This window comes from Parageobacillus caldoxylosilyticus (assembly GCF_019272935.1).
Classification (GTDB): domain Bacteria; phylum Bacillota; class Bacilli; order Bacillales; family Anoxybacillaceae; genus Saccharococcus; species Saccharococcus caldoxylosilyticus.
On record NZ_CP040553.1, the window covers coordinates 1,887,058 to 1,944,728 of the forward strand.

Here is a 57,671-nt window from a genome sequence, read left to right on the forward strand (position 1 = left end):
GGCATCGGTGCTCGTCATGGGTCCGCTCTTAGCGCGAAATGGTCGAGCCCGCGTCGCGCTGCCAGGAGGATGCGCCATCGGTTCGCGCCCGATTGACCAGCATTTAAAAGGATTTGAAGCAATGGGAGCGACCGTGAAAGTGGGCAACGGATTTATCGATGCCGAAGTAAAAGGAAGATTGCGCGGGGCAAAAGTTTATTTGGATTTTCCAAGCGTTGGAGCAACGGAAAATATTATGATGGCGGCTGTGTTGGCTGAGGGCACCACCATCATTGAAAACTGCGCGAAAGAGCCGGAAATTGTCGACTTAGCCAACTTTTTAAACGCAATGGGCGCCAAAGTGCGCGGTGCCGGCACCGGTACGATTCGCATCGAAGGAGTAGACGAATTAACCGGCACGACACATACCGTGATCCCGGACCGCATTGAAGCAGGTACATTTATGGTTGCAGCGGCCATTACTGGCGGCAATGTCCTCGTGCAAGGTGCCGTTCCGGAACATTTAAGCTCACTGATTGCCAAAATGGAAGAAATGGGTGTCACCATTATCGAAGAAAAAAATGGAGTACGAGTCATTGGACCGGAAAAATTAAAAGCGGTCGACATTAAAACGATGCCTTATCCAGGTTTTCCAACCGACATGCAATCGCAAATGATGGCATTGCTTTTGAAAGCGGAAGGTACGAGCATGGTGACGGAAACGGTATTTGAAAACCGTTTCATGCATGTCGAAGAATTCCGCCGTATGAACGCTGACATTAAAATTGAAGGACGTTCCGTTATTATTAATGGCCCTTGCAATTTGCAAGGCGCGGAAGTGGCGGCGACCGATTTGCGCGCCGCAGCAGCGTTGATTTTAGCCGGGTTGGCGGCGGAAGGCTATACGCGCGTGACGGAATTAAGACATCTTGACCGCGGCTATGTCCGCTTCCATGAAAAACTGGCCGCGCTCGGTGCTGATATCGAACGCGTCAACGAAATGGATGCAGTACTTGGAGACGTAAAAGTGAAAGATTTGAACCTATAAAAGATAAAAAAACGACCGTCAGCTACATATGTAGTGAATGGTCGTTTTTTATTTTGGATGGACGCGGCAACTGCTGCTGTTTTTCCCTCGTACATGCCAACCTCTATGAGAAGGAGAAAAGAAAGAATCCATGCCGGGCAAAAGGAGAGAAAAGAGCGGAACCGCCGCTTATTTTGCCGGCCAAACAAGCCCCTGCGAAAAGAAATTGTCATATATACTTGTCCGAGCCCATAACTATATAACGAAGCAAACGCAGGCACTCCCAGAGCGAACATCGATGCGACTGCCCCTGAATGGGAACGATGTCCGCTTGTGCCGGAAAAATGAATATTGGAGGCTCGGCTATATGAAACGGATAAAACCAATTATGGCACTCCTTGCGTGTTTATTTGTCGTCGTACTGCTCGTTCCAACGATATTAGTCATCCCATTCCACGACGGGAAAGTGGAAAAATTGGCGGAAGAACTGCGCCAGCAAGAAACGAAGCAACATGCCAAAGCAGTCGAAAGCGGGCCGACCGTCGAAGTTGCGGTATACCGCAGCAAACAAAAGCGCATTGAACATATTCCGCTCGAACAATATGTCATCGGCGTCGTCGCGGCGGAAATGCCGGCCGAATTCGAGCTGGAAGCATTAAAGGCACAAGCGCTGACGGCGAGAACGTATATTGTTAAACAGTTGTTAAACGACCAGCCGATCAGCTTGCCAAAGGGAGCGAATGTCACCGATACGGTGATGCACCAAGTATACTACAGCGATGACGAGCTGAAACGTTTATGGGGCAGCGACTACGATTGGAAAATCAGAAAGATTACGAAAGCGGTGCTAGAAACGCGAGGGCAAATTTTAACGTACGACAACCAGCCGATCGAAGCGTCGTTTTTTTCGACAAGCAACGGCTATACGGAAAACTCGGAAGCATATTGGCAAAATGAATTTCCGTACTTAAAAAGCGTAGCCAGCCCGTGGGATAAAAAGTCGCCTAAATTCTATCACCAAAAAGTAATTTCGGTGGCAGAATTTGAACGCAAACTAGGAGTGAAACTGCCGGAAAACGGCTCGGTTGGCGTTATTTTATCACGAACGCCTGGGAAACGTGTCGATGTCGTCGAAATCAACGGCAAAAAATTGACAGGAAGAGAAGTGCGCGAAAAGCTTGATTTAACCTCGACGGATTTTACATGGATGCGCAAAGGCAATGAAATTATTATTACAACGAAAGGATACGGCCATGGCGTCGGCATGAGCCAATATGGGGCCAATTTTATGGCGCAGGAAGGAAAGACGTACGACCAAATCGTCAAATATTATTACCGCGGGGTGGACATTTCTTCGGCGACCGCGTTTTTAAATAGGCTGACCGTAAAAAAATAGGGGGCAAAAACGCCTCTATTTTTTTGCATAAAATGGCCCATTTTTAAAAAAAATAAATGAAAAAAGTTGTTTCGTCATGTATATATTTTCCTCTTTCTGTTCAAAATGGTTGCTGAGGTGATGAACATGAGAGAGGAAGAAAAGAAAACAAATTCTGTAAAGAAACCAAGTTTACAGCGGTTGTTCAGAAAGCGTTGGGTATTTCCAGCCATCTACTTGACATGTGCCGCTATTATTGTGGCAGGAGCGCTTTGGTTCCAGAACAAACATGACGGAAAAACAGGAAAAGACGAATACGAATACAGCCAATCAGGCACATCGCAGCATAACGAGCCGGCCGTTCCTGTCAACGAAGCGGTAGAAAAATTCACGATGCCGGTCCTTGATGCAAATTCCGTAGAGATTAAAACACCGTTCTATGATGACAACGCGTCAAAAGAAGAACAGGAAGCAGCTCTCGTCTTTTATGATAATACGTATTATCCAAACCATGGCATCGATATCATCCGCAAAGACGGCAAAACGTTTGATGTCACTGCTTCGTTAAGCGGTACGGTCACGAAAGCGGAAAAAGACCCAATTTTAGGCAATGTCGTTGAAATCGATCATGAAAACGGCGTCGTCACTGTTTACCAATCGCTTGCCGATATGAAAGTGAAAGCTGGCGATACGGTAGAACAAGGACAAGTGATCGGAAAAGCGGGCCAAAGCCAATTTAACCAAGAAGCTGGCATCCACGCTCACTTTGAAATCCGCAAAGACGGCAAGCCGGTCAATCCGATCGACTACATCGACAAACCGCTTACGGCGCTAACGGAACAAAAAGCTGGAAATGACAACGCAACCGAACAAAACAACACAACGCCAACCGATGAACAAAGCGAATTGAACGACCAACCATCTTCTGATGAGCAAACGCCATCCGATGAAGAGGCGCCAGCAACCGATCAAGGCACAACAACACCGAGCGAGGAAAAGCAAGATGACGCTTCTTCCTCCAAAATGCCAGATGCCTCGATCGGAATGGCAAGAGCGTAATTAGCTATATGAAAGAGCAGCTGTAAACAAGAAAACTGCCTATCCCTTTTCCTTGACTGGATAAAAGGGATAGGTAGTTTTTTTTGTATAATAATGAAATTGTTTTCGAACAATGTTGCCTATATACTTAATATTGAGAAAACTTACCTCAGGTTGGTGATGGGCGATGAAACTAGACGATATCGACCGTAAAATATTGGCCATGTTAACGGAAGACGGAAGAATGTCTTATGTGGACATTGGGAAAAAGCTAAATCTTTCTCGGGTTGCGGTAAGAGAAAGAGTGAACCAGCTTGTCAAAAATGGCGTTATTGAAAAATTTACGGTTGTTATTAACTCAGAAAAGTTTGGAAAAAGCGTATCTGCTTTTTTTGAAGTAGATTGTGAGCCTGCCTATTTGGTGGAAGTGGCGCAGAAACTCGCGGAAAACGCGAATGTTGCCAGCTGCTATCAAATGACGGGTCCGAGCACCTTGCATGTACATGTCTTGGTGGAGGATTTTGCAGCATTAGAAAAATTCATTAACAATGAGCTTTACGCATTAAAAGGGATTACCAGGGTAGAAAGCAATATTTTGCTCAGGCGCTTTAAAAGCCGAAATGGTCTCAAATTATAGTGTGGCTTCTATATAAAAGAGGGAATTTTCCCTCTTTTTTTGTTTTTTAATCAATATAAAAATTCGATTTTTTTAGAGAATTATGTAGAAAAATATTTAAATTTACTATATAATCATAAAAAACGAAATTTCATTAACTTTGTTAAATAATAATCCATTTTTGATTAACAAATGGATATGATACCTCACTTTATACATAACAACGGAAAATAGAAGGGGTGACAGAGATGGCAGGGTTAATTGTAAGAAGATTTTTTCAACTGATTTTGCTTTTAATAGGCATTTCGTTTCTCGTGTTTACTAGCATGTATATCGCACCGGGGGATCCGGCGGCCATTATAGCGGGGCCGACTGCGACGAAATCGGATATTGACGCCATTCGCGAAGATTTAGGGCTGAATGATCCATTTCTTGTTCAATATGTCCGCTATATTAGCGGTGTTCTTCATGGGGATCTAGGCTACTCTTATCAAACAAAGCAACCTGTTTGGGAAGCGATTATGACCCGATTCCCTAACACGTTAAATCTTGCCATCGCCAGTATTATGGTTGCAGTGATTATTGGCGTAGTTGCCGGGATTATTTCGGCGATTAGGCAAAACTCCTGGTTGGATGTTTCTAGCACGGTATTTGCTTTAGCAGGGATATCGATTCCGAACTTCTGGCTTGGCACCGTCCTTATTTTGATCTTTGCCGTCAACCTGCAAATTTTACCGGTAGGCGGGCTCGATCATCCGTTTTATACCGTGGAAGGAATGAAGCAGTTAATATTGCCGGCGATTACACTTGGAACTGGGTCAGCGGCAATGATCGCCAGGATGAGCCGCTCTTCGATGTTGGAAGTCATTCGCGCCGATTTTATTCGTACGGCACGGGCAAAAGGGTTGAAGGAAAGAACCGTTATTTGGGTCCATGCCTTACGTAATGCCATGATTCCCGTAATCACCGTCATCGGACTTAATTTTGGGTTTCTGTTAGGCGGAACGATTATTACCGAGCAGGTGTTTGCGATTAATGGGGTTGGCCGGTTAATGGTGCAGGCCATTGCCGCAAGAGATTTCCCAATGGTTCAAGGTTCCGTGCTGTTAGTTGCTACTTTGTTCGTATTGGTCAACCTGATTGTCGATATTATCTACGTCTTTATTGATCCACGCATTAGTTACGATTAAATGTCCTATTGAAAGGAGGAAGCATAGATGGAGACAGGGGCAGTTGCCAAAACCGATGGAACACCGGTGTTGGTACGGAAAAAGAAAGAAAAAATGTATGTGACGACATTAAAGCGCTTGTTGAAAAACAAGCTGGCTGTCGTCGGATTAATCATCATTATTATTCAAATATTGATGGCGATATTCGCTCCGTGGATTGCCACACACGATCCGGTAAAGCAAAACCTGGCAGAAAGCGAGCTTCCGATTTTTTCTGACGGTCACTGGCTTGGAACTGATAACTACGGAAGGGATATGTGGAGCCGCATCGTATATGGGGCAAGAGTTTCCCTTGTGGTTGGGATTGTTTCCGTCAGCCTAGGGCTGGTTGGGGGAGTCCTGCTCGGATTGCTGGCAGGATACTATAAAAAGCTGGATGGGCTCATTATGAGAATCGTAGATTTATTGTTTGCCTTTCCGGGAATTTTGCTTGCCATGCTCATTATTGCCATCCTCGGCACCGGGCTCGTCAACGTAGCCATCGCGATCAGCATTTGGTCGATTCCGACATGCGCGCGGATCGTCCGCGGCAGCGTTCTGTCCATTAAAAACCGGGAGTATATCCTGGCGATGAAAGCGTTAGGAGCTAGCAATGCACGCATTATTTTCAAACATATACTGCCTAACTGCATGGCCCCAATCATTGTATTTGCAACGATGCGCATGGCTACCGCCATCTTATCGACCGCTTCGCTCAGCTATTTAGGGCTAGGGGCGCAGCCGCCGACTCCGGAGTGGGGAGCGATGATTGCGGCAGGGCAGGATTTTATGTGGACATCCCCGCATATGACGGTGGTGCCAGGCATTGCAATTATGCTTGTCGTATTTGCCTTTAACGTTGTAGGCGATGGATTACGGGATGCGCTAGATCCAAATATGGATTTAAATAACTAAAAATGGGGGGAATGAAGTTGAAAAAGAAACACTTTTTTAGCATGCTTGTATTTCTTTTTATGATTTCCGCTGTCTTAGCGGGATGCGGCGGCAAATCTGCCTCGAATAGCGGAGGATCTTCTTCGCAGGGAAAAGGAAATGCCGTTCAAGAATTAACGTATGCTACTACTTCCGACGTTGTAGGCCTTTCACCAATTTTAACAAACGACTCCGTTTCGGCAGCGGTCATTAATCAAATTTATGAGACATTGTTCGTCCGCGACCCGAAAACGATGGAAATTGTTCCGCATCTGGCGGAATCCTATGAAACTCCGGATGATAAAACGTGGGTGATTAAATTAAAGAAAGGAATTAAGTTCCACGATGGTACTGATTTCAACGCCGAAGCAGTAAAATATACGTTTGACAAACTGAGAGACCCAAAAACAGCGGCGCCGCGGGCATCGTTATTAGAGCCAGTAGAATCTGTCGAAGTCAAAGACGATTATACTGTCGTCATTAAAACAAAGTATCCATACGGCCCAATGTTAGCGGCATTATGTCACACGAACGCAGCGATCGTCAGCCCGACGGCTGATCAAAAACAAGATTTAATGAAACAGCCAGTCGGCACAGGTCCGTTTAAATTTGTCGAATGGGTGCCAGGCGATCATATTACATTAGAGAAAAATGAGCAATATTGGCAAGGAGCGCCAAAATTAAACAAAGTGACGATTAAAGTAGTCCCGGAAGTGACAACCGCCATTTCGATGCTGCAGACGGGAGATGTGCAGTTCATCGATAACGTGCCTGCCGAACAGCTTTCGCGCTTGCAATCAATGAAAAATGTAGATCTTATTAAAAAAGAAGGCACCCCTGTTTATTATTTAGGGTTTAACATGAAAAAAGCGCCAATGAATGAACTGGCATTTCGACAAGCTGTTTCTTACGCCATTAACAAAGAAGAATACGTAAAACAGCTGAAGGGGCTTGGCATTCAATCGAACAGCGTTATTGGCCCGAAAGTGTTTGGCTATAATGAAGCATCCGAAAATGTGGCTTACAGCTATGATCCGGAAAAAGCAAAACAATTGATCAAGGAAAACGGCTATAAAGGAGTCAAAGTAAAAATGCTTGTAGCAAACACCGCCAACTATATGAAAATGGCAGAAGTCGTTCAGGCGCAATTAAAAGAAGCCGGCATTAATGCGGAAATTGAATCGATGGAATGGGGCACATTTTTAGATGCGGTGAAACAAGGGAAATATGATTTAACCTTCCTCGGCTGGGCAAATAGCACAGCAGACGGCAGCGAACTGCTTTATCCAAACTTCCATTCCGATAACGTTGGAACATCAAACCGGATTTTCTATAGCAATCCGGCGTTCGACAAGCTAGTGGAAGAATCACGGACCAACATCGATCCGGAAGTGCGGAAACAAAAATTAAAAGAAGCGAACGAATTTTTACTGAAAGATGCGGCGGTTGTCGTGATGAATCACGGCGTGGTAACAGCGGCAGTGGATAAATCGGTGAAAGGATTGGAAATGGATCCAACAGGCCAATGGTCGCTCTATCATGTTTATAGAGAGTAGGGGATAGCATGGCGGAAGCATTACTACGTGTCGAGAATCTTGTAACCACCTTCAATACAGCTGAGGGGAAACTCTCAGCTGTACGGGGGGTTTCTTTTTCGTTGCAAAAAGGGGAAACGTTGTGCATTGTCGGTGAATCAGGCTGCGGAAAAAGCATCACTTCGCTTTCTATTATGGGGTTGCTTCCGAGCAACGGAGAAATCAGCAGCGGCGCCATTTACTTTGAGGGCACGGATTTAACCAAGTTGTCGAAAGAAGAACTTCGCCGCATCCGCGGCAACAAAATTTCAATGATTTTCCAAGAGCCGATGACGGCGTTGAATCCTGTGTTTACGATCGGCTATCAAATTAGAGAACCGTTGATGCTTCATCAAAAATTATCGAAGCGGGAAGCGCATGAACGTGGAATCGAATTGTTAAAACAGGTGGGAATTCCGTTCCCAGAAAAGCGGATGAAACAGTATCCGCATGAACTAAGCGGTGGGATGAGACAGCGTGTCATGATTGCAATGGCGCTTGCTTGCCGTCCGAGTTTACTCATTGCGGACGAGCCGACTACCGCCTTAGATGTGACGATCCAAGCACAAATTCTTGATTTAATAAATGAATTAAAAGAAAAGTTGAACATGGGCGTCATTATGATTACCCATGATATGGGAGTCGTCGCAGAAATGGCGGACCGTGTCATGGTCATGTATGCGGGAGAAAAAGTCGAAGAAGGCGATGTAGCAAGTATTTTTGCGAATCCGCGCCACCCTTATACAAAGGGATTATTGAAGTCGGTGCCGAATGTTGATGATGAGCAATACGAGCTCGAGCCAATTCCAGGAACGCTTCCCAACTTGAATGAAAAAATTGAAGGTTGTCGCTTTCATCCTCGTTGTCCATTTGCAACGGAAAAATGCCGCGCGCAATCGCCGCCGGAATTCAAAGTGAAAGAAGGCCACTACGTACGGTGCTGGTTAGAGAAGGGGGTAGACATCGATGAGCCAGCCGCAGCAGCCACTTCTTAAATTAGAAGGAGTGAAAAAATATTACCCCATTAAAGGGGGGATTTTGCAACGGGTGCAAGGCTATGTGAAAGCCGTTGAAAATGTGTCGCTTGAAGTATTTGAAGGAGAAAGCATCGGCATTGTCGGCGAATCTGGATGCGGCAAGTCGACACTTGGAAGAACGATTCTAGGCTTAGAGAAAGCGACAGATGGAAAAATCTTTTTCAAAAATCAAGAAATTAGCAATTTACCAGAGAAAAAGCGGAAAACATTTAAGAAAGAGATGCAAATGATTTTCCAAGACCCGTATGCATCGCTTGACCCTCGACAGCGGATTGGTGCGGCATTGGAAGAGGTATTTGTCATTCATACGAAGATGACAAAGGCGGAACGGGAAGAGAGAGTGCTGCAGTTACTAAAGGAAGTCGGATTAAAAGAAGAACATTACGATCGCTATCCTCATGAGTTCAGCGGGGGGCAGCGCCAGCGGATCGGGATCGCCAGAGCGATCGCGCTCAACCCATCGCTCGTCATTTGCGATGAAGCGGTATCGGCGCTTGACGTATCGGTGCAGGCGCAAATTATTAAATTATTAAAAGACATTCAAGAAAAACATCGTTTGACCTATTTATTTATTTCCCATGATTTAGGAGTCGTCCGTCACTTTTGCAATCGCGTGTTGGTCATGTATTTAGGGAACACGGTGGAGCTGGCTCCATCCCATGAGCTATATGCCAATCCTCTTCATCCGTATACGAAAGCGTTATTATCGGCGATTCCAAGGCCAAAACCAGGAGTGAAAAAAGAACGAATTCGCCTGGAAGGGGATTTGCCGAACCCGGCGAACCCGCCAAGGGGCTGTCCATTTCATACTCGCTGCCCGATTGCCACAGAAAGATGCAAGCAGGAACGTCCAGAATGGAAAGAAGTGGCGCCAAATCATTATGTTGCTTGCCACGAAGTACAGTAAGGAGGGAATCCAATGGACTATTTATACTATCCATATCCGTCGCAGCGGATGACGACGTTTGCGGCCAACGGCATGGTGGCAACCTCACAGCCGCTGGCAGCGCAGGCGGGATTGGAGATATTAAAAAAAGGCGGAAATGCGATTGATGCCGCGATTGCGACCGCCGCCTGCCTGACGGTCGTCGAGCCGACCTCGAACGGCATCGGCGGCGATGCGTTTGCCATTGTGTGGACAAACGGCAAGCTGTATGGATTAAATGCCAGCGGCTATTCGCCAAAATCGATTTCGATCGAGGCGGTAAAAGAACGGGGATATCAAGAAATTCCAAAACACGGCTGGATTCCGGTCACCGTCCCGGGCGCGCCGGCGGCGTGGGCGGCGCTGTCAAAGCGGTTTGGCAGGCTGCCGCTTGCGGAAGTGCTAAAGCCGGCGATCGAATATGCGGAAAACGGCTATCCGGTGTCTCCAACGTTAGGGAAGTACTGGAAGGCCGCATTTCAAACGTATCAAAAAACGTTAAAAGGTCCGGAGTTTGCCAGCTGGTTTGCGACCTTTGCGCCGAACGGGCGTGCGCCGAAAATCGGGGAAGTATGGGCGTCCAAAGACCACGCCCATACGCTCCGCCTCATTGCCGAAACGAATGCGGAAAGCTTTTACCGCGGCGAATTAGCGGAGAAAATCGCCGCCTATTCCAAACAATACAACGGCTTTTTGGATCTGGATGATTTAGCCGAGTATGAGCCGGAATGGGTCGAGCCGATTTCCGTCCACTACCGCGGCTATGACGTGTGGGAAATTCCGCCGAACGGACAAGGCCTTGTCGCCTTAATGGCGCTGAATATCATGAAAGGGTTCGCCGTTCCGGAAACGCCAACGGTCGCGACATACCACCAGCAAATAGAGGCGATGAAACTGGCGTTTGCCGACGGACGGGCGTATATCACGGACCGCAAGCATATGGAGCATCGCGTCGAGGAATTGCTGTCCGAGCCGTTTGCCGAAACGAGACGGGCGCTTATTGGCGAAGAAGCGCTGCTTCCGGCGCCGGGGACGCCGCCAAAAGGCGGAACGGTGTATTTAGCGGCGGCGGATGGCGACGGCAATATGGTATCGTTTATTCAAAGCAACTACATGGGCTTTGGCTCCGGTTTGGTCGTGCCAGGCACCGGCATCGCCCTGCAAAACCGCGGCCATAATTTTTCCTTTGATGAAACCCATGTGAACCGGTTGGCGCCGCGGAAAAAACCGTACCATACGATCATTCCGGGATTTTTGACCAAAGGCGGCGAACCGGTCGGACCGTTCGGCGTCATGGGCGGATTTATGCAGCCGCAAGGGCATTTGCAAGTGATCATGAACACGATCGACTTCCATCTGAACCCGCAGGCGGCGCTCGATGCGCCAAGATGGCAATGGACGGAAGGCAAAAACGTGCTCGTCGAGCCGCATTTTCCGCGCCATATCGCCGAAGCGCTGGCACGAAAAGGGCATGACATCCATGTTGCGCTGGATGGCGGACCATTCGGGCGCGGGCAGATTATTTGGCGCGATCCGCGCTCGGGCGTGCTGATCGGCGGGACAGAACCGCGCACCGACGGCGCTGTCGCCGCATGGTAACCAAGGGCAAAGGATGAACAGCATATGAACCAGCTGCACTTGTTTCTTGCCTTTTTCCGTGTCGGCATGCTTGGGTACGGGGGAGGCCCGTCGGCCATTCCCCTTGTCCATAAAGAAGTCGTCGAAAAGTACAAATGGATGAGCAATCAGGAGTTTGCCGATATATTGGCGCTTGCCAACGCCCTGCCTGGCCCGATTGCGACAAAGCTGGCCGGATATATCGGCTACCGCGTCGGCGGAGTGATCGGGATGTTCAATGCGGTATTGGCCACTACGGTTCCTACCATTATTTTGATGATTTTGTTGCTGACTGTTCTTTCTTCAGTGAAAGAAGAACCCTGGGTATTAGGAATGACAAAAGCGGTGGTTCCGGTTGTCGCCGTGATGCTTGGAGTGTTAACATGGGAGTTTGTGAAACAATCACGCGCTTCATTGGGTTTGTTTCCTGCTTTTGCATTTCTGGTTGGTTGTTTCATTGTACTGCAATTTTTACATATTCACCCGGCCATTTTAATCGCTTTGTTGCTTTTTAGCGCGCTAGTCGGGAAAAGCAAAAAAGAAAAAACAGCGGGGAAAGCTGATTCTCCGGGAGAAAGGAGAAAACATTCATGATTTATTGGCAAATTTTCCTCGCCTTTTTCCTTCCAGGAATTTTAGGCTATGGCGGCGGGCCATCTTCGATTCCGCTCATTGAAAATGAAGTGGTAGACCGCTACGGTTGGTTATCGGTTCACGAATTTAGCGAAGTGTTAGCACTTGGCAACGCCTTGCCTGGCCCGATTGCGACGAAGCTGGCTGGGTATATCGGCTACCAGCAAGGAGGGGTGCTCGGCGCTTTTATCGGGGTGTTTGCATCCGTCGCCCCTTCGCTTTTGATCATGATTGCTTTGCTTCAGCTTTTGTATAAATTCAAAGATTCTCCAAAAGTAAAGCGAATGACGAATTATATACGCCCTGCCATCGCCGTATTGCTTGGAATGATGACTGTCGACTTTTTTATGACTTCCTACCGTGATGCAGGAATATGGCAAACGCTATTCCTGCTGGCCGCAAGCTTTCTCTTAATGGAAAAATGGAAAATACACCCTGCTTATGTCATTACATTGTCATTGGTATATGGAGCCTTGTTTTTATCGTAAAAACGAAACCTGCCTTGTCCAAAAGGCAGGTTTTTCGCATGTTATTCTACGGTAAACGTAATCGCCGCTTTCGCATTTGGCCAGTTTTTATCCGCAAGCCACCATTCGAGCTTGTAATTTCCTTTCGGCAAGTCGGTAAACGTTTCTTGGAATACGAGCTCTTCTCCTTGCTTTAGCTGGCGCTGTTCGTAAATTTGCGTAAACAATTTTCCTTCGCTAAACTGCTTTACCTTCTTTCCATTGCGGTACAAAATGTAATCATACTTTTTCCCGCTCGTAAAGGTCACGGTTTGCACGCGCTCCGTTTGGTTTCTTACTTTAAACGTCACGACGTAGTTTCCGTCTTTTTTCTCATACGTTAATGACGGTTCGAGCGCCCCGGCGATCATCCCTCGCTCTACTTGCGATTTTGCTCGCGCAGCCTCATCTTTTGCTTTTGGCTGTTCCCCTTCATTGTTGGAAAAAAGCATACCGATTGCCACCACCCCCACAGCAATGCCCGCTAGCGCGATCATCCGTCCTTTTCCCATCAGGCTCAACTCCTTTCTATTATAGTCGTTCCCATTTTTCATCTTGTTACAAGAAACAAAAAAAATTATGAAAAAATCCTTGTCCGCCTTGATATTTCTGGTATATATGACCGATTTGTCTAATAAAATGTTACAAATTGAACAACAACGAGAGTGTTTGAGGTGGGGATCGTTCGTAACAGCACGGGTACCTGCTTGAGATGTTTCCAAAATGCACAAGTAGAAGTGGTTTTCATCATCCACGAGGCGAGTCTCATTTCACACTCCTCACATCCAACTTAGGGAGGGCGAGTGGTGTGCACGATTACATCAAAGAGCGTACGATCAAGATTGGAAAGTACATCGTGGAGACGAGGAAAACCGTTCGCGTCATCGCGAAAGAGTTCGGTGTTTCCAAAAGCACGGTTCACAAAGATTTAACCGAGCGGCTGCCGGAAATTAATCCGGAGCTGGCCCAGGAAGTCAAACAAATTCTCGATTATCATAAATCCATTCGTCATTTACGCGGAGGAGAAGCGACAAAGAAAAAGTACAAAAAACAAGCGGTGAAAAACAATTAACTTTTTTCCTTGCGTCCTGTCTTCATCGCAAAAATAGTATCATTATCCTAAATGAATATGGTAAAATAATCTATCAGGAGTGATTTGAGGGCAGAGGCAAGGAGGATCCATATGTTTTCTAGAGATATTGGCATTGACCTTGGCACGGCAAACGTACTCATTTTTGTCAAAGGAAAAGGAATTGTGCTCAATGAGCCGTCCGTCGTCGCGATTGATAAGAACACGAACAGGGTGCTCGCTGTCGGCGAAGAAGCAAGGCGAATGGTAGGACGTACTCCTGGGAATATCGTTGCCATTCGGCCGCTCAAAGACGGAGTAATCGCTGATTTCGACATTACCGAAGCGATGTTGAAACACTTTTTAAGCAAGCTCGATGTCAAAGGCTTTTTCGCCAAACCGCGCATTTTAATTTGTTGCCCGACGAACACGACATCGGTAGAGCGGAAAGCGATCAAAGAGGCAGCAGAAAAAAGCGGCGGCAAAAAAGTATATTTGGAGGAAGAGCCAAAAGTAGCGGCCATTGGCGCAGGAATGGACATTTTCCAGCCGTGCGGAAACATGGTGGTCGATATCGGCGGTGGCACGACCGATGTGGCGGTTCTCTCCATGGGAGACATTGTCACCGCCTCTTCCATTAAAATGGCTGGGGACAAGTTCGATTTGGAAATTTTGCATTATATCAAACGGGAATATAAGCTGCTCATCGGCGAACGAACCGCGGAAGAAATCAAGATCAAAGTCGCAACTGTATTCCCAGGTGCACGTGACGAGGAAATTGACGTCCGCGGCCGTGACCTTGTCACAGGGCTGCCGCGCACGATTACGATCCGCTCCAAGGAAATCGAAAAGGCGCTGCGCGAGCCGGTGACAATGATTGTACAAGCTGCCAAGAGCGTGCTTGAACGCACGCCGCCGGAACTGTCCGCCGACATTATTGACCGCGGCGTTATTTTGACGGGCGGCGGCGCGCTATTGCACGGCATCGATCAACTGCTTGCCGAGGAGCTCAAAGTGCCGGTGTTTGTTGCGGAAAACCCGATGGACTGCGTCGCGCTCGGAACGGGGATCATGCTCGAAAACATCGACCGCGCCCCAAGACAGCAGCTCGTGTGAAAGGCTGGAGAAACAAGACGAATAGCTACCGCTAGGAAATGGTATCTATTCGTTTTTTTCCATGCTTGCCTTATAATGATAGTAAACCTAGCCTAAGCGAGGTGACCTTCCTTGTTGCGGGGATTGTATACAGCGGCAAGCGGCATGCTGACGCAGCAGCGCCGCGTCGAAATGCTAACGAACAACATCGCCAACGCCAATACGCCTGGGTATAAAGCCGACCAAGCGACATTGCGCGCGTTTCCGGAACTGCTTCTTTCCCGTTTGGACGCAGAGAACGTATCGGCCAAAACACCGCGTTCGTTTCTATTGCAGCCGGCAATCGGGTCGTTCAACACCGGTGTTTATATGCAGGAGCTGATTCCAAACTTCCGCCAAGGCGATATAAAAGAAACGGGGCAGCGAACCGATATTGCTTTAGTCAACGGAACGCTTCCGGTCGATGCAGCGACGGGGCAGCAAGGCGCGCTCTTTTTTGTCGTGCAAAATGAAAACGGCGACATCCGCTACACAAGAAACGGCAATTTTACCATGAATCCGCAAGGGTTTTTAACAACGAACGATGGATGGTACGTATTAGATGAAAACGGCCGGCGCATCCAGCTGCCAAGCGCGGATTTCACCGTCAGCACGGACGGTACGATCACAGCGGGGAATAACCGCATCGCAAGAATCAATATCGCATTGGCGGCCAACCCAAATACGCTTGTGAAAGAAGGAAACGGCCTCTTCCGCAGCGACAACGGGGCGCTGCCGAGCGCGCTTGGCAATCCGAATGTGACTTATGCGCTCCGGCAAGGCTTTATCGAACGATCCAATGTGGATCTTGACCGCACCATGACAGAGCTTTTGTCCGCGTACCGCGCCTTTGAAGCGAACCAAAAAATTGTACAAGCCTATGACCGCAGCATGGATAAAGCCGTCAACGAAGTCGGCCGCCTGAGATAATGATGAGGGGGACATGCACGTGTTACGTTCGATGCTCACCGCCGCCAATACCATGAATCAGCTGCAGAAGCAGCTCGACGTCATCAGCAACAACATCGCTAACAGCGACACGACCGGATTTAAACGGCGCGACACGAATTTCGCCGAATTGCTTGCCCAGCAGTTTACGAATTTTCCTGATGACAGCGGCAGCCGCCTGACGCCAAACGGCGTGCGCATTGGCGTCGGCGCGCGCCTTGCCGAGACGAATGTCGTGCTCGCACAAGGGGCGCTAGTGAAAACAAACCGCGCCTTGGATATGGCGCTCACCAAAGAAAATCAATTTTTCCGCGTGCTCATCCAAAGAGGAAACGGCGAACAGGAAATCGGCTACACCAGAGCGGGCGCGTTTTATTTAACGCCATCTGCCGAAAATGAGTGGATGCTCGTCACTAGCGACGGCAGCCCGGTGCTTGATGAAAACAACGAGCCGATTGTGCTTCCGGGCGGATTCAAAGATATCATGATTTCCAATAACGGCACGCTTACCGCCCTCGCTCCCGACGGCCGCACCGTGGCAAGCGCCAATCTCGGCGTTACGGCGATCTTGCGGCCGCAGCTATTGCAGTCGGCCGGGGACAACGTATTTACCATGCCAAACCTTAATGCGCTAAACGTCAACACAGCCGATGTGGCGGTCAATATGACCGGCAATTTGCGCGGGCAAATCGCCATGATGCAAGGTGCGCTCGAGCGGTCGAACGTCGATCTTGGCACGGAACTGACCGAGATGATGATCACCGAGCGCGCGTATCAATTGAACGCACGCGCCATTTCCCTTTCTGAGCAAATGCTCGGCCTCATTAACGGAATCCGTTCCACTTAAGGAGAAATTCGTATGAAGGGACAACAGCTCGAGGAAAATCAGGCCCAAACAGAAGAAGTAAGCAAGGAAGAAACACGGGCGGAGCGGAGGCGCCGCTTTCAACGCACCCGCCTCATTCCGATTTGGCTGCGCCTGATCATCGTCGCCGTACTGATGGCCATCAGCCTTGCCGCCGGCGCCATGATCGGCTATGGCGTCATCGGCGACGGCAATCCGTTCGATGTGTTCCATCGCTCCACATGGCAGCACATCATCGATATCGTCGAAAAAGATACGAAAAGCAAATAATCATCGTTGGGAGGCAGCTGCTCTCCTTTTTCTGCATCATCACAGAAAGGTGGCATAGATATGCTTGATATCCAACAAATTCAAGCGATCATTCCGCATCGCTATCCGTTTTTGCTTGTCGACCGCATTCTTGAAATCGAAGAAGGAAAACGCGCCGTCGGCATCAAAAACGTCAGCGCCAACGAAGCGTTTTTCGCCGGCCATTTTCCGGAATATCCTGTTATGCCTGGCGTTTTAATCGTCGAGGCGCTCGCCCAAGTCGGCGCCGTGGCGATGCTGAAAAAAGAAGAAAACCGCGGCCGTCTCGCCTTTTTCACCGGCATCGACAACTGCCGCTTTAAAAAGCAAGTCAAACCAGGCGACCAGCTCCGCCTCGAAGTGGAAATCATCCGCGCCCGCGGCGCGATCGGCAAAGGCAAAGGCGTCGCAACGGTGGACGGCGAACTCGTCTGCGAAACAGAGCTCATGTTTGCCCTTGGCGATAAGCAAGGCGAATGAAACGAAGCTCTCCTTTCACCGATGAAAGGAGAGCCTGTTTGTTTTGTTTATGGTAAAATAAACGTCAAGAAGGAGGTGAGACAATGGAACGGTTGATGGAACAAATTCTTTTTGAGTTAAAAGAAATGCGGGTGGACCTAAACGAAGTAAAACAAAGCCAAAAGCAGCTGGAGTCCGATGTCCGTGAACTGCGTGCCAGTCAAAAACAGCTGGAGTCTGATGTCCGCACGCTGCAGGAGACGGTTGCCGAACTACAGGAGGGACAAGCGCGGGTCGAACAAACGATCGGCAAGCTTTCACAAAGCATCATTGACAGCTTAGCTCCTTATTTCGACCAAATTACCCAGCATATCGATGAACGATATGAAGAGATCCATGACAAATTACATCAACACGAGCGGATGATCGAAACCCTCTCCTATCGTTCCCTCTCCCAAGAAACCGAACTCAAAGACCTCAAACGAATGATGCAACATTCCTCATAAAATGCATGAAATTCTCCTTTCTGGGAAACATAAGCAAGGACCGGTCTTTACATAAGGTCACCAACATTCACAGAAAGGAGAAGAAACGATGAAGAAAAAATGGCTTTTACTTAGACTGTTTAGCGTGTTCGTCGCCATGATGATCGCGGCAGGCTGCAATGCCAATAATGACAATGACAACAATAATCCGCCGCCGCCAAACAACAACGTCGATCAAAATGACAATGACATCAACGATAGGGATAACAATAACATCAACGATAAGGATATGAACCCGGCGGACGACATTAACCAAGGCGATGACGCTAACAACAATATGAACAATAACGGCGATTTCAACGACAATAAAAACGATCAACTGCTGCCGGGCGACGACACCAATAACGGACCTGGCGACGATGAAAACGATAGAGTTCCTGATCGTGAAGATCCAATCGAAGATCCGCAAGATACAAACGATAAAGACAATAAAGACGAATAACGAAACAAAGACAAGGTTGCCTCATAAACAAGGGGGCAGCCTTGTTTATTGGCCGGCAGCACTTTTGTTATTTGCAACGCGCGCGGACTAGGAAAATGAGCCCACTAGATATATGTGTCCCAATCATTTATAATTAGTAAGGTATCATGCATGTGGCTTTTGAACGCAACGGACTTATTTGCTAGGAGGTATAGTCATTATTATGGAAGAAACTATCAGCCTGCGCGAACTATTCGAAACATTACGGAAACGTCTATGGCTAATCGTGCTTATTACCGCGCTGGCGACCATCGTCAGCGGCGTGGTCAGCTATTTTGTGTTAACGCCGATTTACCAAGCATCAACGCAAATTTTAGTCAACCAAGCCAAATCGGAACAGCAGCTCTATAACTATAACGAAATCCAAACGAACTTGCAGTTGATTAATACGTATAGCGTCATTATTAAAAGCCCGACGATTCTCGAAAAAGTAAGAGAAGAACTAAATTTAGACCGCACAGTGGACGAGCTTAACGGACAAATCCAAGTCACAAGCGAAAAAGATTCGCAGGTGTTCTCCGTGACCGTTCAAGATCCGGATCCGGCAATGGCCGCAAAAATCGCCAACAAAACGGCGGATGTGTTTAAAAACGAAATCGCCAAAATCATGAATATTGACAACGTCACAATTCTTTCGAAGGCAGAAGTCAAAGAAAACCAGACGCCTGTAAAGCCGAAACCGCTGTTGAACATGGCGATTGCCTTCGTCGTTGGTTTGATGGCTGGCGTGGGGCTTGCCTTTTTACTAGAATATTTGGATAACACGATCAAAACAGAAACGGATGTCGAAAAACATCTTGGTTTGCCAGTACTTGGTGCGGTAAGCATCATTTCTACGGAAGGATCGAAAAAAGCAAAACAACAAGTAAGCATGACGAAAACAAGAGGTGAAACCATTGGCTCGTAGCAATCAAAAGCAAACGAAAAAACTGGAACGCAGCTTAATTACCATTGAAGATCCGAAATCGCCGATTTCCGAACAGTACCGGACGATTCGCACCAATGTGCAGTTTTCGTTTGTCGACGCACCGATGCGTTCCCTTATGGTGACATCAACCGGTGCGGGAGAAGGGAAATCGACGACGGCGGCCAACCTGGCAGTCGTCTTTGCCCAGCAAGGAAAAAAAGTGCTATTGATTGACGCCGACTTGCGCAAGCCGACGGTGCATTATACGTTTCGGCTCAACAATTATATGGGGCTGACCAATGTCCTGACAGGCTCGGCGCCGCTCTTGCCAACGTGCCAGGAAACAAATGTGGAAAACTTGTCCGTGTTGACATCAGGACCGATTCCGCCAAACCCGGCCGAGCTTCTCAGCTCCAAAGCGATGGAACAATGCATCCAGCAGTTGTATAATGAATTTGACTTGCTCATCTTTGACACGCCGCCGGTGCTGGCGGTAACGGACGCGCAAATTTTGGCGCACCAATGCGACGGGACGGTGCTGGTCATCGAAAGCGGCGGAACGGAAATCGAAGCGGCAGTCAAGGCAAAAGAGCTGCTCGAAGCAGCGAACGCAAAACTGCTTGGCGTCGTGCTGAACAAACAGAAATATCGCCAAGGGCAGTATCACTACTACCAATATAAATAACAAAAGGCTTCCTAATGATTGGGAAGCCTTTGGCATGATGGAGGAGAGTAATCGTGAGAAATGTTTTGCTGGCCGTGCTGCTTATCATCAGCTGCATCTCTTTTATCGTTGCCGGGCATCTGTACTGGCAGAAAAAAATCGACGTCACTGTCCGCCACGCGATGACGGAAGCAACCGAGTTTCAAGCTACCCAAAAGCGGATGGCCTATGCCAAAAAACTGCCTGCGGAAGTGCAGGCAAAAATCAAGCGCGCCATCGAAACGAACCGCCCGCTGCGCCTTGTCATTGCCGGTTCGGAAGCGACTCCTGCTGCCAAGGACGGCTGGCCGGCGCTACTCGAGCAGCAGCTTGAAGCGGCATACGGCAACAAAGTATTTCAAGTCGTCGTCAAAGAATATAAAGGAATGACAACGAAACAGGCAATCGAGGAAAACATCGCCGGGCAGCTGATCAAAGAAAAACCGGATATGGTATTATGGGAGCCGTTTTTATTAAACAATAACGGCGTCATTGACATCAACGATGCGCTAGCGCACATCGATAAGATGATAAAAACGATCACCGCCGCGCTTCCTGATGTTACGATAATGCTCCAGCCGCCGAATCCGATTGACAATGCCGTCTATTATCCAAAGCAGGTTAAACAGTTTCAAACGTTTGCGAAAGAAAAAGGATACATATACATTGACCACTGGCAAGCATGGCCAGATTACAAAAGCAATGAACTAAACAAATACGTCGATCCGGACACCGACTTGCCGACGAAAGACGGCCAAAAGCGCTGGGCGGACTTCTTAGCCGGCTATTTCATCGCAAAATGAAAGCGTACCTCTCGATATAGGAAGGTACGCTTTTACTATTACGATGCCGTTTTCAATTCTAAATGCTCTTTTAATTTATTCGAAATAGCTAGTCTCTCCTCTTCTGGGACAAGCAAGTAATAAATACCGTTAATTTTCGTGCCTTTTCCGGTAATATGAAGCTGCTCAATATGGCGGCGGGCGTCTTTGTAATTGGTTTGAATTTCTTTCATTTCCTCAAACGTTAAATTCGTTTTCATATTTTTCCCGATTGCCGTTAGCACATCGCTATAATTGGCGAGCGACGAAAAGTTTGCCCCTTTTTTGATGATCGCTTGAATAATTTGCTTCTGGCGGTCCTGCCGCCCAAAATCGCCGCGCGGGTCGTTTTTGCGCATGCGCGAATATTTTAATGCTTTCTCCCCGTCCAGCGTAATTTTGCCTTTTGGGAAGTACACTCCTTCATACGTAAACGCAAACGGGTTGTCCACCGTCACTCCGCCGACCGCGTCGACAATGTCGCGGAAGCTTTCCATATTAACTTTAATGTAATAATCAATCGGAATGTCCAAAAAATGTTCGACGGTCGCCATCGTCATCTCCACGCCGCCAAACGCGTACGAATGGTTGATTTTATCTTTTGTTCCTTTGCCGATAATTTCTGTTCTCGTATCGCGGGGAACGCTAACCATTTCGATGGACTGTTTATTCGGATTGACCGTCATCACAATCAGGGAATCGGCGCGGCCTTTGTCTCCTTTCCGCTCATCCACCCCAATCAGCAAAATCGAAATCGGCGTTTTTTTCTCAAACGATACTTCCTCGTTGCGTTTATCGGATTTCCAAGTGACATCTTCATGCATTTGATTGGCCGTCTGTTTGATGTTGTGATACACTGAATAGGCGAAGGCTCCCGCACCAATGAGAAGGGCAGCGGCAATCACGCCAATCCAGCGCAGCCATTTTTTTTTCTTTTTTCGACGTTCTGCTCTCATATGCAACCTTCCTTTAGCTATATAATTCGATGAACTAACTATTAAGATTATAGAGGGTTTTTTCACAGAGTACAACCGAAAGAAGCAAGGGAATAGGAATTATCAACCATAATATCCATATATTTCGACAAAATTCCGCAAAAAATACCGATTGTTACCATAATAAATGGCTGTTTAGTCACTCGAAAGATAAGGAGGAGTTGGCGGTGATCGATATACATAGTCATATTTTGCCCGATGTGGATGACGGCGCGCAAACAATCGAAGATGCGATAGAAATGGCACGTGCCGCGGTGAAGGAAGGAATTACAACCATCATCGCGACTCCCCATCATAAAAACGGAAGATATGACAATCCGAAACAATCCATTATTGCACGAGTCGCCCAATTGAACGATATCATCAAGCAGCACAATATTCCGCTTACAGTACTGCCGGGGCAGGAAGTCCGCATTTATGGGGATTTATTGACAGACCTGGAAGCAAACGAATTGATGACCCTGGCAGATACTTCGTATGTATTCATCGAATTTCCTGCCGATCACGTTCCCCGTTATGCTGAACAGCTATTGTTTGATTTACAGCTAAAAGGCTTTATTCCAATTATTGTGCATCCAGAACGAAATGGAGAAATCATCGAACGTCCAGAGCGTCTCTACCAATTGGTCAAACGAGGCGTGTTGACACAGCTGACGGCCTCGAGCGTATCAGGGCATTTCGGAAAAAACATCAAAAAATTTTCGTTGCAGCTGATTGAAGCGAACTTAGCGCATTTCATCGCTTCCGATGCCCACAACACGACAACCCGGCCGTTCCGTATGCGGGAAGCATATGATGTCATTAACAAAGAATTCGGCATCGAAGCTGTGTATTTCTTCCAAGAAAACGCCGAGCTTCTCATCCGCGGACAAGCGGTGTACCGCGAAGAGCCGGAACGAATAAAAAAGAAAAAGTTTCTAGGACTGTTTTAATATGTTTTATGGTACTTTGTTATCATAAAACATATTTTTTTCTCCTGTTTTTGTCGAATGATCGCCGATTCTTACGAACGATGGCAAAAGTAGGGACTAAAGATGGATGAAAAAATGGCAGAATAATGGTAATGTATGTGAAGTGAAAGCTTATAGAGCGTAGGCAGATGTTAGTGCTTTTCGGTACTCGGGATGCTTCGGCTCCGCTGTGGCGGCGGGCCCTTCAGTACCTCTCGGGGCTGGGCAGTCGCCTACGCTTTTCGATTTCGGTGATGTCTCCTTACCGTTATCAATGGAGGCACTCGGCCATGCCGTGGGTGGGGACGATGACGGTCCTGCCACCTTAGACGCCAGTCGTCGAGGGTGTGGTGTGAGGGCGGGTTAGATGCCCGGTTTTCCATTTATTTTGAAAAAATGTTTCATGGAAAGATTAAATTGCTGCGGTATCGTTTATAATAGAAACATAGGCAAATAGTAAAGGAGAGACGATACGCGCATGGAACAATCTTGGACGCTGAAGGTGGAGCGGTTTGGAAAAATAAAAAATGGAGAAATTGAAATTGCTCCATTTATGTTGTTTATTGGAGACAATAATAGCGGAAAAAGCTATATGATGTCTTTGTTATGGGGGGTGCTTTCTGAGGGGCGCAAGCTGTTTCCGAAAGAACCGCCATCGACACGGATATATCAAGAAATTGACCGCTTTCTTGACCGCTCGATTGGAGATACGTGCCTCATTGGAGATGAGGAAGCCCAATTATTTGTCCAATGGTTTAACGACATTCTTCGCAACAAGAAAAGCGAATTTATTAAAACGATTTTTCGCCGTAAAATTCCAATCGGGTCATTAAGCATAGAACGCTACCACCGTTCTCAGCCTTTAAAACTTACTTTTGTAAAGAAAGAATCGCTAGACGGCACTCGGTTTTCAAGCGGCAGGCACTATATCCGCATTCCTTACACCGAGAGAAGCAAAGAACAAGCGACAGAACGATATCGTATGGCGCAATATATTACATGGAACTTACTAATGGATGAACTTACTTCTCCTTTTTATCCGCCCGCAAGACAAGGCGGAATTCAAACAAGGGCAATCGGAGAGGCACTTTATTTGCCGGCTTCGAGAACGGGTTTTATGCTGTCTTACAAAGCGCTTGTGCACGACATTATGGAACGAATGATTGACGAAGAGGGAGACAAACATTCACTTGAATTTACGCTGCCTGTTTATCGCTTTCTGCAGGCGTTGCTTCGATTGGATGATAACGGGAAATCGAAGTACGAAGATGTCGGCCGATTTATTGAAGAATATATTGTGTATGGAACAATGAAACAAGAAAAAGGGCCGATTCCGTCTTTTTACTATTGTCCGAAAGGAAGACAGGAGAATCTTCCACTATACGTCACATCTTCACTTGTGACCGAACTTTCGCCGCTCATTTTATTTTTAAAATCGAAAACAACGTATCGGTCGCTGTTTTTTGAAGAAGCGGAAGCGCACCTGCATCCGCGCGTGCAGCGCATTTTGGCAACAGCGCTCGCCAAGCTCGTCAATCGCGGCATGCCTGTGTGGCTGACGACCCATAGTGATATTTTGCTCCAGCAAGTCAACAATTTGATGAAGCTGTATCAGCACCCGAAGAAAGAGCAATTGATGCAACGTTATCACTATACGGAAGAAGACGTGCTCGATCCGGCGAAAGTCAGAGCTTATCAGTTTCATCATGTTGACAATGAAACCATCATCAAGCAGCTTGTTCCAACGGAAAACGGTTTTCCTGCCGAAACGTTCAACAAAGTCATATTAGAACTAAACGAAGAGACGTATGCATTTCAGATCGGGGAAGAGGATGAAGGGGATGAATAATCTCAAACATCTCGTGCAAAATTTTTATGAAAAAACGGGGAGCGCTGGCGGCACGTTATATATTGTTGAACAAGAGAAAACCGGAGAAGCCAAATTAGCCGTTCGTTGTCCCAGTGAAGCCGTTGTTTTTGTTGTTAAACCAAACAACGGTTTTGCTTATTTGAAAATAAGAAACACGCCCGATGGCATTCTTTTTATAAGAGATAAACAACAAAATTGGGAACTTCACATTTTTGAATGCAAAAAAACGGTCACCGAAAAAAGTTGGGATAAAGCGAAAAAACAATTTGAAGGTGGCGTCCTTCACGCTCATATGTTAAGAGGTCTGCTCGATATTCCATCATTTTCGAGGATATGCGTATACACCGTATATCGCGAAGAAAAGCTATTAGAAAAAACAGCAGATCCTAGTTTGCTTCGCCAGCCAGTTGGAGAACGTTTAAAGAGCCGACCATATGAAGATTGGAATGATTTTTCCCTTCGTATTTTAAACCTAGATATTCCGCACGAGCGTATTCGATTGGACTCGTCAGGCCAAGGGGTATATGCTCTAAATACAAAGTAGGTCAATCGCTTCTGATCTCCGTTTGAACGTGCTATAATGAAGGAAAATGGAAGAGGAGGTGTGAACATGAGCCAAGAGTTAACAGAACTGTTCCGTTCCGTCTTGAAGGATGAATTGCGGCCATTGCACGAGCGGTTAGATCGCGTCGAGCAAACGCAGCAAAAATTAAGCAGCGATGTCGGACAAATTCAGAAGGATGTTGCCAGGCTGCAGCAAGGCCAGCAAGAACTGCGCAATGATGTAGCTCAACTGCAAAATAATGTATCTCAGCTCCAAAATGATGTCTCCCAACTTCAAAACGATGTTGCCCAGCTTCAACAAGGTCAACGGGCACTCCAGCAAGACGTTGCGCAACTTCAAGAAGGCCAGCGTGCGTTACAGCGCGATGCGGCACAACTGCAAACCGGCCAACAGAAATTAGAACACGATATGGCCGCCATGAAGCAAACGCTCGGAAATGTGGAGCGGACGCAAGAAAAGATCCTTGAGGAGCTTCGCATTTCGAAAAACAATCAAGGGCATATTTTGAATGACCTTACAGGCATGAAACAGTCCGTCGATGTAACTGTCGCGTATTTACAAAGACGGACAGATGTCATGTTTGATAAAATGATCGAACACGAAAGAGAGATTCTAAACTTAAAATCCCATTTGCAAAACTAAGTCCCAACAAAGGGGCTATTTTTATTCGATGCGCATCGACGTATGTTCTATTCATCCAATAGCCCATACGTCGGCGCGTATCGCAAATACATAAAGAAAAGAGGGATTTCATTGAAAAAGGTACGCAAAGCGATCATCCCGGCGGCGGGGCTCGGAACAAGATTTTTGCCGGCAACGAAAGCGATGCCTAAGGAAATGCTTCCGATTGTTGACAAGCCAACGATTCAATACATCGTCGAAGAAGCGATTGCCTCTGGCATCGAAGATATCATCATCGTCACCGGAAAAGGAAAAAGAGCGATCGAAGACCATTTCGACAACGCGTTTGAACTGGAACAGCTGTTAAAGCAAAAAGGCAAATTCGATTTGCTAGAAAAAGTGAAAGAACCATCGAAAGTCGACATTCACTACATCCGCCAAAAAGAACCGAAAGGACTCGGCCACGCCGTCTGGTGCGCGCGCAATTTTATCGGCGACGAACCGTTCGCCGTCCTTTTGGGCGATGACATCGTCCAAGCGGAAACACCATGCTTAAAACAACTCATCGAACAATATGAACAAACATTCAGCTCGGTCATCGGCGTCAAGCGGGTTCCTGACAACGAAACACACCGCTACGGCATTATCGATCCACTCGAACAACACGGACGCCGCTACCAGGTTCGCCAATTCGTCGAAAAACCAGCGCCAGGCACCGCGCCGTCCAACTTGGCGATTATGGGACGATACATACTCACGCCGGAAATCTTCTTATTCCTTGAAAAACAAGAAGCCGGCGCCGGAGGAGAAATTCAGCTTACCGACGCGATTCAAAAACTCAACGAAATTCAACGTGTCTTCGCCTACGAATTCGAAGGCAAGCGCTACGATGTCGGAGAAAAGATCGGGTTTATTAAGACGACGATTGAGTTTGCGTTGCAGCATGAGGAGTTAAGGGACGATTTACTCGCATTTATGGAGAAAATCGTTGCGGAAACAAAACAAAATACGAATGCTTAATAACGAGCCATCGCGAACATGGCTCGTTTCTATTATACGAAGGGAGACGCAGGGCGTTGGCATATCGAAAACGATTAACGTTTTTAATGATATTGGACTCATTGATCGTGTTAACGGCGATTTACGTCAGCTTGTTTACGCTTCATCCAGGAATACAAATATGGAAGTATCAATCGGTTCTTTTATCAGCGCTGACGCTGCTTGTCAGCCATCATTTCTTTGCATTTACATACCGCTTGTATTATAAGGCGTGGGAGTACGCGAGCATTGGTGAATTAACGGCGATTATTAAGGCAGTTACTTTTTCGATTATCACAACAGCGATCGTGCAATTTTCTGCCTTTCAAGATATTTATGTCCGCGCGTTAATGATTACATGGATGATCCATATTATTCTCATCGGTGGATCGCGGTTTGTCTGGAGAGTGTTCCGCGACCGTTACATAAAACCAAACGCGAATAAACGGCGGACGCTGATTATCGGTGCGGGAGCCGCGGGAACGATGGTGGCGCGGCAGTTAGTAAACAATCCAGAAGCGGAACTGAAGCCAATTGCGTTTATTGATGATGACCCTAATAAACAAAAATTGCAGTTTTTTAACATTCCTGTGATGGGAACGACGAAAGATATTGAAGATGTCGTTCGCGCGCTGAAAATTGAACATATCATCATTGCGATTCCTTCATTGACAAAAAAGGAACTGAATCGCATTTTTGAACAGTGCGCAAAAACAAACGCGAAAACACAAATCGTTCCAAAACTCGAAGATATTGTGACAGGGAAAGTGTCCGTTAGCCAATTCCGCGATGTGCAAGTGGAAGACTTGCTTGGCCGCGAACCGGTCGAACTCGATATCGAAAGCATCTCCAGCTACATCGAAAACAAAGTCATTTTAGTCACAGGAGCTGGAGGCTCGATCGGTTCCGAAATTTGCCGCCAAGTATGCCAGTTTCATCCGAAAAAAATCGTGCTGCTCGGTCACGGGGAAAACAGCATTTATCAAATCGACATGGAACTGCGCGATCACTATAAAGACCAAATCGAGATTGTCCCAGTGATCGGCGACATTCAAGACCGCGAGCGCATGTTTGAAGTGATGGAAGAACATAAGCCAGATGTCGTCTACCATGCGGCGGCGCACAAACACGTTCCGTTAATGGAATACAACCCGAAAGAAGCGGTCAAAAATAACATTTTCGGGACGAAAAACGTCGCCGAAGCGGCCGATACGTTTGGTGTCCAAACCTTTGTATTCATTTCGACTGACAAAGCAGTTAATCCTACCAATGTGATGGGAGCGACAAAACGCTTCGCGGAAATGATGATTCAACAATTGGACAAGCAGAGCAAGACAAAATTCGTCGCCGTCCGCTTCGGAAACGTTCTTGGCAGCCGCGGCAGTGTCATTCCGCTATTTAAAAAGCAAATTAAAGCAGGTGGTCCTGTCACCGTCACTCATCCGGATATGACGCGCTATTTTATGACGATTCCGGAAGCATCTCAGCTAGTCATCCAAGCCGGCGCGCTCGCCAAAGGCGGGGAAATCTTTGTCCTAGACATGGGCGAGCCAGTCAAAATCGTTGATCTCGCGAAAAACTTAATCAAACTATCCGGATACACCGTCGAAGAAATCGGCATCGAATTTACCGGCATCCGACCTGGCGAAAAACTGTTTGAAGAGTTGCTTAACGAAAACGAAGTGCATCCAGAGCAGGTGTTTCCGAAAATATTTATCGGAAAGGCAACGATGGTGGACGAAGAAATCCTTAACGACTTTATGGAAGAGTTTGAAGAGATGGACAAAGAAGAGGTTAGGGAAAGATTGTTGGGGATTGCAAATAGAAAAATACCTGTGATTTAACAGTAAAAGAATTAATAGCAGCATTGATGGTGTTGCAAAACTAGAGTAAAAACTCGATTATGATAAGAATGCATAACTGTACATGCAGTAAATAGCGGTGAAATCCATACCAACGAGGTTACTCTAACCCATTGCTCTTTAACTGGTTGAATGCATGTTCAATCGAATGATGAAAACCAAACAGCCACTTTTCTCATCTGATTTTCAACAAAACCGGAATGACACGACCATATGTGTTTTTTCTCTCATTGCTATTTCGTTGATGGATGGGTGAAATGAACAATATTTTGGATTGTTCCGTTACTTTACGGACATTTTTATTGTCATACGTTGCATCTCCAAGAGCAAATTCGATGTCCCATTTTTGTAAAGACCAAAGCAATTCAGGTGCCACACTCACATCATTTTTGTTCGCAGTAGTAAAGACATGAGATTAAATGCTTTCTCCGGTAGCCGTTTATATCCTTTACACGAATGATAGCGAGTGAACATGCCTCTATTGAGATATCGAATGCCTAAATCGGTGATAAGCTGGGCGTGAAAAGCGGAGATCTATGTTTTCGAAACCAATTGCTTGCTCGTGAAAAAGTCGATAGGTGCGGAACCTTTGGAGGTCCACATATACACCGAAGGTAATCAAATCGATGAAGTAATTTCACCAATCTTTTCATGAAGTAATGGAAAAATATGTTTTAAAAAATAAACATTTATCGAATATTTTCTAGGAATCGGCAGTCGTCTTGTCATATATAGCGTTTCAGGTAAAGAAAATTGGTCGATGTATCGAAACAAAGCTTCTAAAAGAGGAATGATTTTGTAATCCATTGTATGTTCAGTAACTAGATTGGAAATCATGTTGTGTCCATCTCTCGGGTTGTGTTTTGGTAACTGTTATATAATTTCCAAGGTGGTGGAGCTTTTTGTATTCTTTACGCATCGATTATGCGTTTTGCAACACGTTCAAAGTAGAGTGAAAATGTGTTTATGAATATTGTTATAAAACTATGAATAAGTATTACACTTATTCACTTAATTAACTAATTACTAAGCTTAATTCTCTGACATGAGCGAGCTTTTCTGTTATAGTCGGCAAAATTCTTTCTTATTACCTATGTCAGAAGGACAATCTTTAATCCTGAGGATACAATGTCAGGAAATGAACTATATAATATAGCTCCAACTTAATTTTCTAACATAAAATATCTACTATTCTGAATAATTTTAAGATGTTTGAACGATATTTTCAAAGAATTGGGTTACAGCTAAAAGAAGGGGCGAACAGTCTGCGTAATAGCAGTTTACAACCATTGTGTCCTTCAACCATTCTACTCTGGAGTATAAGTGTTATAGAGAAGAATTATTTAATAATGAAAAGTTACATTTAGGTGATGCGTATGAAAAAGAAAGTTTTATTTTCTGCTACAGTTGATATTCATATTAATATGTTCCATATTCCATATTTAAAATTTTTTAAGGAGTTAGGTTGGGAAGTGCATGTAGCTGCAGCAGGAAATATGGAAATTCCTTATTGTGATGTGAAATTTAATATACCCTTTAAACGATCTCCGTTTAAATTATCTAATATAATCGCTTATTTTCAATTAAAAAGATGTATAGATGAAAATAAATATGACATAATACACTGTCATACTCCTGTTGGAGGAGTATTAACACGACTAGCCTCACGTAAAGCGCGTAGAAATGGCACCAAGGTATTATATACTGCACACGGTTTTCACTTTTATGAAGGAGCACCGCTATTAAATTGGATTATATACTATCCTATTGAAAAGTGTCTTGCACGATATACAGATTGTTTAATTACAATTAATGAAGAGGATTATAAAACTGCACTTAAAGGTAATTTTAAAGCTAAAAGTATTGAACGTATAAATGGAGTAGGAGTAGATTTGTCAAGATTTAAACCGGTAGATGAAACAACCAAAAGAGCATTAAGAGTAAAACATTCACTTAACCCGAATGATTTTATACTTGTATATGCAGCAGAACTTAATAGTAATAAGAACCAACAATTACTTATAGAAATCGTTGCAAAGTTAAAAAAACAGATTCCAAACATACGTCTATTACTTGCGGGCTCAGGACCCTTGGAAAAGAAGTATATTACACTTGTTAAAAAATATGGTCTAGAAAAACATGTTAATTTATTAGGTTATAGAAACGATGTAGATGAATTGTATCAACTTTCTGATATAGGCGTTGCTTCTAGTATTAGAGAAGGATTTGGTATCAATCTTGTTGAAGCTATGGCATGTGGAAAACCTGTAGTTGCTACAAAGAACAGAGGGCACAGGGAAATCGTTTTAGATGGAGAAAATGGATTTTTGATTAATCCCGATAGTCCCGAAGAAGGTATACAAGCAATATTGAGTATTTATAAATCACAAGACATTAGACAGAAGATGGGGGAGGTAAGTCTCGAACGGAGTAAGATTTTTTCTGTTGAGAATGCTGGAATAGGTTTGAAACAAATCTATCGAAAATATATCTAAATTCATAGTGTTAACTAAATTTCAACGTTCAACTACACCAAGAATGACAAAGTGTATGAGCGAAGAAAATCCCTTCCAATACTGTTTCAAATCCACCCAGACTTGGTTGAACGAATGGAAGCAAGATGAAAATGATTAGCTAGAACCGAAAAAACGTTTTAACGATTTTTCGGTTCCGACGAATCCATTGTTGAAACTTATGTGAAATAGGATTTTGGTTTTGTATAAGAGGAAGTAGATTGAGAGATTCCATGATTGTTTTTTGGCTTCTCTTACAACAATCCATTAATGAACCCTTTATTGCTAATGTAAAAGGAAGTAGAAATTGTTCAAAGACTTCTTCTACAACTATCAGCATATGCATATTAAATTTATAAAAATGCATCTGTTTCGAAGTATAGAATCCGATATCAGCGATGCTTAAGAAATCTTTCACTCTCGACATGTGTGTAGAATGACATAAGGGGATTGACAAACGGTCAATGTCGCATAAGCATGTTGACGAGTTTGTTTGGCGAGTTGATTGAAGTTGACTCAAAACTTAGTCACCCATCGTAACTGACGACAACGTCGGTTGTATCGAGGTGTTCAGGGAACTAATCTTTTAGAAAAAGATTACCAGTGACAAAGCGATGCGGTGCATGCCCCAACGTGAATCCTAATAAATGCAAGAATATGGACGCTCATGATCATCGCATCAGATTGTTTCAATAAATACTGAATGCGACGATGTAATTATATAAATCCAACTTGATTTCTCAACATGTTTAAAGATGTCGGTTTTCTGTCTAATACTCCTATGTGTTTCAACGATGAAGAGAATGGTTAACCATGTTTTTGAATTTTAGAGAAATCTTGTGTACAATGAAAGTGCTCCTCTACTGGAAATCTTCTTTCAAAATAAATGTAGGATGGCACTTTCATTTTAACTTAATTTTCATACAAGCGCTATTTTTTATGCCCAATGATTTTTACCTAGCGCCATGGGGTTATCTAAGTAAAGATGAAAAGGTGGTTGTTTTGACAGGTATAATAGTGCTAATTAATATTACCTATTGTCCTTATGTTCATAAATATATAGATGTCTTAAGTGAAATTGGAGAAGACTTTGAAGTAATATACTGGAATAGATTAAACAAGTCTGATGCAAATCCTGAATGGAAGACACATGAGTTTAATTTACATTCTCAATTAAATAAAAATAAATTATTGAAAATTAAAGATTTCTATGAGTATAGGAAGTTTATCAAAAGGATTATAAGAGAGCGAAAGTATGATAAATTAATAGTGCTTACCACATTGACTGGGATAATGCTTGCTGATATTTTACTTTCAGAATTTCGAGGTAGATATATCTTAGATATTAGGGATTATACATTTGACCGTTTACCAGGCTTTAGGCATATTGAAGAAAAACTTATTTCGCATTCAGATTTTACTGCTATTTCATCTGAAGGATTTAAAACTTTTCTACCAAAAGGTTATGAATATGTGATAGCTCATAATTTTCTATATAGTGATATTGAGGCAATGAAAAGTTTTAAAAAAAGAAAATGGGAAATCAATCAACCCATAAATCTTGATTTTTTAGGATCAATAAGACATTTTGAATTAGACTCAAAATTAGTAGAGACTTTTGCAAAAGATTCGAGATTTTCTATAAGTTATCACGGTGATGGGCCTTCATATGAAAAACTAAAATCTTTTTGTGAAGAAAATCAATTTAATGTACAATTTACAGGTCCGTTTAACAAAAATGACAAGCCCAAGTTGTTATCTAACGTAGATATCATTAATGCATATTATGGTGAGGATAGTTTTATAAATCAATACGCATTATCTAACAAGTTTTATGATTCAATAATCTATAAAATACCATTACTTGCAAACTCAAAGCTTTATTCTGGAAAGCTTGTTGAGAAATACAAAACGGGAATATCAGTAAATCTTAATGAAGAAGGAATATGTGATAGAGTGTATGAAGAATTTATTAGATTTGATTTTGACCAGTTTTACGAAAGATGTTCAGAAATATTAGAGAGTATCCTTGATGAGGATAGATACTACTGCGATAGGATTGCAAAATTTGCAAAAAAATAGCAGGCGACAAGTAAAATTATGTAAACATATTGAGAGGGAATGATCAATTTGAAAATATTATTTATGGTTACTGCCCCCCTTGAAACAAATAGTTCAGCTTCTTTACGTAATCTTGCAGTAATTCGGGGACTAGTTGAATTAGGACATGAAGTAACTATTGTCTCATCTCAACCAATACAAAGTACAAATAAGGTGATAGATTCGATTGATAAAGTGAAGAAATATTATTTAAATTATAATCGGTTATATTCAGTGCTAACTGGTACCGATTCAGAACAAAATAAGAATAAAATTATAAAAGCTTTCCTAAGAAAATTGCGAACTATTTATCATGCTCTTTTTATTTTTGATCATTATCGAAGAGTTGTACCAAAACTTAGAGAGATAAAGCTTGACAGTTATTATGATATTATAATAACCTCATCAGATCCTAGATCTTCTCATTTGTTGGGTAAGTATCTTAAAAAATTAGGTAAAGTTAAATATAAGAAGTGGATACAGTATTGGGGAGACCCTATTTATCTTGATATAAATAATAATCTAATCCTTCCTAAATTTATTGTAAAGTGGGTAGAAAAAAGATTATTAAAAGAAGCTGATGCTGCAGTTTATGTATCTCCTATTACTTGCGAGATGCAAAAAAAAATTTATTATTCAATGAAAGATAAACTATATTTTGTGAATCCCCCGTATTTAGAGCAAAGAATTTATAATACCTTTTCCAAAAAACATAATATTAAAATTGGTTACTATGGAGCATATATATCTTCCGTTCGAAACATAATGCCTCTTTATGAAGCAGTTAAATCTATGAATAATGTCCATCTCGACATTGTAGGTAATTCTGATTTGTCGCTCGAATCCACGGATAATATCAAAGTATATTCTCGTGAAAGTTACCATGAAATAGTTAAAAGGGAGGCAAAAACAGATATTCTTGTATGTGTATTTAATAGAAATGGGACACAGATACCTGGAAAAGTATATCATTATGCTGCAACAAATAAACCTGTTCTTTTAATTCTTGATGGTGATTCTGAAGAGATGTATAGTTATTTAGCGAGTTTTAATCGTTTTGTCATATGTCATAATAATGTACATGAAATTAAGAATGCAATTAATAATATAATAACAGGGAAGATAAGTGTGTTGAATGAACCACTAGTAGAGTGTGAGCCAAGAATTGTAGCTAAACGTATCCTAGATTGTGTTGATGTTAATGGGAAGGAACACTAAACTTATAAAGGATTGGGTTGGTTGAATTTGCAGAACTTCAACACTTTTGAATTTGTTCTGATTATTTATACCTCTTTTGTTATGTGGTTAGTGTTTCAAACTCTGGTATCTAAAAAAGAAAAATTTTTCTTGACTGTTAGTTATGTTGGTTTTGGTCTATATTCAGGATTAGGTATTTCTTCTAATTCAGTTGACAATAAATATATGCTATCATATTTTCTTTTTCTTTTTGCCTATAGTACTGCGTTTGTTATAGTTGTAAAACTAAAGCAAAAGGAAGTAAGTAAAAATATTGAGTTAATCTTACAACAAAACAAAACATTTTTTCTTTTCCTTGGTACTATATATATTCTTTCCATTTGTATTCCACTTGTATACCCAAATATTAGAATTTTAGACTTGTTTCATCCAGAACCATATAAGATTTCGAGTAATATTTTTTTGGAACGTATAGAAAGACAGAATGATATCGTATTTAACATTAGAGATTGGGTAACTGTTCTATGTAAACCATTTTATTGGTTTTTACTTTATCAAGTTAGACGAAAACCTAAAATGTTTTTATTTTTACTTTTATCTCCAGTTTATATTGAATATATAGTAGAAGGTTATATAGGACGAAGTGAAATTGTAATGTGGGTAGTATTTATAATTTTATATCTTTATTATGAGCGTTATATTAGTCGTTTACAACTTATTGTGTTATCAGTGATACTTGTACTGATTAGTGTTCCGGTACTTAATATGATGTTTTATTGGAGAAACGGTTGGACACTAAAGCAAAGTTGGAGCTACTTAGATTTACTTTCTTCTTTGTTATTACAGGAAACAACCTATCCACAAAATTATAATATAGCTGTAGAAATTTCTTCTTATTTGACACCGCTAGATTTTTTTTACTGGCTTGTTACTTTACCTGTACCTAGTATTTTGATTAAATCAGCACCTTTATCTCTCAATCATATTTTCTCAGTTGCTGTTAGAGGGATAGAGTATGGTGAATATGGATTTTATGTTGTCCTACCATCTATATTAGGTGAGGGTTTTATGTTATATGGTGAAGATTTTGCATGGGTACATGGGGTAGTGTTAGGAATTATTTTTGGATTATTTATTAATGCAATTAAAAATATAGAGGAGTTTAAATATTGGTATTTATATTTTGTTCTTTGGTCATTGCTTGGATTCCGTGGAGGAAGTCAAGCTGTAATTGCCCAAATAGTAAATGGGTCTATTTTAGTTCTAGGAATATTTATTTATAAAAATTTGTTTAAATCGAACTTTCATCAGTTGAAAAAAAATCATTAACTATATAAATTCAGTTTGAATTTCTGACATGTTTAACCAATATCTTTCCTTGTCTATACCGCTCCTAAACGAGTAAATACATGGAGTGTGAAAGGGCGTCAAAAACAAATTCTTACGTATAGACACTACCCTACGTCAGTTCATTAGGTGGTGTCTATATTAAGAACCAGTGAATTTCTCTCTCATTAGCCCCCTAATGAATTTGGACACTCGATAAGGTTTTTTTATCATCGAAGTGACCAAATGAAGGGGGCTTTTGATATACATGAAACGAAGAAAACATTCAAAAGAATTTAAACTGCAAGTAGTCAAAGAAACATTAGAAGTTGGAAATAAAACATTGGTGGCTAGAAAATATGAACTCAGTCCGAATCTTGCGCAAAGATGGGTAAAAGCGTATGAAGAAGGGCAGCTAGGAAAAGAAACGATTACCTATCCCTCTTCAGCTGAGGTGAAAAGGATGGAGGAAGAATACGGACAACTCAAAAAGTTATTAGGGGAAAAGATTTAGAAATCGCAATTTTGCGTGATTTGATAAAAAAGAAGAGCCCTCACTCACTGAAAAAACTGGAAGTAGCCGAACAGTGGATCGAGAAAGGATATCCGATTACAAAAGTGTTAGAGATTTTAGAAGCCAATCGCTCGACCTACTATTATCACCAAAACGGAAAAGTCGAGGAGAAAGCAGTAGGTGGGGGACGCCCAACACCCGGCTACTCTCTACCCACAACTGGTGAAAAAGTGCCAGACGAACAAATCAAAGAGTGGCTATCGGAGCTTGTGATGGGTAGGAGGAATTTTCCTATAGAACCGAAAGCTGACGATCCAGTTGAGAAGAAAACATCAGCTCATCATCAGCAAGAAAAAGGTCTATCGATTGTGTAAAACAATGGATTTATTACGTCCGCAGCCAGAAAAAAAACGGGTTGTATATCCAAAGAAACTCGATCAGAATCGCATCATTACAGGTTCGAATCAGTTATGGGAAATGGATGTGAAATACGAATATATTGAACGAGAAGAACGGTTTTTCTTTGTCTTATTGTTCATTGATGTGTATAACCGTTCGGTAATTGATTATCATATGGGACTAAGCTTTTCCGTAAACGATGCCGTATAAACACTTCAAAGAGCGTTATTAAAGCATAATCTATTTGAGCATAAGGATAAACCCGTGATACGAACCGATAATGGGCCGCAATTCATCGCACATGCCTTTGAAGCCTTCTGTGAGAGATTTCAAATCGAGCATGAACGGATTCCACCGCGGACGCCGAATATGAATTGCCCATATTGAAGCGTTTCACCGTTTACTGGAGGAGGAATGTCTAGTGAGAATGGTGTTTGACAGCTATGAAGAGTCCTATCAAGCTGTGATGGAGTATATGTGGTTTTATAACGAACGGAGGATTCATTCGAGTATTTTCGATCTTCCGCCGCATGAATTTTACAAAAGAGCAAAAACGGAAGCGTTCATGATTAAAGAAGTTCGAATATAAGGCAAGAGGGATTTGATCTTGCTAAGAAAAAACGTGAAATTTTAAGATAACCTAAGAATAAGATAGGATGCGTCTAAAATTAGGGGGTCAATCTAGGGCTGGGAAAGAAAGACAATGTAAATATATAGTCAATTCCGTACGTGTTTATGAGTTTTTCGAATATGAATGGCGTATATCATTATGGGATAACGAGCTCATGGATTTTCGGGCTCATGCAAAAGGTGATTTAAGGTATAAGAGAAGATTGTATTTTGATTATGCCTATGAAAAAAATGTTTATTTTTAGAGATCTCAGAAGAGACTATCAATTACTTATCAGATATATTTAAGTAAAATTACACCTTTGTACAATGTATATTGAGAGTACTTGAATAGAAAAGTTTTATGAATAATTATTATCGACATCCATTAAATTGATTTAAAATTACTATCTATTACAATTTGGAATTATAGATTAAAATGTGGCATAACAAATTTTCATGCTATAGGCATAATCCGTTATTTTTATTTATTATGGTTAATGAAAAAACATCAAAAAGTAGCTGGGAGGTCATTAATTTGAAGAAAAAAATATTGATTGTTATGAAAAGACCAGCTGGAGGGGTTGGGAAAAGCTGTATTTCACTTTTATCACAACTTGACTACAATAAGTACGATGTAGATTTACAGCTCTTCAGACATGAAGGAATATTTCTTGATATGATACCTAAAAATGTTAATATACTTGAATCACCTCAAATTCTTCAAGACTTTTGGAGAAGTGGAAGTGATTTTATTCAACAATTTCTCAAAAAAGGCCAATTTGGTCATATAGGACGTAAAGTGATGGCTTCGATTGAATCGAAACTATATAGAGATAGATATCACTCAGCACTATGGGAAAATTTTAAACAATATATACCAAATATAAATAAACATTATGATGTTGCCATAGGATATATGGATACTTATCCTAACTATTTTGTTGCAGATAAAGTGAGTGCAGATATAAAAATAGGATGGAATCACAACGATTTTCGAATGTTAAATCTCGATAAAGAGTATGAAAAAGAAGTATTTTCAAAATTTAAGTATGTTATTACTGTATCAGAGACGTGTAAACAAGTACTAGTTGATCTTTTTCCAGATTTTAGCGAAAAATTTAAAGTTATATATAATATAGTCTCTCCTGAACAAATTTGGCATATGGCTAATAAGGAGGAAGGATTTGAAGATAAGGATTTTGATGGAATAAGGATTGTATCAGTAGGTAGTCTTACTCATCAAAAAGGTTTTGATATGGCTATTCCGGCATTTTCCAGATTATTGGAGAAAGGACATAATGTAAAGTGGTATGTCATTGGAGAAGGAGCATTGCGAAAAGAACTTGAAAAGTTAATCAAGGAATATGACGTAGAAGGTAAGTTTATTCTTCTAGGAGAACGTGTTAATCCATATCCATATATTAAAAATGCAGATATTTATGCACAACCCTCTAGATTTGAAGGAAAGTCAATTGCAGTAGATGAAGCAAAAATTTTATGTAAGCCCATACTTCTTACAGACTATACCACCGCAGAAAATCAAATAAAGAATGGAGTAAATGGGATTATCGTTCCTAAAAATATTGAAGGAATTTATGAGGGGCTTGAATTATTAATAAAAGATTCAATGTTAAGAAAGAGATTTAGTGAGAACTTGCAGAAAGAAAATTTAGGGAATGAATCTGAGGTAGAAAAATTATACAAGCTTATAGAGGAATAAGGGATATACTAATGAGGACAAAAAAAGCACTATATACATTTATTTCATCTATTATTTTGCAAATAACTACTATAATGCTTAATATTATCACGTATAAGTTTTTTTTAGAATATTATGGTTCAGCAATTAATGGTTTAAATGCTGCTATTATGCAGGCTCTTACCTACATGAATCTTGTAGAAGCTGGAGTAGGGATGGCATCTATTCAAGCTTTATACGGGCCATTAGCAAAAAAAGACTACCAACAAATTAATGGAATAATGTCTGCTACTAAAAAGTTTTATATTCAGTCTGGAGTTATTTTTTGTGCCCTCTTAGTTAGTCTTTCTATTATTTTTCCTTTCATAATTAAAGGACAAGTACCTGCAATAATTACTTCACTATTAGTACTAATATTAGGTGGAGGCTCAATTGTTGAATTCTTTATGCATGGAAAGTATAGGGTACTGCTTACGGCAGATCAGAAGGGTTATGTCCTTGATTACACCTTAACAGCAGCTACTGTCATAAGTGCTTTGTTGCGTATATTCCTAATGATTCATGGTTTCAATGTATTAGTAGTGCAGTTTGTATCTACATTAATTTATATTATGCGTGTTGCATTTTTAAGGATTTATGTAAAGAAAAATTACCCTAAACTAAATTTTTATACTAAGCCTAATACAAAAGCTATTGAAAAAAGGTGGGCAGCCTTATTTCATCAAATTGCAGGACTTATTGTTTTTAATACTGATATATTAGTTATCACAATCTTTTGTGGTCTGATGTCAACAAGTGTGTATTCCACTTATAATCTCATATATGGCACATTAATATCTTTTATATGGCTATTGGCTAGATCCACTACTTCAGGGTTTGGAGAATTAATAGTTACTAATGATAATAAGACACTTAATTCAGCATTTAGTAGTTATGAATACCTTTTTTATATAATTGTAACATGGATATATTCTGTAACTTTTATAATGATAATACCTTTTATAATGCTTTATACAAGCAATGTTCATGACATTAACTATATTGACATGAAACTTGCTGTATTATTTACCATGGTAGGTGTAGCAAATTGTATTCGTGTTCCAACCAATACACTAATAATATCTGCTGGACATTTTGCTGAAACAAAGTATAGAGCACTTGCCGAAGCTGCTATAAATCTATCTACGTCTTTATTATTGGTGCATTTTTTAGGTATATATGGAGTCCTTGTTGGTACGGTGATATCATTCATATATCGCACTATAGACACAATTATATATAGTAATCGAAAAATATTAAAAAGATCTATTCGTATTTCATTAGTACGCATAATTAGAAATATTATACTTGGAATAATGGTAGTTATAATTAGTAGCAAATTTATTCATATTAGTACAGATGATTGGTTTGGTTGGTCCGTAAAAGGCGTTCTATGTAGTATACTAGCTTTATTTATTATAACTCTTGGTAATGCAATTGCAGAACCAATTGAAATGAAGTCTTTATTAACTAGAATTTTAAGATTGGCTTCTAGAATATTTCGTTTTAAAAGATTAAGTGATGATACTTAACTTTTTAAGGAAATAATAAAATTAATAAATTTTACTATGAGAAGAGGGTAAATAAAATGAAAAAGGTATGCATAATCGGATTAGGTTATATAGGGTTGCCTACGGCAGCAATGTTTGCTGATTCAGGATGGGATGTTGTAGGAGTAGATATCAACCCAATCGCTGTTGAAAAGATAAATCGAGGAGAAATTCATATCGAAGAAGTGGGTTTAGCAGAGTTAGTAGAAAAAGTTGTCCAACAAGGTAATCTACGTGCTCAATTAGAACCAACATATGCAGATTGCTTTATTATTGCGGTACCTACTCCACATAATGAAGATCATACAGCCAATTTAGATTATGTTATCGCGGCAACAAAATCTATCTTACCTTATATTAAAGAGGGTAACACTATTATTGTTGAATCTACAATCCCTCCAAGAACAATTGATGATGTTGTTGCACCGATTTTAAGAGAACAAGGTTGGAATGTGGGAGAAGACATTTATTTAGCTCATTGTCCTGAGCGTGTATTACCTGGTCGAATTTTAATTGAATTAGTAGAAAACACAAGAATTGTCGGTGGAATTAATGAGAAATCAGCAGAAAAAGCTGCGGAAGTTTATCGTAGCTTTGTGAAAGGAAAGATATTACTTACGAGCGCTGTTAGCGCGGAAATGGCTAAATTGATGGAAAATACGTATCGTGATGTAAATATAGCCTTAGCAAACGAATTAGTTAAAATCTCTGAACATCTAGGAATTAATGCTCTTGAAGTAATTGAATTAGCTAATCACCATCCGCGAGTAAATTTACATCTTCCAGGTCCAGGAGTAGGTGGTCATTGTTTAGCTGTTGACCCGTATTTTATTATAGAAAAAGCTCCAGAGCAATCTGTATTGATTTCAGACGCACGTCAAATTAATAATTCAATGCCTTACTTTGTTGTAGAGCAATTGAAAAAAATTGTGCCTGATAATCGTTCAAAAATAGCTGTATTTGGTCTAGCTTATAAAGGCAATATTGATGATATTCGTGAAAGTCCAGCTATGGATGTATTAAATATCTTGCAACAAGAAGGATATCGCTTAGGAATTTATGACCCACATGTTCAGCAAGAGCAAGTAAACTTTAAGCTTTCTTCTTTTGAAGAAGCTATTTCAGATGCTGAATGTATTTTAGTTCTTACAGATCATAATGAATTCAAATCATTAAATGAAGAGCAAATTATCAATCTTATGAAAAAACCAGTTATTTTTGACACAAGAAACTGTGTAAAAGTACATGAAGATAAAATCACTTATTATAACTATGGTAACTTGCACGAAATCAAATCTTTACAAGCACAAACTTTTTAATTAAAGTAAGGTGATTATATTTGAAAAGAGTTTTTGATTTTATTGTTTCTCTGATTGCTCTAATCATTTTATCACCGGTAATTTTAGTAGTTGCGATCCTTGTTCGCTATAAACTAGGCTCTCCCGTTCTCTTTAAACAACAGCGTCCCGGGTTGCATGGCAAACCGTTTTATTTGTATAAGTTTCGCACGATGACAGATGAACGTGATGAAAACGGAGAGCTATTACCCGATCATCTAAGATTAACTCCGTTTGGGCAGTTTCTTCGAAAATATAGCCTCGATGAATTGCCGCAGCTGTTTAATGTGTTGAAAGGGGATATTAGTCTCGTAGGGCCTAGACCGTTACTGATGGAATATTTAGAGCTATATACACCGGAACAAGCTCGGCGTCATGAAGTAAAACCAGGTATTACTGGTTGGGCTCAAGTCAATGGGCGCAATGCGATTTCATGGGAAGAGAAGTTTGAATTAGATGTTTGGTATGTGGATCACCAATCGTTTTGGCTCGATTTAAAGATTCTTTTTCTTACGGTGATTAAAGTACTTAAATCCGAAGGCATTAGTCATGAGGGACATGTCACCATGGAAAAATTCACTGGCAATAAAAATGCAAAAAAGAGTGGATGATGTAGATGAATCCGATTGTCGTTATCGGTGAAGGTGGCCATAGCAAGGTAATTCAAGATATCATTTTTGCGGTGGGAGGCTACCAAATTATTGCGATTTTAGACGATAAATATAAAGATGTTTATAATAGGGATGGAGTATTATATGGTCCGATTTCTGCGGTTTCGAGCATTGTAGATAGAGATCGGAATACGAAGTTGATTATCGCTATTGGAAACAATCAAGTACGCTCCGAAATAGTAAAGCGGATTCGTGTTGATCATGAAAAGTTTGCTACGTTAATTCATCCTTCTGCCATTATTAGCCCTTCTGCACGCATTGGGGAAGGGACTGTGATTATGCCGAATTGTGTGGTGAACGCAAATGCGGAAATCGGTAAACATGTTATTATTAATACAGGGGCGATTGTAGAACACGATAATTGTATAGGGGATTATGCTCATATTTCTCCTAACGCTACTTTAACAGGTAGTGTCACGATTGGAGAAGGAACTCATGTTGGTGCGTCTGCCACAATTATTCCAGGAATAAAAGTTGGTAAATGGAGCATTATTGGCGCGGGTTCAACGGTAATACGGGATATACCGGATTTCAAAAAAGCAGTCGGATGTCCGACTAGACTGCTAGATTAGTGTTATAATATTTTTGTTAAGGAAGATTATAAATTTTGGGATATAGGGATGATATCGAATGAACAACAAATCTCGAATTTTTCTTTCCCCTCCTCATATGAGCGGAAACGAACAAAAGTATATCAATGAAGCGTTTGAAACAAACTGGATTGCTCCGCTTGGTCCGAATGTCGATGCGTTTGAAAAAGAGTTGGCGAAATATGTAGGTTCAAAAGGTGCGGCCGCGGTTAGTTCAGGGACGGCGGCGATTCATCTTGCGTTGCGGTTGTTGGATGTCCAACAAGGGGATAAAGTGTTTTGTTCCTCATTGACGTTTATCGCGAGTGCCAATCCGATTTTGTATCAAGGGGCGGAGCCTGTTTTTATCGATTCGGAGCCTGATACGTGGAATATGTCTCCGGTGGCGTTAGAAAGAGCGATGGAAGAGGCGAAAAAGGAAGGCAAGCTTCCGAAAGCGGTGGTTGTTGTTAATTTATACGGTCAAAGCGCGAAGATGGATGAAATTTTAGCGATTTGCAATCATTATCAAGTGCCAGTGGTGGAAGACGCGGCGGAGTCGCTTGGTTCTACATATAAAGGGAAGAAAAGTGGCACGTTTGGCAAGTTCGGCATTTATTCGTTTAACGGAAACAAAATTATTACTACTTCTGGCGGAGGAATGTTGGTTTCCGATGATGTCGAAGCGTTGCAAAAAGCCCGCTTCTTGGCGACTCAGGCGCGTGATCCGGCTCCGCATTATCAACATAGCCAAATGGGCTACAACTACCGCATGAGTAATATCGTCGCGGGAATCGGCCGGGCGCAGTTGGAAGTGTTGGACGAGCGGGTGAAAGCAAGACGCGCCATTTTTGACCGTTACGTGCAAGCGTTAGGGGATATCGAAGGCGTTCAGTTTATGCCTGAATTGGAAGGCACCATGTCTAACCGCTGGCTGACGACGTTGACAATTGATCGGCAAGCGCTTGGTGTGACACCAATGGATATTATCAACGCGCTTGCGGAGGAAAATATTGAAGCACGTCCTGTATGGAAGCCGCTTCATCTGCAACCTGTGTTTAACGGGGTAACGTATTACCCGCACGAGGAAGGCTGGAGCGTTTCCGACGAATTGTTTGCCAATGGCATTTGTTTGCCTTCTGGTTCCAGCATGACCGTTGAGGAACAAAATCGGGTCATTGATGTTTTTGTCAAAACGATAAAACGATAAATAACCGTTTGCAAGCCTCCTGTTGAAGTCGTTCAGTGGGAGGCTGCATTTATTTTTCCTATTTGGAGGTGACTTTTGTTATGGAGAAAAAGCCGTTGCGGTTGGAAACCGAGCGTTTCAAACATATATTGATCAAAGCGTATCAACGTGGGGAATTGTCCGCCAATATCACTGCAAAAGATATGGTTCAGGAGCTAGCACAACAGTTAAAACAAGTTTTTAAAAGGGATAATAAGTAGTATCGGGAGGTATGTATGTTATCCTTTCAACAGCTGCCAAAGTCCATGAAAAAGATGATCCGCTACATTCTTCAAGATGTTCAGTCGTTGGAGAAATTGGAGCGGATAGAAAAAACGATTCACTATTATATTCAAAAACGAAAAAAGGAACTAAAAGAGAATGATTCGTTGAAACAGATTAGGCGATGAAAGGAAAAATAAGGTGATTCCTTGGATTCTTGTATTCGCATGGAGTGGGATGATTGATTATTTTACGGAATCTCCTGTGTTTACTGATGCGAATACGGCAAGTTGGATTCATGAAATCGTACAAAAGCTGCAATTAGGATATGTTGATCATATCAATGATGGGTTTTTGTCATGGAATTACATCGTGCGTAAATTGGCGCATCTTTCGGTATTCGGCCTGCTTGTTGTTCTTGTGTGGAGAGCGTTATATCCGCGGCGGTTCGCGATGGTTTGCGCGTGGGTGTTTGCTGTTGTTTGCGCGTGTTTCGATGAATGGCATCAGTCGTTTCAGCCGGGGCGGACTCCGCTTTTGTCGGATGTGGTGATTGACGCGTTTGGAGCGGGAATTGCGTTATTCGTTGTGCGAATGTATTTACGAAAGATAGATTCTTCGGTGTGAAAAGATTGCGAATCCCTTTTATGTTTTGCATTATGGTTAGATCCTCAGCTTCCTCTTCTAGCTATACCCGCTGCATCCATTCCATCGATGAACTTCTCGACAACTACACTCTAGATGCTTTTGGGTTTTGTACCCGTCGCCGCTCGAGTATTCACTCCTTGTTGATTCTTTTGATCACTGTATATGATCTTTTTATGTGTGTTTATGCATCGCTTATGCTTTTTGCCACACATTCCAGCTTATATCTTTTGTTGATAAGGACCGGAAGAAAGATTGCTTTTCCTCCCAGCATCGTCTAGCGAAAAGATGAATCAACCAATATGGCCTAAGCACCAACTGTAGTGGGTGATTGTTGACTGGTGAGTACAATCGCAAAATATTCAAGGAAATGACAAAAAAGTGAAGAAGTTAATTTATAATTATGTAAATATTTTTATTTATAATTATTTTGTGACAACATTGAATAAAAGGGATGGAGGTGAAGATGAGGAATTTGCACACAACTCATCTTTTTTATGGAATAAATCGGGAAGGAGGATTCCGCAAATGAACGAGGGGACGAAGTTTTTTAGATTTCCTATCATTGCGCTGTTGCTTGTCAGTTTGATTTTACCGTATGTAAGGCAGGATGGGGCTGCGTACGCTAAAAAATCTGATAAGCCTCTATACTTGAATCCAGAGGTGCCTATTGAGCAAAGAGTGAAAGATTTGCTGCAGCGGATGACGTTAGAAGAAAAAGTGGGGCAGATGACGCAAATTGATGTAACAAGGCTCATGGGAACAAATGAATGGGATCGGGGACCGCTGAACCCTGAATGGATGAAAAAGATTTTTGAAGAAAACCATGTCGGTTCGATCTTAAGCGGCGGCGGAGCGGCACCAGTACCGAACAATCCGGAAGAATGGGCTAAATTGACAAACGACATTCAAAAATATGCGATGGAGCATTCGCGTTTGCATATCCCGATTATTTACGGTGTTGATGCAGTTCACGGTCATAACAATGTCCTCGGAGCAACCATTTTCCCCCACAATATTGGACTCGCTAACGCATGGGATCCAGAATTGGTCGAAAAACTTTCCGCAAGTACTGCAAAGTCTGTAAGAGCGACCGGCATTCATTGGAATTTTGCCCCTGTTGCCGATATCGGTCGGGATATTCGTTGGGGGCGTTTTTATGAAACATTTGGTGAGGATCCTTACCTCGCTTCAAAGTTGAGTGCGGCGGCGGTCAAAGGACTTCAAGGAAAGAAGTTGTCCGATCAAGAAAGTGTAGCAGCCACGGGAAAACATTTTGTTGGTTATTCCCAGCCGCTTAACGGACAGGATCGTTCTCCAGCTGACCTTTCCCTTCGCACCTTAAGAGAGATTTTCTATCCATCTTTTCAAGCGCAAATTGAAAGCGGTGTCAAAACAATTATGATAAACAGTGGCTCGATCAACGGCATCCCTGTTCACGCTTCTAAGTATTTGTTGACGGATGTGTTGCGAAAGGAAATGGGGTTTAAGGGTGTCGTTGTATCGGATTGGGAAGATATGATGAAGTTGCACACGGTCCATAAAGTAGCTCCATCATATAAGGATGCCATTCGCATGAGCATCAATGCAGGTGTCGATATGTCGATGGTGCCGCATGATGCAGATAACTTTACGAAAAATTTGATCGAACTTGTCAAAGAAGGAAAAATATCAATAAAACGCATTAACCAAGCGGTAAGCCGCATTTTAACGCTTAAATTTGAGTTGGGACTTTTTGAAAACCCTTACGTCGACCCGAAAAAGGCGGCAGAAATAATCAATGATTCTGACCGTCAGCTGGCGCTTCAGGCAGCCCGTGAGACAATGACATTGCTTAAGAACGAAGGAAATGTTCTGCCGCTCAAAAAAGATGTGAAATCGATTCTGGTCACCGGTCCAAGTGCCGATAATGTGGCAAATCAAATGGGCGGATGGACGATCGGATGGCAAGGGGCCACCAATCCTAATGAACTCCCTCCTGCTGTGACGATCCTTGAAGGCATCAAAGGGGCGGTGTCTAACAATACAGCGGTGAAGTATGTACCGGGAGTGCCGGATGAAAAAGACGAAAAAGATCCGTCCAAAGTAAAAGCAGCGATTGATGAGGCTGTAAAAGCAGCGTTGCAATCGGATGTCGTCATTGCAGTAGTTGGCGAAAAACCTTACGCTGAGGGGGAAGGAAACACGGAAACAGCCGAACTTCCTGCCGCTCAAAGACAGCTTATACAAGCGCTTAACGAAACCGGAAAAGACGTGATTCTCGTTCTTGTTGCGGGCCGTCCGCTGATGATCACGGATCTTGTTGAATCTACCCCAGCTGTTCTAATGGCGTATCTTCCTGGCACAGAAGGAGGAAAGGCGGTTGCCGATGTTCTATTTGGCGATTACAACCCGAGTGGGAAGTTGGCTTCGACATGGCCAAAATCCATTGGCCAAGTGCCGATTTTTTATAATCATAAGCCGGGAACAAAGTATGAGCCGTTATTCCCGTTCGGTTACGGATTAAGCTATACGACTTATGAGTATAAAAATTTGCAGGTAACAAACATTATTAGCAAAAAAGGAGAAGCAAAAGTATCCGTGGATGTTACCAATACTGGCAAGGTTGCCGGGGATGAAATCGTCCAACTCTATGTCAATCAAGAATATCGTTCTGTCCTGACGCCTGTGAAACAGTTAGCCGGATTTAAACGGATTCACCTTAACCCTGGAGAGACAAAGACAGTCACATTCAACCTGCCCGCATCACAGCTTGCCATTATTCCAGGTGACATTATAGGAACGGAACGGCCTGTTGTAGAATCGGGAACATATAAAGTAATGGTCGGCAATTTGACGAAAACATTTAAAATTGAATAGTCGTTTCAAAGTGAAAGAATGAGCGTAAAATGGCGAAGTTCCCCCTTCAGGCAGACAGTAACCTATGATATCCCTCCGAGCCTGCCGAAAGGGGGATTTTGATTAGAGTATTACACTGCTACGCTTTGAAGATTTTCAAAAATTGATAGAAGGTTGCAGTCTGTTCTTAGTCTTATGTTTTTCGGATCGGTGCGCAGTCTCCTCAGGCATTTGGCTTTGAAAACATGACATTGGTAAAAGAACAGGGACTTGCCGAAAAACGGCGTTATATTCAAACTTTCGGAGCCAGTTCAACAGCCACACGAATGGCTTCAATCATGCTTCGTTCGTCTGCTAAATTTTTCCCGGCGATATCAAAGGCTGTTCCATGATCGACAGATGTGCGGATGATGCCGCCTTTGAGGCCGACGGTAATGTTTACTCCGGTTTCTAATCCTAACACTTTAATAGGGGCGTGCCCTTGGTCATGGTAGCAAGCTACAACAATATCAAAATCTCCGCGTACCGCACGGTAAAATAACGTATCTGCCGGGTACGGTCCAGTTACATTGATTCCTTCTAATTGGGCTTTAAGGATGCCAGGAATGAGCTTTTCCTCTTCCTCTCCATTGCCAAACAGTCCGTTTTCTCCAGCATGAGGATTAATGCCGCACACAGCGATGCTTGGATTTTCTTTTCCCGCTCTTGTCAACGTTTCGTGAGCCAGTTTAATGACTTTGTAGGTTCGTTCAGGATTAATCATTTCAATCGCTTTAATTAACCCGACATGGGTGGTAATATGAATGACTTTAAGTTTTGGGGAAGATAACATCATCGCATAATCTTTAGTGCCTGTTAAATCGGCCAAAATTTCTGTGTGTCCTGGGTATAGATGTCCGCCTTTGTGTAGTGCTTCTTTATTTAAAGGAGCTGTACAAATTGCCTGAATATCCCCGTTTTTCGCTAATTCGATTGCGCGTTTTAAGAATTGGAATGCAGCATCTCCGGCAGCCGCTGATACTTGGCCAAAAGGCAAATCGGCAGGAAGCAAGTCTAAATCGATGCAATCAATCGTACCGTATTGGTAAGTTGCTTCCTTTATGTCTGAAATAGGGTTAATGGTCAGTCTAGAATTCGTAATTCGAGCTGCCCGTTCTAATATTTTTGCATCCCCTATGACTAAAAGGTTGCACTGTTCATAGATGGAGGTGTTTTGGAGAGCTTTGACAATAATCTCCGGTCCTATACCGGCAGCGTCTCCCATCGTTATTCCGATAACAGGTTTCATTTGACATCTACTCCTTGTAATTGGTGAATGGCTTGAATAAATGTATTTTCCGAACCAAAGGCTCCCGCTTTTGTCACTACATACATCCCTGAGTCATGAATTAATTTCGCTATTGGCACTCCTGTTTCCACTTCGTCTAGCAATTCAAAACCCGTAGCCCCAACTTTATTGCATACGTGTTTCGCAGTATCGCCGCCTGTTAATATCATCCCTCTAAAATAGCCCTTGTTGATCAATGTAGAAGCAACCTCTCCTAAATTTTGAGCGATGAAATTGCTTATTTCTATTGCGCCTAATCCCTTCGCTTCGCCTATTTCCTGCGCCTGTTTTATTTCATTTGGTGAAGCAGAGGAATAGAGGGCAATATGGTATCCTTGTTTTGCCCAGTTTTCTGCCTGGTGAAGGGCCTTTTCCATTTCCTCATAACGGGACTGGTTATCGCTTACGAGTTTTACGGAATCTATCTGTATTCCTTTCACGTTTTTTAAAGAAAGGGCACGATCGAGCTGTTTGCGGGATACTTGGCTCACACTGCCTACGACTAGCAGGATGGGCCGCTCGCTTGGCTCAATCATGGTCGCTTTTTTTGATTTTTGCAGGTGATATGCTTCAGGAAGATAATTGGCAAGACCTGCTGACCCGACCCATACGACTTTTTCATTGATACGGCACACGTATCGGACGATGCGCTGTAAATCTTCCTCGCTTAAGGAGTCAAAGACGATATAAGGAATACCGTTTGCCCGATAATGATCGAGCTGTTCTTTGACTTTGTCAAATCCGAGACGAAGTGTTTGATAGTCAATCAGCCCTATGGGGTGTTTCGTCTGCTTGGCAATTAAACTGGGAACATAAGATTCTTTTATCGGACATTTCGGATCTCGTGATAATTCTGTCTCATGTAGCAATGTATCGTGTAAAAAATGATACCCTTTATAAATGGTTCTCCCGTTTTTAGGATAACCCGGTGCAATAATCATAAATGTCGGTTTTATTGTTTCATAAATGGCATCGATTTCCGCTCCTATATTTCCCCTGAGGGTGGAATCGATTTTTTTGTACAGGTGGTTAAAACCCATTTCTTGTAATGTTTTCGCTGCATCCTGTACCCGTCGGTATGCATCAAGAGCGGGAAGCGCTCGGCTATCGGTGTCAACCACGATTACCTCTGCTTCCCGCTTGCCGGACAGTCCGGTCAGATCAAACAAGACCTGCGTGACAAGCCCCTTTCTGGCGAATTGTACCCCGGAATCGGAAGCACCGGTCAAGTCATCGGCAATAATTGCTAGTTTGTTCATCTTGTCTCCCTCCGTACATCAAACGGTTGTCTGATCGCCTGCCCCGACTCGTTTTGCCCACCAAGCAGTGACGATTGGCACCAAGATGGCGGTGACGATGACACAGGAAGCGACCAATGCAGTGGCTGCAGGAGCTACCGGAGCATACGCAGAGTTGGCTGCCGCAACTGCCGCAGGGACACCCGCCGCATTGCCTGCTGTCGAAGCGGCCGCCAGTCCGGCTACCCCATTGCCGCCGGTCAACCGGTCAACTATCCAAAGCACCGTACCTGTTACGAGCACGACCGTGATTCCTAGCAAAATTCCTGCGAGCCCCGCTTTCCACACGTTCTGCAAGTTCAGCCCAGCCCCTAGTGCGAACGCAAAAAATGGAACTAACACTGGCACTGCGCGACCGAGAAATTCGCGTAACTCCCGATCCAAATTGCCAAGGATCATTCCGATTACCAACGGCAAAATCGCTCCTACCAACGTTTGCCAAGGAAACGCGGAAAGCCCTGCTACCCCAAGTGTTACCATCGTAAAGAACGGTCCCGATTCCAAACTCATGATCGAATAAGCTGCGACGTCCTCTTTTCTACCAAACTGTCCCATCAACGCCATGTACAACCCGCCGTTTGTGTCGTTCATGGCTGCTACGATCGCCAACACTGACAAACCTGCAAACACCCCTCCGCTGATCATCCCTTCCCCAAGGAAGCGGGCGGCAATGATCCCGATTATTGCTGCGATGCCTACTTTGCTGAGGAGTAACACGCCTCCTTTTTTAAGGATGTACGGAGTGGCTTTAAAATCAATCGTTGCCCCCATGCACACATAGAATACAGCGAGGATTGGTAACGCTCCTGTCAGTAGTGCACCTGTGAACGAACCGAATGTCTTCGATGCGGTCGGAAACAATGTGTTGATGATTGCCCCCAAAATTAGTGGAACGATCATCATTCCGCCTGGGATACGATCCAACGTTGCCTTGATTTTCATTTTTTCTTCTCCCCCTTACACTCATGTTTAAAAATGAAACAATTTTATAAAATCTGAATATAGAAATCGCTTACATTTTTTATTTTATTTAATTATGTTTTATTTATCAACAGTATTTTTGATTTATAATAAAAAAACTGAAATAATGTTGCATAATGCAACATTATTTCAGTTTCCTCCATAGTGTACTTCTGTTAATTCCTAATCTTTTTGCTGCCTTTGTCTGATTCATTTCCTCTTCTTGAAGTACTTTCCAAATAATGTCCTTTTCGATCTCGGCCAACGGTTTATTTAAATCAATTAATGAATAACCTGGTTCTATATTTTTAAAAATGTTGTTTAAATCTTCTTTACTGATATACTCGTGATTGGCAACCTGAATGGCTTGTTCGATCACGTGGCTTAATTCTTGTAAGTTGCCTTGCCAATTGCGGTTATACAGCCACTTTAGCGTCTCTTCGTGTACACCTACGATTTGCTTTCCATATTTGACGTTATATTGCGCAATAAACTTTCGAACATATTCATCTAAATCTTCCATATATTCTTTTAAGGATGGTAACCGAATTTGGTTTTGTTTAAATTGTTTAAAAAGGTGAGGGGATAATTTTTTTTGTCGTAATAAATTAATTGGGCTGTCCTCAAATAAAAAAATAGTACGTGTTTTTGTCTCATGAATCAGTTGGGCTACATCATCTTGATGTTCTAATCGCAGATGTTCGACTCCTTGTAAGACACATGTCCCTTTTTCCGAATGAGCTAAAATGGGTTTGAGATGGTCAATAATCTCGCGATAATCTGCGAGGATGCGGACGAGCAATAAAAACTCGTCTTTTTGCTTGCTCTCACAATGAATAATCCCAGCTAGTGTTTTTTTTCCAGTCCCCTTTTCTCCGTATAACGCTACTGGTTCATTATGCATCGCAGCTTTTTCCGCTTGATGAATAACCATCTGAATAGGTTGGCTATTTCCAACAATCTGTGAAAATGACGTCATAATGGGCCGCATGGCGGTAACCGATAGGCCGTATTCTTCCTGATTATCTTCTTTTTCGGAAAAACGCAAATAATATTGGTTTTCGTTTTGATCAGTTTTCAGATATCCTTGCCGCAATTGCACCCATTCATCATTGATTGCGTAAGTATACTGTATTTCAATAGGTTCTATTTCTTGGCATAATTGTTTGTACGCATTGTCGAGAAACGGAAAATACGCATAAATGGACGATTCATCTGAATTGTTTTTCATAAATGCCAATATTTTTTGAAAGGATGAACTGGCAAACTGGATGGAGCCATTTTCGTTATAAATAGCTATAGGGATTTTTGTTTTCTGTAGTAATTGTTTATATAAATTTACCTGTTTCGCCGCATTTTTCATGATTTGATACGTTTGTTTTGCTTGTTCAAATGCCTCAAGGACGGATTCCTTGCCTGAGGTGATTAATATACTCTGAAGTCCGTATGCTTCTGCCGTCTTGCAGGTGATCGTGTCTCCGATAATAGTCTGGGCGCCGTCGGCTTTAGCTTGTTGGACTGCCTCAGCTACCTCTTCTTGATCATGGATAATGGTATAAGGAATATGGACACCTAAAAGATTGGATACAGAAACAAATCCTTGACATATGTTAGGGAATCCAATAATACGAGGGTGTGCGCTATAGTCTTTGACTAATGTCAATATACGTAATATGTCGTAGCCTGATACTTTTATTTCAATGATTGGCAACGATGTATGTTGGCGCAGTAGCTGTGCGGTGCCGCCACGGCTGATAATGATATCGTAACCTTTTTTTTCATATTGTTTCGCAATAGGAATAGCCTCTTGCAAATCTCCTTGTACCACTGTAATGTCCAGTGACTGTTGCTCTTTGGCAAGAGTTAAGGCTAATTCTTTTAAGCCAGGGTAGGGAGCAATAAATAATGTTTTTATTTTCATGTTTATCAATCACCCATCTCGTTTTGTATTTCACTACCATTCATTATAGCCCACTTTTGGGTTTGGTGCCTGTGCATTGCGGTCGGAAAAGTAGACAGTATAAGGTTAAGCAAGAGAATCAGAGTTCAACAGCTCTAATGTATAAGCGCCTGTCCCTTGTCGAAGGCTATTCCGTCAAAGAAGTCATTGAAGTATGTGGCCGCCCGGCCGCCCCGGCGCGCCTCATCAAACTGAATGGAACCGCCGTATATCAAGGTAGTGTTAAGAGGCCGAGAGTTAGTCACCCTTTCCTACTCGATTTGGCTAACCAAAGGCGGTGGTTGCGGGTGTTTTCTATCGAGCGTTTGGCGGTTTCTTTTGATGAATAGGGATGTATATATGTGATGAGGCAATTCCCGGCTGGATCTCCTACCATTCATTAGCCGAAAACGATGATGATACACAAATGCACGATTATTTGTTAGAATATTAAGTATATTCTACAAAAAACAAAACGCCGTTTTTCGGAGCCGGAGAGGCGTTCTTTCGTAAAAAAGATAAAAATTTATTTACATAAATTAAACAAAATCACCAAATATGTGAAGTAACCTAATATATTAGAATAGGCGGTTTGCCGACCGTTCCATAACCGACAGAATGGGGGAGAGAGCAGTGGAGAAGATAGAAGATGCCTCGCCTTTGTATGAAACAAGGAGGCGGCCGGGCTGGAAACTGTATGTTTCTTTGCCGGTTTTATCGTGGGCGTTGTATGATTTTGCGAATACGATTTTTTCCTCGAATGTGAATACGATTTTTTTCCCGCTTTATGTTTCGGAAGCGGTGGGAAAAAGCGAGAGCTTGAACCAGATAGCCAGTACATTTATTTCGTATGCGAATGCGTTGGCCTCTTTCTTTTTAGTCGTATTTTCTCCTTTATACGGCACATGGATTGACCGGACTGGGAGAAGAAAGAAATGGCTTGGGATCTTTACGGCTCTTTCGGTTGCGGCGACGTTGCTCATGGGCGTTGCCGGATATTCGAACCGTGCGGATTTCATGTTTGGATTGCCGGCGTCTTTTGTCATCACCGTGCTTTTATTTGTCGCGGCCAAGTTTTTTTACCATTCGAGCCTCGTGTTTTACGATTCCATGATTTCCAGTTTGGGGAATAAACAGGAAATTCCACTCATCTCCGGTTTTGGCGTTGCCGTCGGGTATGTTGGAACGCTTGTCGGGCTTGCCGTGTATCCGTTTGTTGGCGAAAAGGATTACTACCGGGCTTTTATTCCAAGCGCCCTTTTGTTTCTCCTCTTTTCTTTGCCGCTTTTTTTCTTTGTCAAAGAAGAAGCCGCTCTGCTCAAGCGAAAGGCCGGATTTTTTGCAGGCTATCGGGATATTTATGCGACGTTTACAGAAATGAAAAAGTATCAAAATATTTTTACTTTCATGATTGCTTATTTCTTTTTGAATGATGCGGTGGCGACGACGATCGCCATTATGTCCGTTTATGCCAAGGCCATTGCCGGGTTTACGGCGGGGGAATTTATCCTTTTATATTTAGTTTCCACCGTTTCTAGCATTATAGGTTCCTTTCTTTTTGGCTATATTACGAGAAGCAAAGGGGCAAAAAAAGCGGTTTTGTATGTCGGCATCCTGATGTGCATCGCCCTGGCGATAGGGGCGCTTGCTTTTTCCAAGCTGTCTTTTTGGATCGCCGGAAGTTTGTTCGGCGTCAGTTTAGGAGCGATGTGGGTCACTTCGAGAACGTATATTGTCGAACTTTCGCCGCAAGACAAGCAAGGGCAATTTTTTGGACTGTTCGCTTTTTCCGGAAAAGTGTCGGCCATCATCGGTCCGGCGATTTACGGAAGCATTACCCTCGTTTTTCATTCGTATGGAAACATCGCCAATCGGTTGGCGATGGGGGCGCTTTTGGTGATGGTGCTCCTTGGCATTTTCTTTTTGCGGAAGGTAAAGCCGCAGGCGCCAGCCGAGCCGGAGGGCTGACGGAAGATTTTATGGGTGCCTGTTCTTTGGCAGCTAGTCGGCGGCTAAATGGATGCTTTATAGAATGCAAACGGGAAAACCTTTAGCTTTCAGCTATGGGAATGAGAGAGAGCGTCGGACGGGAGAGGGTGTTCCTCCTCTCACAAGTCCGGCTATTTTTCTGCTGGATTTGTTAGATATATTGATTGAACATTTTGTATTTACCGAAATGCGATCCGGCCAAACAGAGAGGTTGCTTCCCTTTTTGTTTTGGGAAAGATGCGCTATGATAATTTTAAGAGGGTTTGAAGAGGGAGTGGGTGGAATGGCTGGAGATTATTGTTTAAAACGAATTTATGAACCGTATGATTCAGCAGATGGAAAACGAATTTTGATTGACCGGATTTGGCCGAGAGGCATCTCTAAAACGGAAGCAAAAATTGATCTGTGGATGAAAGAGATTGCCCCAAGCACCGAACTTAGAAAATGGTTTGGCCATAAACGGGAGCGGTTTCAAGAATTTTCAAAGCGTTATGTGACGGAGCTGGAAACGGAGGAACAAAAACAAATGCTGGTCAGGGAGCTGATGGCGATGGCAAAAAAAGAAAAAGTAACCCTCCTTTACGGGGCGAAGGATCAAGAATGCAATCATGCCGTTGTGCTGCGAAGCTTTTTGATAGCCAACGCTGACGGATAAGGGGAGAGGGCTGGATGGGCTTGGTGCCTGTCACTACGGACAACATATGAGGGGGGATCTTTATGATCAAAGCCATGCATGGAGACATTACGAAACTTCAAGGCGTTTCGTATATTTGCAACGCGGCAAACGGAATCGGTCCGATGGGAGGAGGAGTAGCGGCGGCGATTCGCAAAGCCGGCGGCAAAGAGATTGAGGAAGAAGCGATCAAAGTTTGTAAGGAGCAAAATCCGATGCCAGGCGATCTTTATGTCACCCATGCGGGAACGCTTCCGTTTCAAGGAATCATTCATCTTGTGACGATGAAACAGCCGGCAGGACCGACGTCTTATGATGTGGTGCGAACATGTTTACACAATTTAGTCGCTTATTGCCGAAAGCAAGGCATTGACAAGGTGGCCCTTCCCGCGTTGGGAACAGGGGTAGGAAATTTGGATAAAGCAAAAGTCGCCGCCATTTTCAAAGAAGTGTTGGAGCCGGTGAAAGACATTGAGTTTATCGTTGCCGATATCGATCAAGATTTTATCGCATTGTTCGCTTGAAGCGGCAATGTTTCATCTGCCGGCGACTAAAAGGAACGGAGCATCAAAGAAGATGCTCCGCTCCTTTTGGTATATTGCATGAGCATCGTTTGTCTGCTTTCGAAGACTCGCTCCGCTGTCACCGCCCCGATGAAAAGGACTCCCGCGCAACGGCGTTTAGCGGGAGGCTGTCAATAATAAAGAAGAGACGGAATCCCAAATGTGTCGGGCCAGTCCCTTGCATGCGGCTTCTTTGGAGAAGGTTTATGATTGTTTTGGCGCTAATGCGGTCGATTCCCTTTTAATCAGTTTGGATGAGAGCAGGATTTCTTGGAACGGTTCGTTTTTGTTCTCCATTCTCCAGAACAGCAGCTCCACCGCTCTTCTTCCGTATAACTCCAAGTCAATGTCAACGGTGGTGGTTTTTGGGGTCGCTATTTTGGACAGCTGCCCATTATCATAGCTGCACACCGACGCTTGCTCCGGCACTTGAATGCCTTGCTGCTGCAGGCATGAATTCACCAGGAATCCCAATCCGTCATTGGCGCAAAACCATGCGGTCGGCTGTTTTTTTAATTGCCGAATATATTGGAAGATGACTTCTTCTTTTTCTTCCGCGTTTTTAAAAATAAAATGTTCGTTTGGTTTAATTCCATAATCTTTCAAGGCAAGCAAGTATCCTTCATATCGTTCCTCGTAGCTTGGCGAATAATCGATATTGCCGACAAAAGCGATGTCCCGATGATTTAGTTCGATTAAATGCTGGACGGCAAGATAGGCGCCAAAGCGATTGTTGGTTAATACGGCATCTGCCTGAATATTAGGATGATGGTGATCGACGAGTATGGTTGGAATGCCGGTGGCAATGACTTTATTAATGTATTCCGTGCTGATATGAGAGAGAATCAGGATTCCATCTACCAGTTTATTTTCG

General features: G+C 42.8%; 57 protein-coding genes and 1 pseudogene (2 of these 58 only partly in view). 50 read left to right on the forward strand and 8 right to left on the reverse strand.

Going from position 1 to position 57,671, the window contains the following annotated elements; genetic code table 11:
* The 12 genes from murA to BV455_RS09700 all read left to right on the forward strand — a co-directional run.
* Window positions 1-1,027, forward strand: partial view of a UDP-N-acetylglucosamine 1-carboxyvinyltransferase gene (gene murA, locus BV455_RS09645; RefSeq protein WP_017436852.1) — the 3' portion only. Its footprint begins 284 nt before the window's first position; 1,027 of the gene's 1,311 nt are visible here — the last part of the coding sequence; its start codon lies beyond the left edge, outside the window; its stop codon occupies window positions 1,025-1,027.
* 346 nt (window positions 1,028-1,373) lie between these two features.
* The gene (gene spoIID / locus BV455_RS09650) at window positions 1,374-2,402 is read left to right on the forward strand and encodes a stage II sporulation protein D (protein WP_218687954.1); all 1,029 of its coding nucleotides are present in this window, start codon (window positions 1,374-1,376) and stop codon (window positions 2,400-2,402) included.
* A gap of 126 nt (window positions 2,403-2,528) precedes the next feature.
* Window positions 2,529-3,440, forward strand: coding sequence for a stage II sporulation protein SpoIIQ (locus BV455_RS09655; RefSeq protein ID WP_042406732.1), 912 nt, complete (start codon window positions 2,529-2,531; stop codon window positions 3,438-3,440).
* Between the two features lie 166 nt (window positions 3,441-3,606).
* Window positions 3,607-4,056 carry an Lrp/AsnC family transcriptional regulator gene (locus BV455_RS09660; protein ID WP_017436849.1) on the forward strand — a complete coding sequence of 150 codons (450 nt, stop codon included), beginning with the start codon at window positions 3,607-3,609 and terminating at the stop codon, window positions 4,054-4,056.
* Between the two features lie 227 nt (window positions 4,057-4,283).
* Complete coding sequence (nikB, locus tag BV455_RS09665; protein ID WP_017436848.1) at window positions 4,284-5,225, forward strand: nickel ABC transporter permease; 942 nt, start codon at window positions 4,284-4,286, stop codon at window positions 5,223-5,225.
* Between the two features lie 27 nt (window positions 5,226-5,252).
* A complete protein-coding gene (locus BV455_RS09670; protein WP_218687955.1) occupies window positions 5,253-6,158 on the forward strand; it encodes an ABC transporter permease in 906 nt (301 codons plus the stop codon).
* Window positions 6,159-6,169: 11 nt separating this feature from the next.
* A complete protein-coding gene (locus tag BV455_RS09675; RefSeq protein WP_409993892.1) occupies window positions 6,170-7,732 on the forward strand; it encodes a glutathione ABC transporter substrate-binding protein in 1,563 nt (520 codons plus the stop codon).
* Between the two features lie 8 nt (window positions 7,733-7,740).
* On the forward strand, window positions 7,741-8,745 hold the full coding sequence (locus BV455_RS09680) for an ABC transporter ATP-binding protein (RefSeq protein WP_218687957.1): 1,005 nt from the start codon (window positions 7,741-7,743) through the stop codon (window positions 8,743-8,745).
* Window positions 8,717-9,694, forward strand: coding sequence for an ABC transporter ATP-binding protein (locus tag BV455_RS09685; protein ID WP_061578902.1), 978 nt, complete (start codon window positions 8,717-8,719; stop codon window positions 9,692-9,694). The genes BV455_RS09680 and BV455_RS09685 overlap by 29 nt, the downstream gene beginning before the upstream one ends.
* 12 nt (window positions 9,695-9,706) lie before the next feature.
* Window positions 9,707-11,311, forward strand: coding sequence for a gamma-glutamyltransferase family protein (locus tag BV455_RS09690; protein WP_218687958.1), 1,605 nt, complete (start codon window positions 9,707-9,709; stop codon window positions 11,309-11,311).
* Between the two features lie 24 nt (window positions 11,312-11,335).
* On the forward strand, window positions 11,336-11,923 hold the full coding sequence (locus tag BV455_RS09695) for a chromate transporter (protein WP_042406714.1): 588 nt from the start codon (window positions 11,336-11,338) through the stop codon (window positions 11,921-11,923).
* Window positions 11,920-12,450 carry a chromate transporter gene (locus tag BV455_RS09700; protein WP_061578904.1) on the forward strand — a complete coding sequence of 177 codons (531 nt, stop codon included), beginning with the start codon at window positions 11,920-11,922 and terminating at the stop codon, window positions 12,448-12,450. Before BV455_RS09695 ends, BV455_RS09700 begins: the two co-directional genes overlap by 4 nt.
* 41 nt (window positions 12,451-12,491) lie before the next feature.
* Here BV455_RS09700 and BV455_RS09705 read toward each other — a convergent pair whose 3' ends face one another.
* Window positions 12,492-12,980 (reverse strand): BsuPI-related putative proteinase inhibitor, encoded by a 489-nt coding sequence (locus tag BV455_RS09705; RefSeq protein WP_218687959.1) that lies wholly within the window; start codon window positions 12,978-12,980, stop codon window positions 12,492-12,494.
* 296 nt (window positions 12,981-13,276) lie between these two features.
* Here BV455_RS09705 and spoIIID point away from each other — a divergent pair, with 296 nt between their 5' ends.
* From spoIIID to BV455_RS09760, 11 genes are all read left to right on the forward strand, one after another.
* The gene (gene spoIIID, locus BV455_RS09710; protein ID WP_008880665.1) at window positions 13,277-13,540 is read left to right on the forward strand and encodes a sporulation transcriptional regulator SpoIIID; all 264 of its coding nucleotides are present in this window, start codon (window positions 13,277-13,279) and stop codon (window positions 13,538-13,540) included.
* Window positions 13,541-13,651: 111 nt separating this feature from the next.
* A complete protein-coding gene (gene mreB / locus BV455_RS09715) occupies window positions 13,652-14,653 on the forward strand; it encodes a rod shape-determining protein (RefSeq protein WP_017436839.1) in 1,002 nt (333 codons plus the stop codon).
* 111 nt (window positions 14,654-14,764) lie between these two features.
* On the forward strand, window positions 14,765-15,601 hold the full coding sequence (locus tag BV455_RS09720; protein WP_218687960.1) for a flagellar hook-basal body protein: 837 nt from the start codon (window positions 14,765-14,767) through the stop codon (window positions 15,599-15,601).
* A 19-nt stretch (window positions 15,602-15,620) separates the two neighbouring features.
* A complete protein-coding gene (locus BV455_RS09725; RefSeq protein ID WP_218687961.1) occupies window positions 15,621-16,466 on the forward strand; it encodes a flagellar hook-basal body protein in 846 nt (281 codons plus the stop codon).
* A gap of 12 nt (window positions 16,467-16,478) precedes the next feature.
* Window positions 16,479-16,754, forward strand: coding sequence for a DNA-directed RNA polymerase subunit beta (locus BV455_RS09730; RefSeq protein WP_042406695.1), 276 nt, complete (start codon window positions 16,479-16,481; stop codon window positions 16,752-16,754).
* Between the two features lie 60 nt (window positions 16,755-16,814).
* Window positions 16,815-17,252, forward strand: coding sequence for a 3-hydroxyacyl-ACP dehydratase FabZ (gene fabZ / locus BV455_RS09735; RefSeq protein ID WP_042406693.1), 438 nt, complete (start codon window positions 16,815-16,817; stop codon window positions 17,250-17,252).
* 83 nt (window positions 17,253-17,335) lie between these two features.
* Window positions 17,336-17,737, forward strand: a complete 402-nt coding sequence (locus BV455_RS09740) for a hypothetical protein (RefSeq protein WP_017436834.1) — start codon at window positions 17,336-17,338, stop codon at window positions 17,735-17,737.
* Between the two features lie 88 nt (window positions 17,738-17,825).
* Window positions 17,826-18,218 (forward strand): hypothetical protein, encoded by a 393-nt coding sequence (locus BV455_RS09745; protein ID WP_042406691.1) that lies wholly within the window; start codon window positions 17,826-17,828, stop codon window positions 18,216-18,218.
* A gap of 202 nt (window positions 18,219-18,420) precedes the next feature.
* Entirely contained in the window at window positions 18,421-19,164 is a 744-nt protein-coding gene (locus BV455_RS09750; protein ID WP_218687962.1) for a YveK family protein, read from the forward strand.
* Window positions 19,145-19,849 carry a CpsD/CapB family tyrosine-protein kinase gene (locus tag BV455_RS09755; RefSeq protein WP_409993893.1) on the forward strand — a complete coding sequence of 235 codons (705 nt, stop codon included), beginning with the start codon at window positions 19,145-19,147 and terminating at the stop codon, window positions 19,847-19,849. The genes BV455_RS09750 and BV455_RS09755 overlap by 20 nt, the downstream gene beginning before the upstream one ends.
* A gap of 53 nt (window positions 19,850-19,902) precedes the next feature.
* Complete coding sequence (locus BV455_RS09760) at window positions 19,903-20,670, forward strand: SGNH/GDSL hydrolase family protein (RefSeq protein WP_218687964.1); 768 nt, start codon at window positions 19,903-19,905, stop codon at window positions 20,668-20,670.
* Between the two features lie 38 nt (window positions 20,671-20,708).
* Here the strand turns inward: BV455_RS09760 and tagU are convergent, their stop codons facing one another.
* Window positions 20,709-21,644, reverse strand: a complete 936-nt coding sequence (gene tagU, locus BV455_RS09765; protein ID WP_218687965.1) for a polyisoprenyl-teichoic acid--peptidoglycan teichoic acid transferase TagU — start codon at window positions 21,642-21,644, stop codon at window positions 20,709-20,711.
* A 206-nt stretch (window positions 21,645-21,850) separates the two neighbouring features.
* On the opposite strand from tagU, the gene BV455_RS09770 reads away from it, so the two are divergent.
* The 6 genes from BV455_RS09770 to BV455_RS09795 all read left to right on the forward strand — a co-directional run bounded on the left by BV455_RS09770 (window position 21,851) and on the right by BV455_RS09795 (window position 28,571).
* Window positions 21,851-22,615, forward strand: coding sequence for a tyrosine-protein phosphatase (locus BV455_RS09770; RefSeq protein ID WP_218687966.1), 765 nt, complete (start codon window positions 21,851-21,853; stop codon window positions 22,613-22,615).
* 496 nt (window positions 22,616-23,111) lie between these two features.
* Entirely contained in the window at window positions 23,112-24,482 is a 1,371-nt protein-coding gene (locus BV455_RS09775) for an AAA family ATPase (RefSeq protein WP_218687967.1), read from the forward strand.
* Window positions 24,475-25,047: a hypothetical protein gene (locus BV455_RS09780; protein WP_218687968.1), complete on the forward strand. Its 573-nt coding sequence runs from the start codon at window positions 24,475-24,477 to the stop codon at window positions 25,045-25,047. Before BV455_RS09775 ends, BV455_RS09780 begins: the two co-directional genes overlap by 8 nt.
* 66 nt (window positions 25,048-25,113) lie before the next feature.
* A complete protein-coding gene (locus BV455_RS09785; RefSeq protein WP_218687969.1) occupies window positions 25,114-25,710 on the forward strand; it encodes a hypothetical protein in 597 nt (198 codons plus the stop codon).
* 111 nt (window positions 25,711-25,821) lie between these two features.
* The gene (gene galU / locus BV455_RS09790; RefSeq protein ID WP_218687970.1) at window positions 25,822-26,709 is read left to right on the forward strand and encodes a UTP--glucose-1-phosphate uridylyltransferase GalU; all 888 of its coding nucleotides are present in this window, start codon (window positions 25,822-25,824) and stop codon (window positions 26,707-26,709) included.
* 56 nt (window positions 26,710-26,765) lie between these two features.
* The gene (locus BV455_RS09795; protein WP_218687971.1) at window positions 26,766-28,571 is read left to right on the forward strand and encodes a polysaccharide biosynthesis protein; all 1,806 of its coding nucleotides are present in this window, start codon (window positions 26,766-26,768) and stop codon (window positions 28,569-28,571) included.
* 40 nt (window positions 28,572-28,611) lie between these two features.
* Here BV455_RS09795 and BV455_RS21055 read toward each other — a convergent pair.
* Window positions 28,612-29,426, reverse strand: a pseudogene (locus BV455_RS21055) (transposase).
* A gap of 539 nt (window positions 29,427-29,965) precedes the next feature.
* On the opposite strand from BV455_RS21055, the gene BV455_RS09800 reads away from it, so the two are divergent.
* The 18 genes from BV455_RS09800 to BV455_RS09885 all read left to right on the forward strand — a co-directional run bounded on the left by BV455_RS09800 (window position 29,966) and on the right by BV455_RS09885 (window position 48,069).
* Window positions 29,966-31,084, forward strand: coding sequence for a glycosyltransferase family 4 protein (locus BV455_RS09800; RefSeq protein ID WP_218687972.1), 1,119 nt, complete (start codon window positions 29,966-29,968; stop codon window positions 31,082-31,084).
* A 1,020-nt stretch (window positions 31,085-32,104) separates the two neighbouring features.
* Window positions 32,105-33,184 carry a glycosyltransferase family protein gene (locus BV455_RS09805; protein WP_218687973.1) on the forward strand — a complete coding sequence of 360 codons (1,080 nt, stop codon included), beginning with the start codon at window positions 32,105-32,107 and terminating at the stop codon, window positions 33,182-33,184.
* A gap of 48 nt (window positions 33,185-33,232) precedes the next feature.
* Window positions 33,233-34,420 (forward strand): glycosyltransferase family protein, encoded by a 1,188-nt coding sequence (locus tag BV455_RS09810; RefSeq protein WP_218687974.1) that lies wholly within the window; start codon window positions 33,233-33,235, stop codon window positions 34,418-34,420.
* A 21-nt stretch (window positions 34,421-34,441) separates the two neighbouring features.
* Window positions 34,442-35,728 (forward strand): hypothetical protein, encoded by a 1,287-nt coding sequence (locus BV455_RS09815; protein ID WP_218687975.1) that lies wholly within the window; start codon window positions 34,442-34,444, stop codon window positions 35,726-35,728.
* A gap of 265 nt (window positions 35,729-35,993) precedes the next feature.
* Complete coding sequence (locus BV455_RS09820; protein ID WP_245005345.1) at window positions 35,994-36,239, forward strand: transposase; 246 nt, start codon at window positions 35,994-35,996, stop codon at window positions 36,237-36,239.
* An 11-nt stretch (window positions 36,240-36,250) separates the two neighbouring features.
* The gene (locus BV455_RS20325) at window positions 36,251-36,613 is read left to right on the forward strand and encodes a hypothetical protein (protein WP_245005346.1); all 363 of its coding nucleotides are present in this window, start codon (window positions 36,251-36,253) and stop codon (window positions 36,611-36,613) included.
* Window positions 36,558-36,848, forward strand: a complete 291-nt coding sequence (locus BV455_RS09825) for a hypothetical protein (protein WP_218687976.1) — start codon at window positions 36,558-36,560, stop codon at window positions 36,846-36,848. The genes BV455_RS20325 and BV455_RS09825 overlap by 56 nt, the downstream gene beginning before the upstream one ends.
* Before the next feature lie 172 nt (window positions 36,849-37,020).
* Window positions 37,021-37,227, forward strand: a complete 207-nt coding sequence (locus tag BV455_RS09835; RefSeq protein WP_280638370.1) for an IS3 family transposase — start codon at window positions 37,021-37,023, stop codon at window positions 37,225-37,227.
* A 558-nt stretch (window positions 37,228-37,785) separates the two neighbouring features.
* A complete protein-coding gene (locus BV455_RS09840) occupies window positions 37,786-38,970 on the forward strand; it encodes a glycosyltransferase (protein WP_218687978.1) in 1,185 nt (394 codons plus the stop codon).
* 11 nt (window positions 38,971-38,981) lie between these two features.
* On the forward strand, window positions 38,982-40,520 hold the full coding sequence (locus BV455_RS09845) for a lipopolysaccharide biosynthesis protein (protein WP_218687979.1): 1,539 nt from the start codon (window positions 38,982-38,984) through the stop codon (window positions 40,518-40,520).
* Between the two features lie 56 nt (window positions 40,521-40,576).
* Window positions 40,577-41,857 carry a nucleotide sugar dehydrogenase gene (locus tag BV455_RS09850; RefSeq protein WP_218687980.1) on the forward strand — a complete coding sequence of 427 codons (1,281 nt, stop codon included), beginning with the start codon at window positions 40,577-40,579 and terminating at the stop codon, window positions 41,855-41,857.
* 20 nt (window positions 41,858-41,877) lie between these two features.
* Window positions 41,878-42,486, forward strand: coding sequence for a sugar transferase (locus tag BV455_RS09855; RefSeq protein ID WP_218687981.1), 609 nt, complete (start codon window positions 41,878-41,880; stop codon window positions 42,484-42,486).
* A gap of 5 nt (window positions 42,487-42,491) precedes the next feature.
* Window positions 42,492-43,118 carry an acetyltransferase gene (locus tag BV455_RS09860; RefSeq protein ID WP_218687982.1) on the forward strand — a complete coding sequence of 209 codons (627 nt, stop codon included), beginning with the start codon at window positions 42,492-42,494 and terminating at the stop codon, window positions 43,116-43,118.
* A 58-nt stretch (window positions 43,119-43,176) separates the two neighbouring features.
* The gene (locus BV455_RS09865; protein WP_218687983.1) at window positions 43,177-44,325 is read left to right on the forward strand and encodes a DegT/DnrJ/EryC1/StrS family aminotransferase; all 1,149 of its coding nucleotides are present in this window, start codon (window positions 43,177-43,179) and stop codon (window positions 44,323-44,325) included.
* Between the two features lie 80 nt (window positions 44,326-44,405).
* Entirely contained in the window at window positions 44,406-44,564 is a 159-nt protein-coding gene (locus tag BV455_RS09870; RefSeq protein ID WP_218687984.1) for a YwzD family small protein, read from the forward strand.
* A 15-nt stretch (window positions 44,565-44,579) separates the two neighbouring features.
* Window positions 44,580-44,753, forward strand: coding sequence for a LytR family transcriptional regulator (locus BV455_RS09875; RefSeq protein WP_218687985.1), 174 nt, complete (start codon window positions 44,580-44,582; stop codon window positions 44,751-44,753).
* Window positions 44,754-44,766: 13 nt separating this feature from the next.
* Entirely contained in the window at window positions 44,767-45,192 is a 426-nt protein-coding gene (locus BV455_RS09880; RefSeq protein ID WP_280638368.1) for a VanZ family protein, read from the forward strand.
* A 546-nt stretch (window positions 45,193-45,738) separates the two neighbouring features.
* On the forward strand, window positions 45,739-48,069 hold the full coding sequence (locus BV455_RS09885; protein ID WP_218687986.1) for a glycoside hydrolase family 3 N-terminal domain-containing protein: 2,331 nt from the start codon (window positions 45,739-45,741) through the stop codon (window positions 48,067-48,069).
* Between the two features lie 271 nt (window positions 48,070-48,340).
* On the opposite strand, the gene pdxA is transcribed toward BV455_RS09885, so the two are convergent.
* From pdxA to BV455_RS09905, 4 genes are all read right to left on the reverse strand, one after another.
* Window positions 48,341-49,336 carry a 4-hydroxythreonine-4-phosphate dehydrogenase PdxA gene (gene pdxA / locus BV455_RS09890; protein ID WP_218687987.1) on the reverse strand — a complete coding sequence of 332 codons (996 nt, stop codon included), beginning with the start codon at window positions 49,334-49,336 and terminating at the stop codon, window positions 48,341-48,343.
* Window positions 49,333-50,634, reverse strand: coding sequence for a four-carbon acid sugar kinase family protein (locus BV455_RS09895; RefSeq protein ID WP_218687988.1), 1,302 nt, complete (start codon window positions 50,632-50,634; stop codon window positions 49,333-49,335). The genes pdxA and BV455_RS09895 overlap by 4 nt, the downstream gene beginning before the upstream one ends.
* Before the next feature lie 18 nt (window positions 50,635-50,652).
* Window positions 50,653-51,615, reverse strand: coding sequence for a 2-keto-3-deoxygluconate permease (locus BV455_RS09900; protein WP_218687989.1), 963 nt, complete (start codon window positions 51,613-51,615; stop codon window positions 50,653-50,655).
* A gap of 163 nt (window positions 51,616-51,778) precedes the next feature.
* On the reverse strand, window positions 51,779-53,554 hold the full coding sequence (locus tag BV455_RS09905; protein WP_081160420.1) for a sigma-54-dependent Fis family transcriptional regulator: 1,776 nt from the start codon (window positions 53,552-53,554) through the stop codon (window positions 51,779-51,781).
* A 651-nt stretch (window positions 53,555-54,205) separates the two neighbouring features.
* Between BV455_RS09905 and BV455_RS09910 the strand changes: the two genes are divergently transcribed.
* The 3 genes from BV455_RS09910 to BV455_RS09920 all read left to right on the forward strand — a co-directional run bounded on the left by BV455_RS09910 (window position 54,206) and on the right by BV455_RS09920 (window position 56,758).
* On the forward strand, window positions 54,206-55,540 hold the full coding sequence (locus tag BV455_RS09910) for an MFS transporter (protein WP_218687990.1): 1,335 nt from the start codon (window positions 54,206-54,208) through the stop codon (window positions 55,538-55,540).
* A gap of 304 nt (window positions 55,541-55,844) precedes the next feature.
* Complete coding sequence (locus BV455_RS09915) at window positions 55,845-56,216, forward strand: DUF488 domain-containing protein (RefSeq protein WP_218687991.1); 372 nt, start codon at window positions 55,845-55,847, stop codon at window positions 56,214-56,216.
* A 62-nt stretch (window positions 56,217-56,278) separates the two neighbouring features.
* Entirely contained in the window at window positions 56,279-56,758 is a 480-nt protein-coding gene (locus tag BV455_RS09920; protein ID WP_218687992.1) for a macro domain-containing protein, read from the forward strand.
* A 243-nt stretch (window positions 56,759-57,001) separates the two neighbouring features.
* Here the strand turns inward: BV455_RS09920 and BV455_RS09925 are convergent, their stop codons facing one another.
* Window positions 57,002-57,671: the 3' portion of a substrate-binding domain-containing protein gene (locus BV455_RS09925; protein ID WP_218687993.1), read on the reverse strand. 350 nt of this gene lie beyond the right edge of the window; 670 of the gene's 1,020 nt are visible here — the last part of the coding sequence; its start codon lies off the right edge, out of view; it ends in the stop codon at window positions 57,002-57,004.

Coding starts and splice junctions, on each gene's coding strand:
- BV455_RS09740 (WP_017436834.1), top strand. CDS start 17,336: ATGGAACGGTTGATGGAACAAATTCTTTTTGAGTTAAAAGAAATGCGG.
- BV455_RS09845 (WP_218687979.1), top strand. CDS start 38,982: ATGAGGACAAAAAAAGCACTATATACATTTATTTCATCTATTATTTTG.
- BV455_RS09700 (WP_061578904.1), top strand. CDS start 11,920: ATGATTTATTGGCAAATTTTCCTCGCCTTTTTCCTTCCAGGAATTTTA.
- BV455_RS09905 (WP_081160420.1), bottom strand. CDS start 53,554: ATGAAAATAAAAACATTATTTATTGCTCCCTACCCTGGCTTAAAAGAA.
- BV455_RS09730 (WP_042406695.1), top strand. CDS start 16,479: ATGAAGGGACAACAGCTCGAGGAAAATCAGGCCCAAACAGAAGAAGTA.
- fabZ (WP_042406693.1), top strand. CDS start 16,815: ATGCTTGATATCCAACAAATTCAAGCGATCATTCCGCATCGCTATCCG.
- nikB (WP_017436848.1), top strand. CDS start 4,284: ATGGCAGGGTTAATTGTAAGAAGATTTTTTCAACTGATTTTGCTTTTA.
- mreB (WP_017436839.1), top strand. CDS start 13,652: ATGTTTTCTAGAGATATTGGCATTGACCTTGGCACGGCAAACGTACTC.
- BV455_RS09875 (WP_218687985.1), top strand. CDS start 44,580: ATGTTATCCTTTCAACAGCTGCCAAAGTCCATGAAAAAGATGATCCGC.
- BV455_RS09895 (WP_218687988.1), bottom strand. CDS start 50,634: ATGAACAAACTAGCAATTATTGCCGATGACTTGACCGGTGCTTCCGAT.
- BV455_RS09705 (WP_218687959.1), bottom strand. CDS start 12,980: ATGGGAAAAGGACGGATGATCGCGCTAGCGGGCATTGCTGTGGGGGTG.
- pdxA (WP_218687987.1), bottom strand. CDS start 49,336: ATGAAACCTGTTATCGGAATAACGATGGGAGACGCTGCCGGTATAGGA.
- BV455_RS09750 (WP_218687962.1), top strand. CDS start 18,421: ATGGAAGAAACTATCAGCCTGCGCGAACTATTCGAAACATTACGGAAA.
- tagU (WP_218687965.1), bottom strand. CDS start 21,644: ATGAGAGCAGAACGTCGAAAAAAGAAAAAAAAATGGCTGCGCTGGATT.
- BV455_RS09900 (WP_218687989.1), bottom strand. CDS start 51,615: ATGAAAATCAAGGCAACGTTGGATCGTATCCCAGGCGGAATGATGATC.
- BV455_RS09670 (WP_218687955.1), top strand. CDS start 5,253: ATGGAGACAGGGGCAGTTGCCAAAACCGATGGAACACCGGTGTTGGTA.
- BV455_RS09685 (WP_061578902.1), top strand. CDS start 8,717: ATGAGCCAGCCGCAGCAGCCACTTCTTAAATTAGAAGGAGTGAAAAAA.
- BV455_RS09655 (WP_042406732.1), top strand. CDS start 2,529: ATGAGAGAGGAAGAAAAGAAAACAAATTCTGTAAAGAAACCAAGTTTA.
- spoIID (WP_218687954.1), top strand. CDS start 1,374: ATGAAACGGATAAAACCAATTATGGCACTCCTTGCGTGTTTATTTGTC.
- BV455_RS09785 (WP_218687969.1), top strand. CDS start 25,114: ATGAGCCAAGAGTTAACAGAACTGTTCCGTTCCGTCTTGAAGGATGAA.
- BV455_RS09860 (WP_218687982.1), top strand. CDS start 42,492: ATGAATCCGATTGTCGTTATCGGTGAAGGTGGCCATAGCAAGGTAATT.
- BV455_RS09820 (WP_245005345.1), top strand. CDS start 35,994: ATGAAACGAAGAAAACATTCAAAAGAATTTAAACTGCAAGTAGTCAAA.
- BV455_RS09745 (WP_042406691.1), top strand. CDS start 17,826: ATGAAGAAAAAATGGCTTTTACTTAGACTGTTTAGCGTGTTCGTCGCC.
- BV455_RS09870 (WP_218687984.1), top strand. CDS start 44,406: ATGGAGAAAAAGCCGTTGCGGTTGGAAACCGAGCGTTTCAAACATATA.
- BV455_RS09915 (WP_218687991.1), top strand. CDS start 55,845: ATGGCTGGAGATTATTGTTTAAAACGAATTTATGAACCGTATGATTCA.
- BV455_RS09675 (WP_409993892.1), top strand. CDS start 6,170: ATGAAGTTGAAAAAGAAACACTTTTTTAGCATGCTTGTATTTCTTTTT.
- BV455_RS09690 (WP_218687958.1), top strand. CDS start 9,707: ATGGACTATTTATACTATCCATATCCGTCGCAGCGGATGACGACGTTT.
- BV455_RS09865 (WP_218687983.1), top strand. CDS start 43,177: ATGAACAACAAATCTCGAATTTTTCTTTCCCCTCCTCATATGAGCGGA.
- BV455_RS09775 (WP_218687967.1), top strand. CDS start 23,112: ATGGAACAATCTTGGACGCTGAAGGTGGAGCGGTTTGGAAAAATAAAA.
- BV455_RS09695 (WP_042406714.1), top strand. CDS start 11,336: ATGAACCAGCTGCACTTGTTTCTTGCCTTTTTCCGTGTCGGCATGCTT.
- BV455_RS09800 (WP_218687972.1), top strand. CDS start 29,966: ATGAAAAAGAAAGTTTTATTTTCTGCTACAGTTGATATTCATATTAAT.
- BV455_RS09885 (WP_218687986.1), top strand. CDS start 45,739: ATGAACGAGGGGACGAAGTTTTTTAGATTTCCTATCATTGCGCTGTTG.
- BV455_RS09780 (WP_218687968.1), top strand. CDS start 24,475: ATGAATAATCTCAAACATCTCGTGCAAAATTTTTATGAAAAAACGGGG.
- BV455_RS09920 (WP_218687992.1), top strand. CDS start 56,279: ATGATCAAAGCCATGCATGGAGACATTACGAAACTTCAAGGCGTTTCG.
- BV455_RS09850 (WP_218687980.1), top strand. CDS start 40,577: ATGAAAAAGGTATGCATAATCGGATTAGGTTATATAGGGTTGCCTACG.
- BV455_RS09680 (WP_218687957.1), top strand. CDS start 7,741: ATGGCGGAAGCATTACTACGTGTCGAGAATCTTGTAACCACCTTCAAT.
- BV455_RS09660 (WP_017436849.1), top strand. CDS start 3,607: ATGAAACTAGACGATATCGACCGTAAAATATTGGCCATGTTAACGGAA.